Below are 57,671 nucleotides of genomic sequence, written 5' to 3' on the forward strand. Positions count from 1 at the left end.
AACACGCTGATTACCCATCTTGGCTTCTACGCCATGACGGCGATATTAACGGTCTATCTGTCTCAGGTCAAAGGATTGCCTCTGTCGGTTACCGCTGTAGTTACCATGATCTTCACCGTGTCTTACCGCAGTGCGAGGTTCCTTACCGGACCCTTGCTGGACAATATGGACCCGTTCAAATGCATGTGGTTCGGCTGCCTGCTAACAGGCGTCTCCATCGCAATGGTGGATTTCTGGCAGTCGCCGCTTTTGATTACAATCCAGCTTATCATTGCCGGGATCGGCTACTCGGTCAGGGGCTTGTCCTCCAAGGCTTCTTTATCCTTCGTGGGGAGTAAGGATGGCAATGCCCTGTTTTATTTTGCGAATTCCAATATGTATACGAACGGTGCGGCCATTGCCGGGCCGTTAATCGGCTCCTTTCTGCTGACTAGCTCCTTGAAAAGCTTCACGTTGACCTTCGTTGGAGGGTTCTATGTTGCGGGTGCTATCCTGCTCACTATCTTCCCGCCCGGGTGCAGTCTGCTTGACCAGGAACGGAAGCCGGTAAGCTTCTGGAAAGGATATCAGACCGTTCTGCTCGATAAAAGCTTCCGTAAAGTGCTGCTGTTCAATATGATCGGCTGCTTTTTCTTTACCCAATTGTTCAATTCCTTTCCTTATTTAATCGGCACTTATTATAACGCACCGGAAAGGCTGGGGAGTCTGCTTATGCTGAACGGAATCCTCGTGGTGCTGCTGCAGATTCCGTTCGGGCGCTGGATGAATACAGCGTTGTCAGGCCAGCGTGAGGGATACCGGCTGACTCTGGCGTTTCTGCTATTCAGCGTTTCTTTTTCAATGAATGCGGTCATTGGCTCGATCTGGGGCTATTACGTATTCGTCGCGTTGTTCACCCTTGCAGAAATGTTATTCATACCCACGATAGATGCTTATGTCTCTAACGCTGCCCATCCGGATCTGCGTATCACGTATTTCAGTGTCATCGGATTGTCCACGGCCCTTGGCGAAGGAATCGGTGTATATACCGGGCTGCAATTCATACATATGTGGAGCATCTACGGAGAGTTGTCCTACTTCTGGTTATCATTAGCCGTTCTGTCCGGGCTGTCCCTTGTACTATACGTGATGTTAAACCGGTCACCTGTTCATAACAAAGAGGAGGGGAAACTGTGGCGATATTAATTCTGAATCAAAGGAGGCGGGCCTTCGCTCCTTATCTGAGCTGGCTGGAGGATCTGGATGAAGAGGTATACCTGTATACTTCGCCGGCATATGGTGAGACAACGGAGCCCTATGCCCTTGTAGAGGTGTTCGACAACTGGGTGACTAATGACCGGGTAGAGATCGATGCGTTACGTTTGTATGAAGATCATCCTTACCGTCTGATTATAGCCCTCGATGAGAGCGATCTGATTCGTGCAGCCCGGCTGCGTGAACGGCTGCATCTGCCTGGACAACGGCTGGATAGCGCAATTGCCTACAGGGATAAAGCGGTGATGAAAAGCTTGGTCAGCCCGCAGGTATCATGCCCGGCATTCCGCAGGCTGGCTTCGCCGCTTCAGCTGTATGATTTTGTACGGGAACATGGCTTGCCGGTTGTGGTTAAACCGCTGGATGGTATGGGTTCTATGAATACGGATATTATACGGACCCCGGAGCAATTGAATGGTGTATGGGAACGCGGCCTTGGCAGCGGCTTAATGGTTGAAGCCTATGTTGAGGGAGAGATGTATGAGATTGATGGTCTGATGATGGGCCAGGAGATCCGCTTTGCTTCTGTGGGCAAATATTCCTGCAAGCCGCTGGAGATTCTCCAGCAGGATTGCTTCGTGGAATTGCTCAGCCCCGGCTGCGCGCTGTATGAGCGGCTGGTTCATGAAGTTCAGCAGGTCATTGAAGCCCTGCCCTCACCGGGAATCTCAACCTTTCATTGTGAAATGTTCCATACTCCGGAGGATGAATGGGTATTCTGTGAAATTGCCAGCCGGACCGCAGGCGGACGGATCAGTGAATCTGTCAGTGCCATGTACGGCGTGGATCTGAACCGGGAATGGGTCCGGGCGCAATGCGGTCTGCCGCTGAAGCTGCCGGCGCCAAGGCCGTCACAGGTAGCGGGGGTATATCTAATGCCGAAGCGTCCCGGGACAGTAAAGGCTATTCCGCAGACGCTGCCTTTTGAATGGGTGAAGGAATATGTTCCCCGCGTCAGAGAAGGCGAGCAGCTGGACGCGGCCCATTCCAGCGTGGATGCCGTGATGACCGTAATCATCGTTGGCGAGAATTCGGCGTCGCTGCAAGCCAGGCTGTCACAATTGCGGCGGTATCTGGAGCATGAAGTGCAAATACTGCCCGCTTACAAGGAGGATGCAACTCATGAAGCACCTGTTATTAGTAGAAAGCAATGAGTCTATCGCAGGTATCCAGGCTTGCAAGGAGCTGGGGTACACTGTCACGTTGCTGACCCAGAATATTCAGCATTACCTGAAGGGCCAGCCGCTGGAGTCCCACCCGCTCCGGTTGGTAGATTACATTCATGAAGTGGACACCTTTAATGAAGAAGCTGTGGTTGACTTTGTCAAAGAGTACCATCAAGCGTATCCCTTGACCGGAGTGATGTCCTTTGCAGAATTCTATGTGGTGCAGGCAACGGCTGCTGCGCATGCGGTTGGTGTGCCGACCATGCACCCGCTGGCTGCCAAGAATGCCCGGAATAAATATAGATCCAGAGAAATCTGCGTTCAGAGCGGTGTGCCGGTTCCCCGTTCGCTGCTCGCAGGCAGTGCGGAGGAAGCTTGCCAACATGCCCATTCCATGGGTTATCCCTGTATCGTTAAGCCGTGTGACGGGGCTATGAGTATTGGGGTAGTCTTTGTCAACAATGAGCGAGAGCTGCGCCAGGCTTACGAGAGTTATGTGAACAACAGGGATTTCGGGCGTAATCTCTATGGAAGTACGGATGTGCTCATTGAGGAATACGCAGCCGGGCCACTGGTCAGTGTGGAGATGGTTACTTATCAGGGGCAGGATCACCTGATCGGGATTACGGACCGCCGTCTGGTTGGATTCCCCTATTTTGTAGAGACGGGTGCCAGCTTTCCGGTTCAGCTAAGCCATGAGGCAGAGATCGTTGACGTGGTCCGCAGGGGACTGCATGCACTTGGGGTTGACTTTGGCCCCACACATACAGAGGTTGCTCTCACTCCTGAAGGCCCTAAGATTATTGAATTCAATCCGCGGATGGTGGGCGGGCCTGTTCCGGAGATGATTAAATACGCAACGGGCATTGACCTGGCGCGCGAAGTGCTTCGTATGCATATGGGGGAGGCCCCGGAGTTGACGCCAAGCGTCTCACGCGGCGCTGCTTCACGGGAATTCTGTTCGCCGGTTGACGGCAGGCTGATCGAGGTTACGGGGCTTAAGGAATTAGAGGGACGTGCGGACATTCTGCGGTCGCATTTCATTGCTGAAGGGCGCGAGGTGTCCTTTCCGAGATCTAATTTTGACTGGATTGGCCGAGTGATGGTTGGAGGGGACGATGCAGCGCAGGCGGAGCAGAAATGCGGCGAAATACAGAATACGATCGGCTTGCACATTGCAGCCAGACCTATAAGCTGAGGAGGCCTTGAGCATGTTATACTTAAATACTGCAAATTTACAGAGCATACAGCTTCCCTGGAAGAGGAGTGTCGATACCATACGGAGTGCTGTCCAAGTGATGGCAGCGCATGAATTCTCCCAGCCTATTAAACCCTATTTGCTCTTCGATAAAGATCCAAGCAGCCGGATTATTGCCATGCCTGCTTATGTGGGCGGAGAGATCGGGATGGCAGGCATCAAGTGGATCGCCAGCTTTCCCGGTAACCATGCCAGGCAGCTTCCCCGTGCCCACTCGGTGACGATCCTGAATGATTCCGGCAGCGGCAAGCCTGTGGCTATCATCAACAGTCCGCTTATCTCCGGGATTCGCACGGCTTCGGTCAGCGGGCTGATGATTCAGGAATATGAGAAGGTACACCCTTTTGCCGATAACATTATTGCCGGTATCGTCGGGTTCGGGCCGATCGGTCAGCTCCATCTGTCGATGCTGAGTCAGCTGCTCGGGGACCGGCTGGAGGAGGTTCGGATCTTTGATCCGAATCAAGATATGCTGCAGCCTATCCCGGAAGAGCTTGGGACAAGGGTGCGGCCTGTGAATTCCTGGGAGGAAGCCTACGAAGGGGCCGATCTGTTCATTACCTGTACCATTTCCAGCTCCGGTTATATTGACCGCAAGCCCAAAGAACAGAGTCTGCTGCTGAACGTGTCTCTGCGCGATTTCACCCCGGCGATCTTAAGCCACACCTCTGCCATTATTGTCGATGACTGGGATGAAGTATGCCGTGCGAATACGGATATTGAACATATGCATCATCAAAGAGGGCTGCGGAAGCAAGACACGGCGTCCATCATCGAGGTGGTCTGCGGCAACGCACTGGCGAAATTCCCGAAGGAGGAAGCGGTCATGTTCAATCCGATGGGAATGGCTGTCTTTGATATTGCCATTGGGTCACTATATTATCGTGAAGCACTGAATCGCGGGTGTGGTCAGGAGCTGGAGGAGTAGCGGCAAGATCAGCAAGATCAGCAAGATCAGCAAGATCAGAAGATCAGCACAACAAGTAGCCGGGCCGGATGAGAGATGCTCTTGTCCGGCCCGGCTTTTTGCTGTCTCGTAGTTAGACTAAGGATTCTTGCGGTGCTTCTTCTCTTCGGAGTCTGGTGCAAGGCCAGGAGCTGCTACCTCCGGGTCATTTCCCAGCACGGCGCCTACGATCTCATCCAGCTTGTCTGTTTCAGATTGGCCGTCCGCCGGACTGGATTCGCCCTCCGGGATCGGGTGGACACCTGCGGTGCGTCCGTCGAGCGGAGCTTTTTGATCATCCTTCATTTGTAAGTCTCCCTTCTAAGTGCAGGTTCTGTCTTAGGATGTGTCTGCGATAACTGTTCTATGTAACGATAACCGCAGCGGAGACTGGTGAACCACCCGGCTGGTTAGGATTGGCGGACCACTTCCATACTCTTTTCCAGGGCAGTCTTATAATAGTGGCATTTATGGTCTATGACTTCCATCGTTTTTCTTAATTCCTCCATCTGCGCTTCTACGGAAGCCTTCCGCTCCAGGAACATGTCGTATCGGCGCTGCAGGGTGGAATCTCCTTCGGAGCACCATTCAATGAAATGCTTAATCTCTTTGATGGGCATCCCGGAGGCCTTCAGGCATTCAATGATCTTCAGGGCCTCCATGTCGGAGGGCTTGAATACACGTTTGCCGCTGGGAGTTCTCTCTATAGAAGGGAGCAGGCCCTCTTTGTCATAGTAACGCAGGGTATGCGGGGTCATGTTGAAATGCGCTGCGGCTTCGCTTATGGAATAGGTCTTCATCATCGTTCTCCTGTCCTGGATATTTCGGGCTTGACTTAGAGTTAACTTTAAGGAATATTATAAGCTTTGTAAAGCTTAAGGAATGATGTCTACTATTCTATTGAAAAGAGGTCTCACTATGATACAAGTTAATGCACATGCTGCATTCAGCCAGGAAGGCCCGTTCAAGCTGACTACGATTGAACGCCGGGAGCTGCTGCCGCAGGATGTTCTGATCGAGATTAAATACGCCGGTATTTGCCATTCCGATATTCATACCGTCCGCGGGGAGTGGGGACCGGTGAAATATCCGCTTGTTCCGGGGCATGAGATTGCAGGTATTGTCAGCCAGATCGGTTCTGGAGTGACGAAATATGCTGTTGGCGACCGTGTCGGGGTAGGCTGTATGGTCGATTCCTGCGGAGAGTGCAGCAGCTGCCGGCAAGGCGAGGAGCAATATTGTCTGGAGGGGAACACAGGAACCTATGGAGCGACTGACCGCCACGGGCACTATACACAAGGCGGATATTCCACACATATCGTTGTCACTGAAGACTTCGTGGTGCGGATTCCCGACAGCCTTCCGCTTGACGCTGCTGCACCGCTGTTGTGTGCCGGAATCACTACTTACTCACCACTGCGCCACTGGGGAGCTGCTCCCGGCAAAAAGGTAGCTGTAGTGGGTCTCGGCGGGCTGGGGCATATGGCAGTGAAAATTGCTCATGCCATGGGGGCTGAGGTTACGGTGTTATCCCAATCCCTGAAGAAGAAGGAAGACGGCCTGCAATTGGGCGCAGATCATTATTATGCCACCAGTGATCCGGAGACATTCAAGCAGCTGGCCGGTTCCTTCGACCTGATCATTAATACGGTCAGTGCGCAGGTAAATATCAATGCCTTCCTGTCACTTCTGGCGCTGGACGGGACGTTGGTGAATGTCGGTGCGCCTGCTGATCCTTTGGCTGTTAACGCCTTCTCGCTGATCGGTCACCGCCGTTCCTTTGCCGGTTCGATGATCGGGGGAATCCGCGAGACACAGGAGATGCTTGATTTCTGCGCTGAACATCAGATCGCTTCCGAGATCGAAGTGATTTCGGCTGACCAGATCGATGAAGCCTGGGAGCGTGTGCTGGCCTCGGATGTGCGTTACCGGTTTGTGATTGATATCAGCACGATGGGGAAGGCATAAGGATTTAGAAGCGCAAGCTCCTTCACCTATATTGTCAAAAGAAACAGCCTGCGGGAATGGAACTACTCCATTCCCGCAGGCTGTTGGTATTTCTGCTGAGCTTCTCCTACGAGAAGCTATACAGCCGTACCCCGTGCGGAGGCACGGTGGTGTGCAGCACGCCGCCGCTAAGCTCAGCAGGCGTCTGGCTCCACAGCTCCGTTCCGGACGCCGCGCCGCTGAGGCCGATCTCTTCGAGGCTCAGGTCAACCGGCAGCGGACTGCTGCCAATGTTGAAGACGGCTGCATAGCGGGTACCGTCGTCATGAGCTGCTGTCCAGACGATTAGCTCATCGCGGTAGAGAGCTTCCCTGGCGCCATGGCTCTCGCGCTGCATACGCAGCACCTCGCGGTTGGTGAGCAGCGACAGGGTCCAGTCGTCATTGTCCCGCAGCTCGCCTCCGAAGATCAGCGGCGAACGGAAAATGCTCCAGAGCGACATCATCGTCAGCTGCTCGTCCCGGGTGAAGCGGGTCCAGCGGTCATCCCCGCCGCCGTCGACGGAGCGGACGCCGATGTGGCCGAGCGGCAGCATATCGCAATCCGGCCATGAGCCGTCCTGCGGCACGCCCTGCCAGCTGCGGCAGCGGCTGAACATGTCCAGCAGCAGCTCCCAGCGGTCCCAGAAGTCATCCGTTATGCGCCACATGTTGGCGTGTTCAATGAAATGCTCTTTGTATTCCACCGGAGCGGGACCGGGGGAGAGACTCAGGACCATTGGGCGGCCGCAGTTCTCGATCGCCCGGGAGATCAGGGCAATCTCCGGCTGATGGGTATCGTGCAGTCTGGAAGCGGCGATGTCATCCACCTTGACCAGATCGACGCCCCACTGGGCGTACAGTTCAAAGAGTGAATTATAGTAGGCCTGAGCGCCTTCCTTGGAAGCATCGACACCGTACATATCCGTATTCCACGGACAGATGGAGCACGTGTGCGCGATCTCGCGGGCAGTCACTTCCGTACCCAGAATAGCGGTGCCTGCATGGGCGGCCTGGCGCGGAATGCCGCGCATAATATGAATACCGAACTTCAGCCCCAGGCTGTGGACGTAGTCGGCGAGCGGCTTGAAACCCTGTCCGCCTGCTGCGGAAGGGAAACGGTTCTCGGCAGGCATCAGGCGGGAGTATTCATCCATGACCAGCGGGACGAAGGGGCGGTACAGAGAGGACACGGCACCAGGCTCATACCACTGAATATCTACGGTAATGTAGTTCCAGCCGAAGTCTTTGAGATGCTCGGCCATATATTCCGCATTGCCGCGGATTTCCGCTTCTGTTACGGCTGCGCCGTAGCAATCCCAGCTGTTCCAGCCCAGCGGGGGGACAGGTGCTGCAAGCTTATGATTCATTGTATAATCTCCTTGTCAGATGGATTATTGCTCTTCATAAGTCCATCATAATCAAGGATAAATCCAATATCTATAGTAATCTTATAAGCCGAATAGCACTATATTGCGCTTAGTCAAAAAAGAGCTGGCGGTAAGTCAGGCTCTCGCCTCCGCTGCGGAAATCGCCCGGTGTCAGTCCGGTCAGGCTGCGGAACGCCTTGATAAAGTAGCTTCCGCTGGAGTAGCCGATCTGCTGGGCAATGGCTTCAATGCTTAAGCTCGTCCCCCGGAGCAGTTCCATCGCCTTCTCCGTGCGGACCCGGGTCAGATAAGCACCGGGCGTATGGCCGGTGCTGGCCGAGAAGCGGCGGATGAGATGATATTTGGAGAGGGAGACATGCTCCGACAGCTGGTCGATGCTGATCATCTGCGAATAATGCTGCTCGATGAATGCGGCGGCGCGCTTGATATTCTCTGACCAGTTGTCCCTGTCGCGCAGCGTAGCCGCCTGCATTCGGGTTAATTCGGTCATGAATTGGTAGACGCTGGACGAGGCGATCAGCGGATCGGAGATTCTGCCCGCTCCGGCATCCATTACAATCATCCGTGCCAGCCGGACAGGGGCACAATCTGCGGGCAGCCGGGGTACCTCACCCGCTTCGCGCAGGAATCTGCGCCAGTGGGGCAAGATCAGGCTGGGGCGCAGCAGGAGGAACAGAAACTCCCAGGGCTCTGCCGCATCCGGCGGATAATAATACCGGTGCGGCCCCGGGATTTCTGCCAGCAGAGCCTGTCCGGCCCGGACCCGGTAGGTCCGGTTCTCTGACTCGAACACGCCCTCACCGGAGAGGGTGTACTGGAACAGCAGCAGCGGGCCGTCGCTGCGCTCCATACCGTCCCAGCGGTAAGCGGGATCGGAGACGGAATCATAACCGGCGGCGAACAATACGCACAGCTGCAGCTCCTTATCTTCGGCAAAGCGAAAGCCATAGGTTCCTCTGGGGATGTCCATGGAGATCCTCCTTTTTTCAAAATAGAATGTATAGGGTTCCAGTTGACAAGTACTTAGTATCTTACCACACCACCCTAAGCAGCTATATGAAAAGCACTTCTAAACAATCTTCATTGCCAAGATAAAGCGCCTTTGCTACTGTTACGAATAGAAACGAGAGAAGGAAGGTTATGGAATGTCCCAGATGCAAACGTACCAACCGGCAGCTAACCATGTCAGAATTATCGGACGGACCCACTGGATAGGAGAGGTGCTGTGGCTGGCGCTCTCCGGCGGCGGGGTGGAATTCTCTTTCTACGGCCGGGCGGCCCGGATCACTCTGCAAGGCGATGATACCGCTGTAACTGGCAACAATCTGGCCCGGATCGGAATCAGCGTTAACGGCCAGCGGGTGATAGACGATCAAGTGGATCAGCCGCGCAAAACGTATACAGTGTTCGAAAGCGACACCGAGCAAGAGGTTACCGTAAGAATTACGAAGCTGTCTGAAGCGGCCATGTCAACGGTTGGCATTGTAGAGATCGCGGTGCAGGCTGAGGAAGGGATTAAGCCGACCCCATCTCCGCAGCATACGATCGAATTCATCGGCGATTCCATTACCTGCGGATATGGTGTGGATGATGAAGAGGCGCTACATACTTTTTCTACGGCTACAGAAGATGTAACGAAGGCCTACGCCTACCTGAGCGCAGAGCAGCTTGGTGCGGATTACAGTATGGTGTGTTACAGCGGATACGGCATTATTACCGGCTACACGGAGAACGACCAGAAGCTGACCACGCATCTTCTGCCCGATTACTACGAGAAGGTAGGCAAGTCGGAAGGGAGGTTCGGCGGCAGTCTGCTGCCCCAGGAGATCCCTTGGGAGTTCAGCAGATTCACGCCGGAGCTGATCGTCATTAATCTGGGGACCAACGACGATTCGTACACCAAGGAGGACCCCGCCAAGCAGGCGGATTATGCAGAGAACTATGCCGCTTTTCTCCAAAAGGTCAGACGGAATAATCCCGATTCCATCATTCTATGTACGCTCGGGATCATGGGGGACAGGCTGTATCCTGTCCTAGAGCAAGCGGTTGGCCGCTATACCGGGGAAACCGGCGACAGCAGGATCTCAGTGATGAAGTTCGAGGTACAGCGCGAAGAGGACGGCTACGCCGTTGACTTCCACCCCTCCCAGGTGACCCACCGTAAAGCCGCAGACAAACTGACGGCTGAAATTCGGAGGCTGATGAAGTGGTGAACTGGGCTGGTGAAGAATGGTGCGGGTAGTCCAGTGGTGATTGCACTATGTGCAATAGAAATTCATTAAACACCTCAATAAATGGTCCTGATTGTATTTAGTACAGTAGAATGTTGGAGAGAAGTCCAATATGGGCAAAATCTCTGAATTCTGCTGTACATAATACAGTAGAATAGCTAAAAAGTTAGTTTTAAAGCTCGATCTAATGTACAAAATGCAATAGGTACATTACCCGTCACCGGTGAATCCCCTTCTCACGCACAAACTTCTCCAGCACCCTGAATTCCTCCGTCACCTTGGTGAACGGCAGGGCGGCGAGGACCTGCTCCCGGTACGGGTTGCGGGCTCCGGCCGACAGGCGGGAATCCAGAATGCTGAGCACGCCGAGGTCCGTCTCACTGCGGATCAGACGCCCGGTGCCTTGCCGCAGGCGGAGCAGCATGTCCGGTACGTAGACCTCCATGAGCGGATTCGCCGCCTGCGCAGCCTTGTATTCGTAGACAGGATCGGCCGGAACCGGGAACGGCAGCCGGAAGACGATCAGATGCGACAGATCCGCCCCCTCAATATTCACGCCTTCCCAGAATACACCGGTACTCAGCAGCACACCCTTACTCGCCCGGAACTCAGCGATCACCCCGTCCTGGGACGAGCCTTCCCGCTGCATATGCAGCGCCCACTTCTGCTTTTCTGCACTCAGCTTTTTGTGAATGTACTTCATATCCTCTTTGGCCGAAAAAAGCACCAGTGTCCGCCCGTCCGTTACATTGCATAGCCGCAGCAGCTCCTTATACGCCGCTTCCAGATAAGCTTCGCGGTTGTTGTGGTTATAGTAAGGAACGTCCTTGGCAATATACATCATCGTATGGTGGTCATAATCGAACGGTGAAGCCTGACGCTCCATATACTCCCCCCTGTAGCCCAGCGAACGGGACAGATAAGCGTACTGCTCCGCAAGCGTATCGCCGGACTGGCTGAGGGTTGCGGAGGTCAGGATGACAGAGGTTTTGCCGCTAAACAGGCTGTATTTCAGGAATCGGCTGATCCCCTTGGGGCAGATGCTGACGGCAGCTTCTCCCCGGGGCTGGCTGGCCCAGAGGAGATAGTTGTCCTCCTTCCCGGCAAGCACCTGGAAGAGGTCAATCATTCCGTTAACGGCTTCGAAGGTATTGTCGATCTCCCGCTCATGCCGGGAAGTCAGGACCGAGAGACTGAGGCGGAACTCCTGCAGAATCTGCACAGCTTGCTCTAGCGGGACTCCTGTAATCGCCGATACTTTAATTCGGTCAGTGTCCTGCTTGGCCGTATGCAGCAGGTCTGCTTCTATCTGTCTGAACAGCTCTTTGGCGCAGCGCCGGACGAACTGGAAGGACTTCATCAGGCTGCGGTCTGCGGATTGCTTGTACAGCAGCTGCATGGCATCCTCCAGCACCCGTGAGGTCCCCCGGAAGGTGAATTCCAGGGTCTGGGCATCCCGGACCTTGGCCTCCAGATTATGCGCTTCATCTATAATGATCAGCGCAGGCCGCTCGGTGATCAGGCCCTTGGTTCCTTCTTTTTTCTTGATGAGGTCACGGATCAGCAGGTCCTGGTTCACGATGATGATATCCATCTCGCCCGGGCCGGCGTTGATCTTGGCCCGCATGTCATAGAAGGCGCAGGTATGCTTGTAGTGGCAGTGCTCGAACTTGCAATCCGTCACACACACGTTAGACCACAAGGCATCACTGACCCCGCCCTTCAGATCTGCCCGTTCATTGATTTCTGCATTCAGGATACCTTCTGCGAGTACAGTGAGCGGGGAACCGGGCTCCCCGGAGGGGAACAGGTCCGCTGCCCGGTACCGGCAGGCATATTGCCCCATGCCCTTGCCGACTACTGAGCGGACCATCGAGAAGCCGAGCCGGCTGCCGATGAACCGCAGATCCTTATGGATCTGTTCGGAGAGCTGGATGGACGAGGTGGCGATAATGACCGGCTGCCGGGAGAGCTGGTTAATGAGCAGGCCGGGAATCAGGTAGGCGAAGGATTTGCCGATGCCGACTCCGGCTTCAATCATTGCATTCCGGCCATGGATATAAGCGTCGGCAATATCCAGCGACATATCCTGCTGGCCGAGCCGTTCGGTGAGGCCGAGCCGTTTGAACCGGTCATACATGCGGAAGATGGCATTGACCAGAGCAGGCTCGGCGTCTTTGGCCGGCTCCTTCTTCTGTAATTTGTAGAGATCATTTAACCAGCTGATGACGACCGCCCCTTTTCTGTATCAATGTTAGTCTTGTCCTGCATGGAATACGGCAGAGGTTGTTATTATCTTAGATGGCGGGCGAACAGTCAAGGGTTAAGGCTGAAACTGTATTCTAGATTCTGGAATTTCGTCCCTTGCAGGCGGGAGCGGGTCTACATTCGATCGGAAGGTCTACATCTATTATAATGAGGGAATAATCTGCGTACTGATCATGAAGGGAGAGAGAGGATATGAGCGAACGTCTGCCTTGCCAGACCCCGGGCTGCACGGGAACGATTCTTCCTGCAACCGCACTGAAGACCGGGGGCATCTGTATGCCCTGCTACCAGCAGAAGAAAGCGATGGCTAAACAGGCTTATATTGAACAGAACCGCAAAGAGGTGAACAGGTATGCCGGTATCCATGATCCGGTTGAAATTCTCACCATTATGCATAGCCCGCGGAAGCCTGATCCGCTAATTAAGGAAGTCCCGTACCCCCGGACCGCACAGGAGCTGTATCATGATCTGACGGAGGAACAGAGAGATCGGATGGAGAGCTACGCTGTTCATTTATTGGAAGAAGAGGATATAGACCAGGCGGAGATGATTCTGGTGTCACTCCTCTGCTTCACGGATACACGGCTTGGGCCGGCTCTGGAAATGCTCCTCCGCACAGGGAATTATGCGCCTGCTATCCTCTTCAAGGGTGCTGACGCGCAGGTCCGGGACCGGCTCATTGCCCAGGTGGATTCCGATCCGGCTAACCGTAATCTGCTGCTGCTGGCGCTGGCCTGGATTGGCGATGAAGAGGTGGTCAGGCTATTTGCGCAGTGGCGGCACTCCCCGCCGGAGTGGGCAGCGGCGTTATATCAGGCACCCGAGACGTATGCCCTTGAAGCAGGCTGGGAGCTGGATGCCGGAGGCGGCAAAAGGCAGCTGTACCCTTCTGAATGTTACCCCTTCCTGGTAAGCAGGGAAGACACTCCGGAAGCGCCCGGTGCTCCGGCGGCGGTTCAAATGCTCCAGACAGGAACGCACGCCTGTCCTTGGTGCGGAGGTGCGCTAACCGTCTTATTCGATTACGATTTGCAGCATCCGCAGGTTAGATTCATGGAGCTTCCCGGCAAGCGGCTAAGAATTGCAGCCTGTATGCACTGCAACTGTTACGGCACTGTATATATGAAGGCTGATCTGGAGGGCGGTTATTCATGGAGTGAATATAATGTTGTTCCTGGATATCTGCCTGACAATACTGGAGGAGCACTGGCGTGTAGTACATGGCATGTAATGCAGCTGTCGGAACAGCCGGCAGGTACTTATGAGAGTGCACACTGGGTGCTGGAGGCGCCGGCCTCGCAGATCGGAGGACATCCGGCCTGGATTCAGGATGCGGACTATCCGGCGTGTCCCTGCTGCGCACAGACGATGACTTTTGCAGCGCAGGCGGATATGGGCCAGGTGGCGGAGGACGAGGGTATTTATTATGCTTTTCTGTGCCGGGACTGCCTGATTACAGCAGTAAATTACCAGCAGACCTGAGTTTCGTGATTTGGAATTTTGGGTATATAAGCTATATTTTCGAAATATAAACGTAAGCGAGCCACAAGCTGGAAAGTGAGGTTCTCATGGATTTTCCAGTCAATATCCTGCTTGTAGACGATCATCCCGAGAACCTGCTTGCCCTTGAGGCCGTTCTCCGCGGAGAGCCTTACCGGTTGTTTCGGGCCTATTCCGGGATTGAAGCTTTACGCTGTCTGCTGGAGGAGGAATTCGCCGTCATTGTGATGGATGTGCAAATGCCGGATATGGACGGGCTGGAGACGGCGCGCCTTATCCGTACCCGGGAGAAGAATCATGTGGTGCCGATTATTTTCATGTCCGCTAACAGTACGACGATGGAGGATATCTTCGCAGGTTACTCTGTGGGTGCGATGGATTACATGACGAAGCCCTTCGTCCCGCAGCTGTTCAAGTCCAAGATTGAGGGCTATGTCAGCATGTATGAAGCGAATAAGACGCTGCAGCTCCAGAGCGAAATGCTGAAGCAGCAGGCGCGGCAGCTGGAGAAGACGAATCAGGAGCTTCGGGAAGCGAAGGAAGCGGCAGAAGTTGCCTCCAAGGTGAAATCTGAATTCCTGGCGATGATGAGCCATGAGATCCGCACGCCGCTGAACGGGATCATCGGGATGTCTGATCTGCTGCTCGCCTCTGATCTGCCGGAGGAATATTGTGAGATGGCGGGGATTATCCATACAAGCAGTAATGCCCTTCTGTCGGTGATCAATCCCATTCTCGATTATTCCAAGCTGGAAGCCGGGAAGCTGGTGGTGGAAGATGCGCCGTTCTCTCTGCAGGACTGCCTGAGTGAGACTATTGCTCTGTTCACTGCTAAGATCCGTGAGCGGAAGCTTGATATGGTAGTGGAGATTGATCCTGCTGTGCCGCCTGATCTGGTGGGAGATGTGAACCGCCTCCGCCAGGTGCTGAATAATCTCGTAGGCAATGCCGTGAAGTTCACCCATGCAGGCAGTGTATACATAATGGTTAACAAGCAGGAGGGACCGGCGGAGAAGCTTACGCTTGAATTCACAATCAGAGACACGGGAATCGGGATTCCCCCGGATAAAATCGGCGAGCTATTCCAGCCCTTCTCCCAGCTCGATGCCTCTACCACACGCAGGTTCGAAGGCACGGGGCTTGGCTTATCGATCAGCAAAGCACTGGTTGAGCTGATGGGCGGAAGCATCCGGGTCGAGCCATCGGAGGAGCCCGGGGCTACGTTTGTTTTTACAATTGTCGTTCGTGAGCATCTTGGATTGGAGCAAAAATACGTGCTGAATAAGGGGCAGGGTTGATATTATGAGCGATGACAACCAAATCAAAGAAAACCAGGGCGATGGAATAGACGCAGGTGAACTGCTGAGCGCCTTAATGGCGATGAAGAAGGGCAATTTCTCCCACCGGATGCCTTATGACCGGACGGGGCTCGCTGGTAAGGTAGCCGATACGTTCAACGAGATTATGGAGATTCAGGAGAGCCTGGTGAACGAGGTTCAGACGGTGGCCAGAGTGGTCGGCAAGGAAGGGAACCTGTCCAGACGGTTCGTGCAGAAGAATCTGGGCGGGTCCTGGGAGACGGTGACCGATTCTTTGAACGGACTGGTGATTGACCTGATTCAGCCGACCAGCGAGATGGTCCGGGTCATTAACGCCGTAGCTAAGGGCGATCTGTCCCAGCAGGTGGAGCTGGCGATTGAAGGACGGCCGCTTACCGGCGAGTTCCAGCGGACGGCAAGCAATATCAATAGGATGGTGAATCAGCTCAGCACGTTCGCCTCCGAAGTTACACGCGTAGCGCGTGAGGTGGGTACCGAAGGTATTTTGGGCGGACAGGCTGATGTAAAGGGGGTCTCCGGCACCTGGAAGGACCTGACGGACAGTGTGAATTATATGGCGACGAATCTTACGGATCAGGTGCGCAATATCGCGGCGGTGACCACAGCCGTAGCAAACGGCGATCTGTCGAAGCAGATTACGGTCAATGCACGTGGCGAAATCATGGAGCTGAAGAATACGATCAACACGATGGTGGACCAGCTCTCCATGTTCGCCTCCGAGGTGACCCGGGTGGCGCGCGAGGTTGGGACCGAAGGCAAGCTCGGCGGACAGGCCGATGTGAAGGATGTCTCCGGCACCTGGCGGGATTTGACCGAGAGCGTCAACTATATGGCGTCCAACCTGACGAACCAGGTGCGGAACATCGCGGTGGTGACCACGGCGGTGGCCAACGGCGATCTGTCGAAGAAGATTACCGCAGATGTGCAGGGTGAAATTCTGGAGCTGAAGAACACGATCAATATCATGGTGGATCAGTTATCGACCTTTGCTTCCGAGGTGACCCGGATGGCGCGCGAGGTCGGTACGGAAGGTATTCTTGGCGGGCAGGCTGATGTGAAGGGCGTGTCCGGCACCTGGCGGGATTTGACCGAAAGCGTCAACTATATGGCGTCCAACTTAACGAATCAGGTGCGCAATATCGCGGAAGTGACCACGGCGGTAGCCAAGGGCGACCTGTCGAAGACGATTACCGTCGATGCGAAGGGCGAGATTCTGGAGCTGAAAAGCACCATTAACATCATGGTGGACCAGCTCAGCAACTTCGCCTCCGAGGTCACGCGTGTGGCGCGCGAGGTATCTACAGAAGGAATTCTCGGCGGACAGGCCGATGTGAAGGGAGTCTCCGGAACCTGGAAGGATCTGACCGACAGCGTGAACTTCATGGCTGGTACGCTGACGGATCAGGTGCGCAATATCGCTGAAGTGACGACTGCCGTGGCGAAGGGGGATCTGTCCAAGCAGATTACGGTGAATGCGACCGGCGAGATTCTGGAGCTGAAGAACACCATTAACACCATGGTGGAGCAGCTGTCGATCTTCGCCTCCGAGGTGACGCGCGTGGCGCGTGAGGTCGGCACTGAAGGCATGCTGGGCGGACAGGCGCAGGTGAAGGGCGTAGCCGGGACCTGGCGGGATTTGACCGAGAGCGTGAACTATATGGCGTCCAACCTGACGAATCAGGTGCGCAACATCGCGGTCGTAACGACAGCGGTGGCGAACGGGGACCTGTCCAAAAAAATCACTGCGGATGTGCAAGGCGAAATTCTGGAGCTGAAGAACACGATCAATACGATGGTGGACCAGCTCTCCATGTTCTCCTCCGAGGTGACGCGTGTAGCGCGCGAGGTCGGTACAGACGGCAAGCTCGGCGGCCAGGCGCAGGTAAAGGGAGTCGGCGGCACCTGGAAGGACTTGACCGAAGGCGTAAATAACATGGCCCGCAATCTGACGGACCAGGTGCGTAATATTGCAGATGTGACCACGGCGGTAGCCAAGGGCGACCTGTCCAAGAAGATTACCGTAGACGTCAAGGGCGAGATTCTGGAGCTGAAAAATACGATCAACACGATGGTGGACCAGCTCTCCATCTTCGCCTCCGAGGTGACGCGTGTAGCGCGCGAGGTGGGTACGGACGGCAAGCTGGGCGCGCAGGCCGAGGTGAAGGATGTGTCCGGCACCTGGAAGGATCTGACCGATACCGTCAACTTCATGGCGAGCAACCTGACGATTCAGATGCGCAATATTGCCGGTGTAACCACGGCGGTAGCGAACGGGGATCTGTCCAAGAAGATTACGGTGGATGTCAAAGGCGAGTTGCTTGAGCTGAAGAACACGATCAATACGATGGTGGATCAGCTGAATTCGTTCGCCTCCGAGGTGACGCGTGTAGCGAGCGAGGTCGGCACGGACGGGAAGCTGGGCGGACAGGCCCAGGTGCGCGGTGTCGGGGGCATCTGGAAGGATCTGACCGACAACGTGAATATTATGGCGACCAATCTGACCGATCAGGTGCGGGGAATCGCCAAGGTCGTGACGGCAGTGGCGAACGGTAACCTGAAGCAGAAGCTGACGGTGGAGGCCAAGGGCGAGATTGCCGAGCTGACGGATACGATTAATAACATGATCGAGACGCTGGCCACCTTCGCCGATCAGGTCACTACCGTGGCCCGCGAGGTTGGAGCCGAAGGGAAGCTGGGCGGTCAGGCCAGTGTGCCGGGGGCCGCGGGTACCTGGCGTGATCTGACGGACAACGTCAATTACATGGCGAGTACGCTGACCACACAGGTGCGCGCCATCACCAATGTGGCTACCGCAGTGACTAACGGCGATCTGTCACGGGCGATTGATGTGTCCGCCTCCGGGGAGGTTGCCACGCTCAAGGATAACATTAACGAGATGATCCGTAATCTGAAGGAGACGACCCGCATCAACACCGAGCAGGACTGGCTGAAGACCAATCTGGCCAAGTTCTCGCGGATGCTCCAGGGGCAGCGCGATCTGTATGCAGTCAGCCGGATGATCCTGTCCGAGCTGGCTCCGCTGGTATCGATGCAGCATGGCGTCTTCTACATTAATGAACCCTCGGGCGGGGAAGCGGTGCTGAAGCTGTTCGCCAGCTATGCCTATCAGAACCGCAAGCATCTGGCGAATGAATTCCGGGCGGGGCAGGGGCTGGTAGGCCAGTGCCTGATTGAGAAGCAACGGATTCTGCTGACCAATGTTCCGGGCGACTATGTGATGATCTCTTCCGCGCTGGGCGAAGCAACGCCGCTTAATATCATTCTGCTGCCGATCATCTTCGAGGATCAGGTGCTGGCGATTCTGGAGCTGGCGACCTTCCGGCCTTATAGCGATATCGACATCGCCTTCCTGGATCAGCTTACGGAATCCATCGGCAGTGTAATCAACACGATGCAGGCGAACCAGCGTACGGAGGAGCTGCTGATCCAGTCCCAGTCGCTCACCGAGGAGCTGCAGAAGCAGCAGCTGGAGCTGCGGAGCACGAATGACGAGCTGGAGGATAAGGCGAAGCTGCTCGTACTCCAGAAGGCGGAGGTGGAGAGCAAGAACCATGAGGTGGAGGTGGCCAAGCGTTACCTGGAGGAGAAGGCGGAGCAGCTTGCCCTTACCTCCAAGTACAAATCCGAATTCCTGGCTAACATGTCCCATGAGCTGCGCACGCCGCTCAATTCCTTGCTGCTTCTGGCAGAACAGCTGGCCGAGAATCCGGATGAGAATCTGCATGAGCTGCAGGTGAAGTTCGCCAAGACGATTCAGGATTCCGGGCTTGAACTGCTGAACCTGATTAATGATATCCTCGATCTGTCCAAAATCGAATCCGGCACGATCACGCCGGATTTCAGCGAAGTCTCGCTGGCGGAGCTGACGGACGGGCTGGACCGTTCTTTCCGCCATATGGTGGATGCTAAGAAGCTCGACTACCGGATCAAGATTGATCCCGGTGTACCGGCCAGCATCGCTACGGATTCCAAGCGTCTGCTGCAAATCCTGAAGAACCTGCTGTCGAACGCCTTCAAATTCACCGAGCAGGGGCAGATTATGCTGCAGATCCGCAAAGCGGCTGACGGGTGGCACCCGGATAAGGAGTCGCTTGAGCGGGCCACCACCGTAATCTGCTTCTCGGTAAGTGATACGGGAATCGGCATTCCGGCGGAGAAGCAGCAGATTATCTTCGAAGCGTTCCAGCAGGCGGACGGCAGTACGAACCGGGAATACGGCGGAACGGGTCTCGGGCTTGCCATCTCCCGCGAGATCGCCGAGATGCTCGGCGGAGAGATTAGCCTGTACAGCGAAGTGGGCAAGGGAAGCGTATTTAACCTGTACCTGCCGACAGATGCGGAATTCACTGAACCGGAGCCTCCGAAGGCTCATGTTCCCGAGGTCATTGACATTACCCCGGCCAAACGCAGAAGCAGCCTTGTCAAGCCGGAAGAGGAGCCCTTCGCGGATGACCGCGATGGGATTGAACCGGGAGACCGGGTGTTCCTGATCGTTGAGGATGACCAGAAGTTCAACGAGATCATTCTGGGGATGCTCCACAAAAAAGGAATCAAAGCGGTTATCGCCACCAGCGGCTGGGATGTCCTGGAGCTGGTTCAGAAATACCAACCGTCGGCCATCACGCTGGATCTGCATCTTGGCGGAGATACGGACGGCTGGCTGGTGCTTCAGCAGCTCAAAAACGATATCGGGGTGCGGCATATTCCGGTCTGCGTAATGACTGTGGATGAAGACGAGGTGCTGCTGCTGCAGAAGGGGGCTTACGATTACTTCCGCAAGCCCGTGACCAATGAGGAGCTGGAGAATGCGCTGGACCGGCTGAACCGGTTCGCGGATCATGCCACGGCTAATCTGCTGGTTGCCGTCCAGGATGAACAGGAGCGCAAGCATGTTGCCGGGCTGCTGGACAACCCGGATCTTACGCTTACTCTTGTAGAGACCGGGCGCAAAGCCTTGAACCAGTTGAACAGCAAGACGTTCGATGCGATCGTGCTGGACAGCAGCCTGGCGGACATGAAGCTGATCCGTTTCCTCCGGGAGATGTACAAGAACGCCAGAAATAAGAGAATCCCCGTCCTGGTGCAGATGAACCGGAAGCTGACATCGGAGGAAGAAGCCGAGTGGGATGAGCTGGCGAAGATGGCGGTGCTCAAAGAGGTGAAGTCGGATGCCCAGCTGATTGATGAATCCACCCTCGCCCTGCACCGCAAGGCAGAGAATCTGCCGCCGCTCTCCAGAGATAAGCTGGTGAAGCTCTATCAGTCGGATGAGATGATCGAGTATAAAAAGGTGCTTGTGGTGGATGATGATATCCGCAACATCTTTGCGCTCACCTCCATTCTGGAGCGCCATCAGATGAAGGTGATCCCTGCAGAGAATGGCCAGGATGCGATCACGCTGCTGGAGCAGACGCCGGACATCGAAATTGTCCTCATGGATATCATGATGCCGGGAATGGACGGCTACGAGACGACCCGGGCGATCCGGGAGAAGCCGGAATGGAGGGACCTCCCGATACTTGCGCTTACAGCCAAGGCGATGAAGGGGGACCGGGAGCTGTGCCTGGAAGCAGGCTGCTCGGATTATATTACCAAGCCGGTGAACAGCGGACAGCTGTTATCGATGATGCGTACCTGGCTGGACGAATAGAGCAGGACGAATAGGACGGACTATGCAGACAGGAGCAGGAGCCAACCCCTTAGCCGCGATCAGGCGGTAAGGGCTGGCTCCTGTTTTTTTTGCAAATAGGCTGTGAGTGTAGCTTATTAATCCCCAGAGGGTTCGAGCCGCCGGCAGGAAGCTCTCTCGATAAAGAGGGTGTCGACTTTGACCTTGGTGCTGACTGCGGGCTGCCGGTGAAGAGAAGCGGTGAACAGATCGACTGCCCACGCGGCCATCCGTTCTTTCTCCACATGAACCGTGGTCAGCTCCGGGGCTACAATCTGTGATTCATTGATGTTATCGAAGCCGATGACGGATACATCCTCCGGGACGGAAAAGCCCAGCTCGCCAAGCGCTTTGATCGCGCTGATGGCGATGTAGTCACATTCACAGAAGAAGGCGGTGGGAAAAGGCTGTCCGCTGTCCTTCAATCGCTGCAGCTTGTCCCGTAACGGCGCCTGGGAGGAAAATAAGGTCGGCGGCACCTCCAGCATACTGCTCCGGGGGATCTCCACCTTCGCCTCCGCTATGGCGTCCATGAACCCGCGCTGCCGTTCCCCGAAGTTATGAATCCGCTCCTCGGATGCAATATAGCCGATCCTCCGGTGTCCGTGGCCGGTCAGATAGGTGCCCGCCTGATAAGCCCCCATATAATTATTGATCTCGACAAAATGGACAGGCAGCGCATCGAAGCAGGTATCCAGCACGATGAGGCCGGGCAGCTTGTCTGCGATATCGGCTATTCTGGCCGCATCCAGGCTGGTCCCGAGCAGAATCACGCCGCTGGTGGGCTCCTCCATCACCGCTTGAATGCCCTGCTCATAGTGCTTCTCTTCAATCGCGGAGAACATCAGACTGTAGCCCCCCATCCGGCAGCGTTCCTCAATATGATGAATCAGCTCCCGGAAGAAGGGCTGCTGATAATACTCCTCATGAACGAGTCCGGCATTGGTGAACACCAGGAACCGCAGGGTGGTGGGGTTCGCCTCAGCGGCGGCCGCTCTTCCCCTGCCGGTATATCCATAGGTCTCCGCCAGGCGCAGGATTCGCCCGCGTGTCTCCGGCCCGACCCCCGGCTTCCCGTTCAGCGCCAGCGAGACGGCCCCTTTGGAGACCCCGGCCAGCCGGGCAAGCTCCTCCATATTCAATGACAAGACCTCCATTTCGCATCGTAGCTTAAGTATGTTTAGTGTAAGGGAAGGTGCCGATTTTAGCAATGAAGCGGTTATGAACCGGTTTGTTTAGTTATGTTTAGTTGTAAAAAATAATATTGACGATAATTATAAGGTGATGTAGGATTGCTTTAGAATAGATATAAAGTTGTTTCATCTGATTTGTTTAGTTAATGTTTAGTTCAATGTTGCTAATTGTATATCTGAGGATTCATACAGAAGGGAGCAGGACTTATGGCTAATCCGAAGGAAGCAGGGCAGGCTGAAGCATTTCAGGGGAGGATCTCCATATCGGTGCCGGACCAGACTTCGCAGTGGGGGGTATGTGAAATTGTACTGCAAGGAGGCCCTGCAGGGGGCAATCCGTTTACAGAGGTAGCGCTGCAGGCGGAATTCTCGATGGGAGACCGTTCGGTTCTGGTTCTGGGCTTCTATGATGGAGACGGGGTGTACCGCATCCGCTTCATGCCGGAGCACCAGGGGAAGTGGACGTTCCGGACCAGCAGCAATGCGCCTGCTCTGCATGGACTTGAGGGGGAACTGGAATGCATAGCGGCGGCAGGGGAGAATCATGGCCCGGTCCGGGTGCGGAACACCTTTCATTTTGCCTATGCGGACGGAACGCCCTATCTTCCTGTCGGCACCACCTGCTACGCCTGGACCCACCAGGGGGACGAAATGGAGCGTCAGACACTGGATACGCTGAAAGCGTCTTCTTTTAACAAAATAAGAATGTGCGTGTTCCCGAAATCCTACTCCTATAACGAGAATGAACCGGAGTACTATCCTTATGAAGGCTCGGTCCAGGCAGGCTGGGATTACAGCCGGTTCAACCCGGCATTCTTCCGGCATCTGGAGGAGCGGATTGCAGACCTTGGGGAGCTGGGCGTCGAGGCCGACCTGATTCTGTTCCACCCGTATGACCGCTGGGGCTTCGCAGATATGGGCAAGGAGGCGGATGACCGCTATCTCCGGTACCTTGTAGCCAGACTCTCGGCTTACCGCCATATCTGGTGGTCGCTGGCCAATGAATATGATTTCATGAGCAACAAGCTGCTGGCCGACTGGGAGAGGTACGCGCATATTGTAACGTCTTATGACCCTTACGGGCACCTGATCTCTAATCACAACGGTATAGCCTTCTATGATTTCAACCAGCCCTGGGTTACGCATTGCAGTATTCAGCGTGTGGATGCATACAAGACCTCCGAGAATACGGACGAATGGAGACGGCGCTGGAATAAGCCTGTCGTAATCGATGAATGTGTCTACGAGGGTAATGTCGAGCATGGCTGGGGAAATATTACCGGGGAAGAGATGGTCCGGCGCTTCTGGGAAGGTGCGGTCCGTGGAGGATATGTGGGACATGGGGAAACCTACCTGCACCCGGAGGATAAGCTCTGGTGGGCCAAGGGCGGCCAGCTGTATGGCACGAGTCCTGAGCGGATTGCTTTTCTGCGGCGTGTGCTGGAGGAAGGGCCTTCAGAGGGGCTGAACCCGTTGCCTTCAGATTGGGATCTGCCCAGAGCCGGCGTGGAGAATGAATATTATCTCTACTATTTCGGATTCAACCGGCCGGGCTTCCGCCAATTCACGATGAACCCGGAGTTCCGCTACAAGGTGGAGCTGCTGGATACCTGGAACATGACGGTGGAAGAGCTTACGGGCAGCTATCAGGGAACCTTCAGGGTCGATCTTCCGGGACGGACCTATATGGCGGTGAGAATGACTCGCCTGCACGATGAGTATGACTTGGAGGCTAAATAGGATGTGGAAGATTGGTATAGTGGGCGCCGGGTATTGGTCAGATAAGCATTTGCAGGCATGGCAGCGTATCCCCGGCGTTCAGATTCAAGGCCTGTGCGAACTGGATGCGGTTAAGCTGCACAGTAAGGGGGAGGCATACGGGATTCCCCGGGACATGCTGTACTCCACGCTGGAAGAGATGCTGTCTTCTGCGGAGCTGGATGTAGTGGATATTATTACTGCGCCGGATACCCATCCCGGGCTGGTCGGACTGGCCGCACAGGCCGGGAAGCATATCATGTGCCAAAAGCCTTTTGCCCGTTCTATGGAGGAAGCTTGTGAAATGGTGGAAACGGCGCGTGCTGCGGGCGTCCGGCTGATGGTTACCGAGAACTGGCGCTGGCTGCAGCCGATTCAAGCTATCCGCAAGCTGCTGGATGTGGGAGCGGCAGGACAGCTCCAGACGATCCGCTATATTCACACGGATTATTATTCACCACGGTTTGCCCCGGAGAATGAGCTGCCGCAGCCGTTCTTCCGGGAGATGCCGAGGCTGCTGTTCTATGAGATGGGGGTTCACTGGTATGATACGTGGCGCTTCCTGTTCGGGGAGCCGAAGCGGCTGTATGCGGAGACCCGGAAGGCCAGCCCGTATATTGCCGGGGAGGACGCCGGGCTGATTACCCTCGGCTATGAGGATTATATGGGCCTGATGGATATGAGCTGGGCCACCCGGCAGAATCTGCCGGGCAGGCTCACGCTGCCTGTGCTGCCGGACCATAAGGAACAGCTGATTATTGAAGGCGATCAGGCAACGATCAAGCTGTACAGCAGCGGTACCCTCAGCCTGATCGATAACAGCGGTACCGAGACGGTCGTGTCGGAGAAGAACGGGCTTGATTTTGAAGAGAGCCATTACCGCCTGCAGTCGCATTTCATTGAATGCCTGAACACTGGCGAGGAATTCCAGACGAGCGGCGAAGATAATCTGAAGACACTGGAGCTTGTATTCGGGACCTACCGAAGTGCGGAGGAGCATGAGGTTATTCATTTGGCATAGCGGGCGGTGTCCATTATGGGCGATTGTAACCGATACCCTTGGATATACGAAGAACCGGGGAGCTTTTGTCCGGTTCTTCGCCATGCTTACCGGCAAGATTGGCTGATCGCCGGGGAATAGCGTACACTGGGTGGATAGAGTCATTACTGAACTTAAGCTGCGGGGTGAGAAGGATGGACAAGCTGCTGGAGCAGATCACGGGCGAGTTGCTGGGGCTGGTTAAAATAGAGAGCGTGAATCCGCTGGAGCCGGTGAAGGTCAGTCGTGTACCGAAGCTCTGGAGGGTACTCGGAACCGGAAATTATGCGGCTGTCTTCTGCCGTCAGGGGGCTGAGGCTTACGCAGTGAAGATCTACGCGCCGGGCAGGCCGGGCATTGAGGAAGAAGCAGAGGTGTACCGCCGCCTTGGGCAGCATCCGGCTTTCTCGGAATGCTATTATGCCGGAGCGGATTACCTGGTCCTCAAAAGGCTGGGCGGAGTCACCTTCTACGATGCCATGAAACGGGGCATTCTCATTACCGGACAGGCCATTGAAGACATTGACAACGCGCTTCAGTATGCGAGATCCCGGGGACTGCGCCCGCATGATATCCACGCCAAGAATGTGATGCTCCGGGACGGCCGGGGACTGATTGTAGATGTCTCGGATTTCCTGAAGGATGATGATTGCAGCATGTGGGAGGATTACAAGCGGTTGTATTACCGGTTATACAGGCCGGTGGCCTCCCGCCGGGTATTTCCCGTTCCCCGTCTGATTTTGGAGACAGTCCGCAGAGGGTACCGGTTCTGGCGGCGGCGGAAGCAGGGGCGGACCAGGTTCACTCTTTTCCGGAAATGACAGAGGCTGGTAGATCAAAGCCTGCAGCCTGCGGTACGGATAAGAAAAGCGGCTCCGGTCCGGCTTCACCCCTTCGGAATTCGGCGATAGCTGGAGGGGGAGAACCCCGAAATCTTTTTGAACAGCCTGGAGAAATAATAAGGGTCGTTGATCCCTACGGCAGAGCCGACCTCCTTAATGCTGAGTTCGGTAAGATCGAGCAGATGGCCAGCGCGCTGGATTTTGAGCCGCAGGAAATATTCGATCGGGGAGACCCCGGTCCCGGCGTTGAAGATATAGATCAGATGCTGCTTCGACACGCCGGCATGCTTAGCGAGCTCGGGCAGGGTGAGGGTGCTGCCCAGCCGTCCGTTCATATACTGGATCGCCTGTTCCAGATACGTCTCCCGCTTCTTCTCCTGAGCTGATTTCCCGGTACTGAGGCCTATCCCGGAGAGCAGTTGCCTAACCGTCTGAGCGATGTGCACATGGGTAGCCAGGGCATAAGTTCGCTCAGCCAGCAGCTCATAAGCAGGGACGAACCAGTCGATGAGCCGGGCCTTGCCGCTCGGGGCTAAGGCGAAGGGGGCACCGGACAATCCGAACAGCTTCACCAGCCGGTCGGCATGGCTTCCTTTGAAATGGAACCAGTAAATGCTCCATGGCTTCTCCTGCATGGCCCCGTACCGGTGAGGGGTGTCTGGTGGAATAATGACCATATCCCCCGGTTGCATGATCGTCTGCTCCCCGTGGTTCAGCTCCACCCAGCCCTGCCCCGCTACACACAAGATCAAGATATGCGAGGGGCTGCCTTCCAGGCGTTCCCTGAAATGATGCCGGGCATTCGGGAAGTACCCGATGTCCGTAATGAACAAGGAGGCGGTCAGCTCCTCCTGCTCTAACTCCTTCATCCAGTACTCCGGCAGCACGTACAGCTTCTCCTCCTCGAATCCTTCCGGCTTGCGGATATTACTATCATTCATGCCGCTTCCCCCTCCCGATAGATCGTATATAAACCACACGTTAGAATCTGGCCCAACCAACTAACTAACTTTCCAATCCCTGCCCGCCGACACCAGCGTATTCATCAGAAGGCCTAGAACAGGATAGCCGCTTACAAAGTGAAATTGAGATTTTATGGAGCTGTAGAGGCTGAATAGAGGAAATGCTGAGATGCTGAGAATGTTGCAATGCTGAGATGATGAAAATGTTGCACATTTTGCAATTTTGATTCCCGGATAAGGGAGGGCAGAGTGGATTGTTGCACAAAATGCAGGAATTTCCCCGTTTGGCCGCCGGAAGGAGGACAGATGTTGCTTTTTGTGCAACATTTCCGGTTTATGGCTGAATTCAGGGGCGGAATGTTGCATTATGGGCAGAATTTAGGAAAAGAGCAATCCGATCGCAAAGAGCGGCTGATCCCCCACCCCAACCAGCGGCCGAGAAAGTGTATATTCACTGCAGTGACGCCCGGAATCTAAGCTTGCACAGAATAAGAATATAATCCATCACTTCCCGCATTTCGTCAATTGGAACCTTCCCGGCCAGAGGCTAGAGTAGAACTATCAAGTCAAGGGAGGCAGTGAAGGCATGCAGCATACAGGTAGCGGTAAGATGCCGGAGGCAGGCGGGGGGAACACAGACTTCGCTGGCAATGGGGACAACACGTATAATGCAGGCAACGCGGACAACGCGGACTACGCAGACAGAGCGGATAGAGCGGACCGGGTGCAGGTACGGGAGGCCAGTGTGATTATACCAACCTATGAAGCAGGCGCCGCTGATCCAAATCCTATGTTTCTGGAGAAAAGAGTCTATCAGGGAAGCTCCGGGCGTGTATACCCGCATCCCGTGATTGAGAGCATCTCGGATGTGAAGCAGGATAAGGCGTACAAGCTGATTATTCTGGAGAATGAATATCTGCGGATAGAGATCATGCCGGAGCTTGGAGGGCGGATCTACCGGGCGCTGGACAAGACGAATAACTATGATTTTGTCTATTATAACCGAGTGATCAAGCCCGCGCTGGTCGGTCTTGCGGGTCCCTGGATCTCCGGGGGCATTGAGTTCAACTGGCCGCAGCATCACCGCCCGAATACATTCGGACCCGTAGAATATAAGCTTGAGACTGCTGCGGATGGAAGCGCTATCCTTTGGGTGAGCGAGATTGACCGGATGTACGGGACGAAGGTTACGGCTGCATTCAGACTCTACCCCGGCGCCGCTTATCTGGAGGTCAATGCCCAGTGCTATAACAGGACACCGCAGGCGCAGACCTTCCTCTGGTGGGCCAATCCGGCGGTTGCGGTTAATGATCAGACGCAGTCTGTTTTTCCGCCTGATGTTACAGCCGTCTTCGACCATGGAAAAAGGGATGTATCGCGCTTCCCTATTGCGACCGGCACCTACTACAAACAGGATTATTCGGAAGGCGTAGACATCTCCCGCTATAAGAATATTCCGGTTCCGACCTCCTACATGGCCTACAAGTCCGATTATAATTTCGTCGGCGGATATGATCACGGTGCCCAGGCCGGGCTGCTGCATGTGGCTAATCATCATATCTCACCGGGGAAGAAGCAATGGACCTGGGGGAACGGGGAGTTCGGGCAGGCCTGGGACCGCCAGCTGACCGATGAAGACGGACCTTATATTGAACTTATGACGGGCGTATACACCGATAATCAGCCTGACTTCACCTGGCTGCAGCCGTATGAGGAGAAGAGCTTCACCCAGTATTTCATGCCGTATAAGGGCATCGGTCTGGTGAAAAATGCCTCGGTAGACGCTGCGGTCAATCTGGAGGTTGATGCGGCATTGGCTCAGGCGGTGGTGAAAGTATATGTTACTTCACGGTTTGAACAGGCTATTATCCGGTTGAGCGGAGCCGGTGGTGATTATCTGCAGGAGACCGCAGATTTGTCCCCGGTAGAGGCCATAGAGCTTACAGTCATACTGCATCGCGGAGAAGAGGAGCATGACCTCAAGCTGACAGTCCAAAGTGCAGAGGGCAGGCTGCTGGTCGCCTATCAGCCGAAGCGGCCGGAGATCGGGCGCATCCCCGAGGCGGCGAAGCCGCTGGCAGCGCCGGAAGAACTGCGTTCAGCAGAGGAGCTGTATCTGGCCGGTCTGCATCTGGAGCAGTACCGGCATGCCACCTTTGAGCCGGAGGCTTATTATCTGGAGGGGCTTAAGCGGGACAGCGGGGATATCCGGCTGAATGTGGCGTATGGAACGCTGCTGCTCCGCCGCGGGCAATATGCCCAGAGTGAGCCCTTGTTCCGCCGCGCCATTGAACGTCTGACCTCACGTAATCCTAACCCGTATGACAGCGAAGCTTACTATCAGCTGGGGGTTGCCCTGCGCGGCCAGAACCGCCTGGATGAGGCTTTTGCCGCCTATTACAAGGCGGTATGGTCGGCAGCCTGGCAGGATGCAGGGTATTACTCACTAGCTCAGATTGCCTGCCAGCAGGGCCGGTATGCCGAGGCATTGGAGCTGGCGGAGCGTTCGCTGATCCGCAATGCGCGTAACTATAAGGCGAGGAACCTGAGGTCTGCTCTCCTGCGCAGACTTGATCGGCCGCAGCAGGCGAGAGAATTCGCCAGTGAGACTGTGCAGCTTGATCCTGCTGATTTTGGCGCATATAACGAGCTGGTCCTGACTCTTGCAGCACTGGAGGACCCTGCTGCGGCAGAAGAGGCGCTGACGGAATTGGAGCGGCTTATGCGTGGTGGCGCACACAACTACCTTAATCTTATGGCGGATTATATGGACTGCGGACTCTATGCGGAAGCTCTTGCCGTAGGGCAGAGGGCAGTCAAACGCGGAGCATCCGAAACTGACACCGACACCGACACCGACACCGAATCCGTCTACCCAATGCTGTATTATGCCCTTGGCGAAATCTATGAGCGTATAGGACAAGTCGGGCAAGCACGGGAGGCCCGCCGCAAGGGGCAAGCGGCCCGCCCGCTGCACTGCTTCCCGAACACCCTGTCCGAGCTTGAATGGCTGTTAAGCGCCGTCCGGGCGAACCCCATGGATGATAAGGCCCACTACTATCTGGGCAATCTCTATTATGACAAGAAGCGGCCGGAGGAAGCGGCGGCGAGCTGGGAGCGTTCACGTGAACTGAGAGGGGATTTCGCCATCGTTCACCGCAATCTGGCGCTGGCTTATTACAACAAGCAGAACAATCCTGAGGCGGCGCTCGCTTCATTGGAGCAGGCCTTCGCCTGTGCGCCGCAGGATGCGCGGATACTGTATGAGCTGGATCAGCTGCGTAAGAAGCTTGCGTGGTCTGCCGGGGAACGACTGGGTCATCTAGAGGCACATCGCAATCTGGTAGAGCAGCGGGATGATCTGTATATCGAATATGTTACTTTGCTTAACCAGCTTGAGCACTATGACGAAGCAATTAGGGAAATAAGCTCGCGTACCTTCCATCCATGGGAGGGCGGGGAGGGAAAGGTGACCGGGCAATACCAATTCGCCCACAGCGGTCTTGGCAGACAGGCGCTGGAGAGCGGGCAGTATGAAGCGGCACTGGAGCATTTCCGGCTGGCGCTGGCCTATCCGCATAATTTGGGCGAGGGCAGGCTGGAGGGAGCGCAGGAGAATAATATCTATTATAACCTTGGCCGGGTATATGAAGGACTTCAGCAGGAACAAGAGGCTGCCTGCTGCTACAGAACGGCTTCACAAGGTCTGTCGGAGCCAGTAAGCACGGTGTTCTACAATGACCAGCCGCCGGAGATGATTTTCTACCAGGGACTGGCTTGGCTGAGGCTTCAGGAGCCGAAGGAAGCAAAACGGCGCTTCAACCGATTGATCGATTATGCCGAGCGGCATCTCTTTGACGATATCAAGCTGGACTATTTCGCCGTATCGCTGCCGGATTTCCTGGTGTTCGAGGATGACCTCAACCGGCGTAATGTCATCCATTGCCGCTACATGCGGGGACTCGGGCTTCTCGGGCTGGGCCGGTATGAAGCAGCGGCAGCGGAGCTTGATACAGCGCTGGCCCTGGACCCTAATCATCAGGGGGCCGGGGTTCACAGACGGATGGCCGGCAGTGCACTGAACCGGGGACAACTCTAAGCAGAAGGAGGACAACAGAGTATGCATACAACAGGACGGCATAATTTAAGTCTGGACGAAGACTGGTGTTTTCAGGCGGATACAGCAGGTATAGGGGAGCATGAGGAATGGCAGATTACAGGCTTGCCAGCCCCAAGGAAGGTTGCGGTTCCGCATACCTGGAATGTGGAGGAAGGTCTGGAGGAGCACCGGGGAGCCGGGTGGTATGAGTATAGCATCAGTATTCCTGAGGCGTGGAGCGGCAGCCGGTTCCGCCTGCATTTTGAAGCCGTCTACCGTGATGCGGTGATCTGGGTCAACGGCCAGAGGGCCGGTTCGCATGTCAACTCAGGGTATACTGCCTTTGAGCTGGAGGTAACCGCGCATATTCTGCATGGCAAGGAGAACCGGATTACGGTAAAAGCGGATAATTCCCCGTCCGCTCAGGCGCTCCCGCAAGGCCGCAGCTTCGACTGGGCTGATGATGGAGGGATCATCCGGCCTGTCCAGCTTATTGTAACCGGCCCGGCCGCAGTCCAGCATATCCGCGTCACCCCGGAAGTCCGGTTTGGACCAGCGGGCCTGCAGGCATCCGGCCGGTTGCTGGCAGAAGTGCAGCTATGCGGACCCTCTGCTTCAGCGACTGTAGAGACGTTGATACTCAAGGAGGGGACAAGGATTTGGGGGGATCTCCAGCCTTTGCCTCCGCAATCCGAGACCTGGCAGCTTGCCGGGATGGAGTGGCTCCCGGTGGACTTATGGCATTTCGATCATCCGCAGCTCTATCAGCTTAAGCTCACCATCCGTGAAGGCGGGCAGCTTCATGATAAGGTAACCGTGAACTTCGGGTTCCGTGAGATTGTGGTCCGAGGGCAGGAGCTATGGCTGAACCGCGAGCCTGTCCGCCTGATGGGCGCGGAATGGATGCCGGGTTCTAACCCCGCGGTTGGCATGGCCGAGAAGCGGGAGGATCTCAGCGCGATGCTGGAGCGGCTGAAAGAGGCGAACGCTGTGATCACGCGCTTCCACTGGCAGCAGGGGAATGAGCTGCTGGACTGGTGTGACCGCAACGGAATCCTTGTGCAGGAGGAAATCCCGCATTGGCAGCAGCCGGGGGAACCGGATCAGCAGACGTTCGCGGCAGCCTTGTCCCAGGCGAAGGAAATGATCTGCGGCCATTCCCATCATCCGTGTATCTTCGCCTGGGGGATGGGCAATGAGCTGAATGGACAGTCGGAGACCACCCTCCGGTACATGGAACAGCTGAAGCAGGAGATCCATACGCTGGATTCACAGCGCCTGATTAACTATGTGAGCAACACGGTGCACCTGCAGCCGCGTAGTGATGCTACGGGAGCCGGGGACCTGCTGATGTGGAATGACTATATCGGAACCTGGCACGGCGGGCTGGATGAGGATGAGGTCATCCGGCAAATGCTGGCCGATTATCCGGATAAGCCGGTGGTAGTGGCTGAATATGGCCTTTGCGAACCGGTGTACGAAGGCGGAGACCCTAGAAGAACAGAAATCCTTATGCACAAAACAGAGCTTTACCGTAAGTATCCCCAATTTGCTGCCCTGATCTTTTTTAGTCTGAATGATTACCGTACGCAAATGGGAGAAGACGGGCAGGGAAGATGGAAGCAGCGGGTTCATGGTTCGGTGGATGTGCATAACCGGGTGAAGCCCTCTTTTGCCGCCTTGCGTGAGATTTCTTCACCGCTCCTGCTGTCAGAGTCCCCTTGCTGGAACGGAAGAGAGCTTGTAGTAACCCTGAAGTGCCGGAAGGATATTCCCAGCTATGCCGTACAGGGCTATTATGTAACAGTGTCTGCGGATAGTGTAGAAGGGGTGATACAGGTGATTCCTGATATGCAGCCGGGAGAGCTCCGCACCCTGAACCTTACGCTGACTGCTGCTCCTGCGCCGGGACTAACGCTAACCGTCTGCCGTCCGAACGGCTTCAGCGTGCTGGAGCTGGAATTGAGCCAGTACTCGACCCGGTAATTCAACCTAATCCTAAGGAGTGAAAAAAATGGATACAGTGCTGAGCAGGCTGCCGCGCAAGCTTACCCTAACCATGTGGGATTTCTCCTGGTATACGATGACCTTACCGGGCGAGCCCTATCATGATCTGGCGGCAAGATGTAAGGAAGCGGCGGACAGAGGGTACAACACCATCCGGATCTGTGCTATGCCGTTCCTGTTGTTCACGGAGGAAGGCAAACGCCCCGGACCGCTGCACTTCGGCAGTCTGGGGGAAGTGGGCCAGCGTACCCGCTGGTACAACTGCCGTGGAGGTGCCGTGCTGGACGGGCATGCGCATCTGCTGGAGCTGTTCAGACAGGCCAAGGCGCACGGACTCTACATTATGCTGTCTTCCTGGGAGTATCAGCAGAGCCCCAGCTTCCTGGCCTATCCCGCGCTGCGGGATGAGCTGGCTGCAATTGCTCCCGCAGAGCGGTTCATGGCCCTGGCCCGGTCGATGAACCAGCTCATCCGGTTCATCAAGGCGGAAGGCTTCGCCGGTCAGATTGTCTATGCCGAGCTGCACAATGAAGTGGAGTTCGGGCAGCTTACGGCCGTGGGTGTCGAACAGGGCATCGGTGAAGCGGATACGCCGAGATTGGTGGAGGCCATGCAGCCTTATATTGAGGAAGCAGTGGGTTATCTCCGGGAACAGCATCCCGATGTTCTGATCACGGCCAGCTATACGCTGAACGAGGTTTATCCGAAGGCCTATGTTGCCCGCAATCTGCAGGTAGCCCACTATCATCTCTATCTCAAAGGCGTGCTGAATGAGCTTATGGACGCTGCAGGGTTGAATGATGATGAGGTGCCTTTTCCGAATGCCTTTGTCCGGTCTATGCTGAGGGAAGAGGCCCCGCCTTTTGGGGAATGGACCCTGCCCGCAGGGCAGGAGTGGCGGATGGAGGGCAATCCGGTCGGGATGAAGCTGATCTATCTGCATGACTGGGCCGACCCTGATCTATGGGATCTCTATCTGTATGACCGCTACGGAGCCCACAAGCTGGCGATGCTGCAAAAAGCGGACATGCGCCTGGAAGAAGCGCAGGAATGGGCTGCACATTCCGGCCTGCCGGTGGTAATCGGCGAAGGCTATGTCGGCTATACCCCGCTGCTTGCAGGCTTCGAGGAGGGGCCGGTCGGGAAGTTCATTGCCGAGTATGCGCTGCGTAAGGGGATGGCCCTGGGCTTCTGGGGCATGACGCTGTGCTCCAACTGTGCGCCGCATCATCCGTTCTGGCAGGATGTGGCTTGGCAACAGCGGTGGAACCGGTACATTCTTGAAGCGGAGTAGAGGAGTGGCAGAGTCAGTGTGCCGGACTGACAGACCGCCAGAATATCAGCATGTCATGCCGCATCTCTCTAGGACGACAGCCGTTGGAGGTAGAGTTGGCTCCGTGGTATATTGGGTGTAATAGTGGTGAGCAGGAGGGATGCAGCATGGGAGAGTCATCCGGCGGCAAGGGCGCTGATGCTCCGTACGCTATTGGTCTGAAGCGGATCTATGAGCCTTCGGACCCCGGGGACGGCTACCGGATTCTGGTGGACCGGCTGTGGGCGCGCGGAGTGACGAAGCAGCAGGCGGCCATTGACGAGTGGATGAAGGATATCGCTCCAAGCCCGGCGCTGCGCCGGTGGTTCGGCCACCTGCCGGAGCGGTTCACGGCATTCAAGGAACGGTATACCAGGGAGCTGGAGGAGAACCCGGCATGCGCAGGGCTTGCGGAATCGATCCGGGAGCGGGCGCTTGAACAGAAGGTCACGCTGGTCTATGCGGCGAAGAACCCTGTCCATAACCATGCGAAGGTACTCTATGAATGGCTGATCTCACGTTGAAAAAAACGGGCTTCCTCCGAACCGGTAACGGTTCGGCAGGCGGCCCGTGTGCTTTTTGCTGAACAATCTACGCGTTGCTGAGCTGCAGTGCCGGTCCGAAGAACTCATAATGAATCTGAGCCTCGGTCATTCCCAGCTTCCGCAGTTCGCCAATCATGGCTTCCATAAAAGGAACGGGCCCGCACACGTAAGCTTCACCGGTAACATCTACATAGCTCTTCAGAATTTCGCCTGTAATCACGCCATCCGGCCCGCCGGAGAAGAAGGTTCTGGTCTTGACGTTGCTCAGCGCCGCCGCATGCTTCTCAATATCCTTCCCGAAGGCAGCGAGCGATTCGTTTCGTGCAGAGTGGAGGAAGACAACCGGCCGGTCCGGTGTTACATTAGCCACAGTCTCAAGCATGCTCATCATGGGGGTGATGCCTACGCCGCCCGAGATGAACGCTACAGGGGTGGTTCGGGAAGTATCCAGCAGGAACTCACCGGCAGGTGCGCTCACCTCAACAGTATCGCCCTCATTTACCCCGTTATGAAGATAGACAGACACTACGCCATTCGGGTCATTCGTCTCCTCGCGTTTCACTGAAATGCGGAATTCATCCCGCTTCGGCGCTTGGGATAGGCTGTACTGGCGGATCATGGTGTACTGCTCTCCAGGGATCAGCACGCGGACAGAGATGTATTGGCCCGGTTTATAGTCTGGTACATTCGAGCCATCGGCCGGCTTCAAGTAGAAGGAGGTAATGCTGCCGCTCTCCTGAACCTTACGAACTATGGTAAAAGGTTTGAAGAAGTTCCAGCCGTTGTCCTGCTCCCGCGCTTCCTTGTACATGCTGTCTTCTACGCCGATGAATGCATCGGCAATGACGCCGTAGGCCGCTTCCCAGGCAGTGAGGATCTCATCGGTAGCTGCATCGCCCAGCACTTCCTTGATCGCTTTCAGCAGAAATTCACCGACAATCGGGTAATGCTCCGGCTTGATGCCGAGACTGACATGCTTGTGGGCGATCTGAATCACCGCCGGGAGTATATTCTCAAGGTTGTCTATATGGACAGCCGCTGCATAGACCGCATTAGCCAGTGCCGCCTGCTGGCGGCCTTGCGCCTGGTTGGCGTGGTTGAACACATTCAGTAGTTCCGGGTGGGCCTCGAACAGATTTTTGTAGAACACCGTTGTAATGGTAGTGCCGTGTTCCGCCAGGACGGGCGCGGTGGATTTGACAATGTCACGAGCTTGCTTTGATAAAATATCAATCATCCCCTCTCCATATAGTACAAAATTAATATATACGGTTTTGAAGATAAAAGATATATTTAAAATACCACTTTAACAAATTGGACAAAAAATATGATAAACTTTGTAATAAATATCACTTACATTTAGCTGAGTTAAAATAGAACGGAGCATGACTATGAGGCTGACGTTATACACCGATTATTCCCTGCGAATCCTCATGTATCTGGGAGCCAAGCAGCGGGAGGAGTTAACAACAATACAGGATATCTCCAGTGCCTACGGCATCTCCAAGAATCATCTGATGAAGGTCTCCCATGAACTCGGCAAGGCAGGCTATATTGAAACGGTCAGGGGGCGCGGGGGAGGAATCAGGCTTGCGCTTGCGCCGGAGAAGATCAATATCGGGGAGGTCGTGCGCCGGATGGAGGATGATTTCTATCTCGTGGAATGCTTCAACCCTTCAGGCGGCAGCTGTCCGATCTCTCCGGTGTGTAGACTGAAGGGCGTGCTGGGCAAGGCCCTGCACGCCTATCTTAAGGTGCTGGATGAGTATACGCTCGAGGATCTGCTGATGAATCGAGATGATCTGCGTGCCATTTTGCAGGAGATCAGCAGTAATGCTACTCCCCGAACAGCAGACGCTCTTCATCCCGGCTATGAATAGCGTTCACCACCAGCAGGGCGTGGAACTGGTGCAGCACCTCTGAGGTGAGGCCGTCTTCGGCGAGCATGCTTTTGACATCCTGCACGATGATCCGCAGCAGCTCATGATCCCGCTTCAGCCGGGTAACGGCTTCTTCAAGGGCGGGATTCTTCGCAATCATCTCCTGATAGAAGCCGTCTTCTTCCGCATCGGCATGGCTGAGAATCCGTGTCTCCCAGTACTCAATCAAGTGGTCAGCCGCCTGGCGGGCCACCTCCACTTCCTTAAGCGCCAGCAATTCTTCCACCTCTTCTGTCTTGGCTACAGCGCCGGAGAGCCCGCCCTGATGTATGGCGTGATGGGCATGCAGTTGGCGTAGTGAGGGTCCTGACATCTTCTTCATCCTCCCGTATTATAACTATCTCAGACGTATCTACTGGTCAGTATAGCATATAGTATTGGCATGGAATTCCCGCTAGGAACTTCCCCCGGAGAGAAAGAGGGAAGTCCCTAATGGATCTCCCCGCCCGGCACAGCAGCGCAGAATCAGAGCTTTTCTCCTCAGGGGGGAAGGCTTTTTTGCTGCGGGATGAAGTCGAGGGAATTCCCGAGGTTCAATAGGTGTTTCCCTAATGGGAAGCGCAGCCGGGTAGATCCATAATGAGATTAATTGAATAGATTCGTACAAAGGAGTGTTCTGGACAGATGAAGAAGAAATTCGGCCTTAACTTTTTTAAGCCGGTAGAGAGCTATTCCGGGAACTGGTCCATTCTTGAAGAGAAAAATAGAGATTGGGAGAACATGTACCGCCAGCGCTGGTCTCACGATAAAGTAGTCCGCACCACCCATGGCGTGAACTGTACAGGCTCCTGCAGCTGGAAGGTGTTCGTGAAGAACGGGATTATCACCTGGGAGAACCAGCAGATCGATTACCCGTCCTGCGGACCGGATATGCCGGAGTTCGAGCCGCGCGGCTGTCCGCGCGGAGCTACCTTCTCCTGGTATGAATACAGCCCGCTGCGCGTGAAGTATCCGTATATCAGAGGGAAGCTGTGGCGGCTGTGGCAGACGGCGCTCCAGGAGCATGACAATTATGTCGATGCCTGGGCCAGTATCGTGGAAGATCCCGAGAAGGCCAGCCTGTATAAGAAGGCACGCGGCAAGGGCGGCCATGTCCGGGTTGCCTGGGACGACGCACTGCGGCTGATCGCGGCACAACTGATCTATACGATCCGCAAATACGGTCCTGACCGGATCGCCGGGTTCACCCCGATTCCGGCCATGTCGATGGTCAGCTATGCTTCAGGAGCACGGTTCATCTCACTGCTGGGCGGCCAGATGCTGAGCTTCTATGACTGGTATGCCGATCTGCCTCCGGCTTCGCCGCAGATCTGGGGCGAGCAGACGGATGTCCCGGAATCCTCGGACTGGTACAATGCCGGGTACCTGATGATGTGGGGCTCGAACGTGCCGCTGACCCGCACGCCGGATGCCCACTTCATGACTGAAGTGCGCTACAAAGGCACGAAGGTTGTATCGGTTGCGCCGGATCTCGCCGAGAACGTGAAGTTCGCCGACAATTGGCTGGCTCCGAACCCCGGCTCGGATGCAGCCCTTGCCCAGGCGATGACGCATGTTATCTTGCAGGAATTCTACCAGGAGCGCCAGGAGCCGATGTTCCTGAATTATGCGAAGCAATATACGGATATGCCGTTCCTGATTCTGCTTGATCCGCATGAGGACAGCCTGAAGGGCGGACGCTTCCTGCGGGCCAGTGATCTGGGTGATGCTTCTCCGCACTCAGACTGGAAGCCGGTGATCTTCGATGAAGCCACAGGCGAGATGATCGTGCCGAACGGGACGATGGGACAGCGCTGGGAGGAAGGCAAGAAGTGGAACCTGATTCTGGAGCGGGAGGACGGCAGCAAGGTAGAGCCGGCCCTGACCATCGAAGGGCACGGGGAAGAATGGACAGAGATTGTATTCCCTTACTTCGACAATGCCGGTAATGGCACCTTCAGCCGGATCATTCCGGCCCGGAAGATGAAGCTTGCGGACGGCACAGAACGTTATGTTGCCACTGTATATGACCTGATGATGAGTCAAAATGGCATTAAGCGCAGAGACAGTCTGCTGAACGCTAAGGGGTATGAGGATGAATTGTCCCATTACACTCCGGCCTGGCAAGAGAAGATTACTACAGTCAAAGCAAGCGTGGTTGTGCAGATTGCCCGCGAGTTCGCCCAGAACTCCATTGAGACCGGAGGACGCTCCATGATTATCATGGGCGCAGGCATCAACCACTGGTTCAACAGCGATACCATCTACCGTTCGATTCTGAATCTGGTGGTGCTGACCGCTTCCCAGGGCGTCAACGGCGGCGGCTGGGCGCATTATGTCGGCCAGGAGAAATGCCGTCCGATTGAAGGCTGGTCCACGGTTGCCTTTGCCAAGGACTGGCAGGGTCCAGCGCGGCAGCAGAATGCAACCTCCTTCTTCTATTTTGCCACCGAGCAGTGGCGGTATGAGGAGAGCGGCACCGATTCGCTGAAATCGCCGACCGGCGGGGATGTTGCTTACCAGCACCCGGCAGATTACAACGTACTGGCTGCGCGTCTTGGCTGGCTGCCGTCCTTCCCGCAATTCAACAAGAACAGCCTGTTGTTCGCCGAGGAAGCGGCGCAGCAAGGCAAGAAGACGAATGCGGAGATTATCAGCCATGCCGTTGAAGAGATTACTTCACGGAAGACGCGGTTTGCTGTGGAAGATCCCGGCGCACCGGAGAACTTCCCGCGCTCGCTGTTCATCTGGCGCTCGAACCTGATCTCAAGCTCCGCCAAGGGACAGGAATACTTCATGAAGCATTTGCTCGGCGCATCGGACGGTCTGCTGGCCGAGCCGAATGAGGAGCAAAAGCCGGAAGAGATCGTCTGGCGGGAGGATGTGGAAGGCAAGCTCGATCTGATGGTGGCGCTGGATTTCCGGATGACCACTACGCCGCTGTATGCCGATGTGGTCCTGCCTGCCGCAACCTGGTATGAGAAAACAGATCTGTCGTCCACCGACATGCATCCGTTCGTCCATCCGTTCAATCCGGCCGTGAATCCGCTGTGGGAGTCCCGTTCGGACTGGGATATCTACCGCCAGCTCTCGGAGGTATTCTCCGAGATGGCGAAATCGCAGCTGCCCGGCGTCTATAAGGATGTAGTGATGTCCCCTCTGGGCCATGACTCCATCAGCGAAATCTCACAGCCGATGGGTCTGGTCAAGGATTGGACCAAGGGCGAAGTGCCGGCCATTCCGGGTAAAACCATGCCGAACTTCACCATTGTCGAGCGGGATTACACGCAGATTCATCATAAATACAGCTCGCTTGGACCGAATCTGGCGACCGGCAAAACAGGCGCACACGGCGTCAGCTTCTCGGTTGCCGAAGAGTACGAAGAGCTGAAGAAGATCAGCGGCGTGCATTACGATGAAACGATCCGGAACGGACTGCCGAAGCTGCAGACGGCCCGCCAGGCAGCGGATGCGATTCTGCATCTGTCTTCCGCCACCAATGGCCGTGTCTCCCAGAAGGCTTATGAATCAGCCGAGAAGGATCACGGGGTCGAGCTGCGGGATATCTCAGCAGACCGGGCCGCCGAGAAAATTACGTTCCAGAGCATTACTGCTCAGCCGCGTGAGGTCATTCCGACACCGGTATTCAGCGGCTCGAACAAGCAAGGCCGCCGGTATTCACCGTTCACTACGAATATTGAACGTCTCGTTCCGTTCCGTACCCTGACCGGACGCCAGCATTTCTATATTGACCATGAGATCTTCCAGCAGTTCGGCGAAGCGTTGCCGGTCTATAAGCCGACCCTGCCGCCAATGGTCTTCGGACCCCGGGACAAGGAAGTGAAGGGCGGGATGGATGCACTGGTGCTGAGATACCTGACGCCGCACGGCAAGTGGAATATCCACTCGACCTACCAGGATAACCAGCACATGCTGACTCTGTTCCGGGGCGGTCCGACGGTATGGATCAATAACGAGGATGCGGCGGCTCATGACATAGCGGACAACGACTGGCTTGAGGTCTATAACCGGAACGGTGTGGTAACTGCACGCGCCGTAGTCAGCCACCGGATGCCGAGAGGCACCATGTTCATGTACCACGCCCAGGATAAGCATATTCAAGTGCCGGGCTCCGAGATTACGGATACGCGCGGCGGAAGCCACAATGCGCCAACCCGGATTCATCTCAAGCCCACCCAGATGGTCGGCGGGTATGCACAGCTCAGCTACGGCTTCAACTACTACGGTCCGATCGGCAACCAGCGTGATGTCTACGTAGCCGTTCGCAAAATGAAGGAGGTCAACTGGCTTGAAAATTAAAGCGCAAGTGGCAATGGTAATGAATCTGGATAAATGCATCGGCTGCCACACCTGCAGCGTGACCTGTAAGACAACGTGGACGAACCGCAAGGGTGCGGAATATATGTGGTTCAACAATGTGGAGACGAAGCCGGGCATCGGCTATCCGAAGCGCTGGGAAGACCAGGAGCTGTACAAGGGCGGCTGGCAGCTGCGCAAGGGGAAGCTTGAGCTGAAATCCGGGAACAAGCTGTCCAAGATCGCGCTCGGCAAAATCTTCTACAACCCCGATATGCCGGAAATGAAGGATTATTACGAGCCGTGGACATACAACTATGAGCATCTGACCAACGCCGGGGAGCAGGAGCATTCCCCGGTAGCACGGGCCCACTCTGCTGTCACCGGCGAGAAGATGGATCTGGAATGGGGACCGAACTGGGAGGATGATCTGGCAGGTGCGCATGTGACCGGCCCGCTGGACCCGAACATTCAGAAGATCGAAGAAGAGATTAAGTTCAACTTCGAGAAATCCTTCATGATCTATTTGCCTCGTCTGTGCGAACATTGCTTGAACCCGAGCTGCGTGGCTTCCTGTCCATCTGGAGCGATGTACAAGCGGGATGAGGACGGTATTGTGCTGGTGGACCAGGAGGCTTGCCGTGGCTGGAGATACTGCATGACCGGCTGTCCGTACAAGAAGGTGTACTTCAACTGGCAGACGAACAAGGCGGAGAAATGCACGTTCTGCTTCCCGCGTGTGGAGGCAGGCCTGCCAACGGTCTGCTCCGAGACCTGTACGGGCCGTATCCGTTATCTGGGTGTGCTGCTGTATGACGCAGACAAGGTTCTGGAAGCAGCGTCTACCCCGGATGAACAGGACCTGTACAAGGCGCAATGCGATCTGTTCCTGAATCCGCATGATCCAGAGGTTAGAGCCCAGGCAAGACGGGATGGCATCTCCGAGGATTGGCTGGAGGCTGCCCAGAACTCACCGGTCTACAAGCTGGCCATTGAGCATAAGCTGGCCTTCCCGCTGCACCCGGAATACCGGACGCTGCCGATGGTATGGTATGTACCGCCGCTTAGCCCGATCATGAACTACTTTGAGGGCAAGGATTCACTCAAGAATCCCGATATGATCTTTCCGGCCATCGAAGAGATGCGTACGCCTATTCAATATCTGGCGAATATGCTGACGGCTGGCGATACGGAGACTGTGAAGGAAGCCCTGCAGCGGATGGCGATGATGCGCTCTTACATGCGCGCCCAGTCGACCGGTCAGGAATTCGATCTTAGCCGTCTGGACCGTGTCGGCATGACGGCGCAGCAGACCGAGGAGATGTACCGCCTGCTGGCGATTGCCAAATATGAGGACCGCTTCGTGATCCCGACCTCCCACAAGGAGCAGCACATGAACCCTTACCGCGCGCAAGGCGCGGCTGGCTATGGCAGCGACATGGGCGGCTCGGGCTTCGGCTCCGGCTGTGACGGCTGCGGACCGGCCAGTCCTTCCGGCGACACCATGAAGACCGGCAAGGAGATGTATGAAGAGAATTTCTACGGGGGGATCTGGCGTGATTGATCTGAACAAACTGCATCAATACAAGGAGTCCTTCGGTTATTTCGCCTTGCAGCTTATGTACCCGGAGAAGCTGGATTTCCATCCGGCTTTTCTGGAAGAGGCGTTTGACCCTGCTCACCCGGGATATGCCCACGTGCAGACATACTGGAAGCACATGCAGAGCTTCAGCCTGGAAGAGATTCAGGAGAACTATGCGGCTACGTTTGATTTTCAGAAGGACTGTGCGCTCTATATGACCTATTTCAAGTTCGAAGATGCCAAGGAACGCGGGCAAATGCTCGCCAAACTGAAGCTGCTGTACGAAATGTTCGGCCTTGAAATGCCGGAGAGCGAGCTGCCCGATTACTTGCCGCTGATGTGCGAATTCATCTATGCCGCGCAGTGGCTGGATGTCCCTGGTGCGCCGGAGAACTTCAAGATGCTGATGGCGATTCTGGAGGATGGTACGTATCATCTGGTGAAGGCGCTGGAGCAGCGGGAGAGTCCATATTATCACCTGGTTAAAGGGTTGCGGGAAACCTTCAAAGCTTGTGCGGAACAGGAGGCCCTAAGTCAATGAATATGATGGGTCAGTTTTTATGGGTTATTTTCCCTTATATGTGTATGGTGGTGTTTATAGGCGGTCATATCGCCCGCTACCGCAAGGATCAATTCAACTGGACAGCCAAATCCAGCGAATTCATTGAGAAAAAACAGCTGAAATTCGGCAGCATTCTGTTCCACCTCGGCATCATGCCGGTCATTCTGGGCCATATCGGCGGTCTAGCTGTTCCCAAGTCCTGGCTGGAGGCGGTTGGTGTCAGCGATCATATGTACCATATCGGTGCTGTATACATCGGGGGAATCTTCGGTGCGGCCACCCTGGCAGGGATGCTGATTCTGACCTCACGGCGCTTCACGCTTAAGAACGTCCGCCGGCTCAGCAGCGCCTCCGATCTGATCGTTAACTCGCTCCTGCTGTTCATTGTGTTCATGGGAATGTACTCCACGATTGTCACGAATGCGGTACAGCCTGAGTTCGACTACCGGGATACGATTTCGGTGTGGTTCCGCGGCTTGTTCATGTTCCGCCCGGACCCGTCGCTGATGAGCGGAGTGCCGTTCTCCTTCAAGCTGCACATCCTGTCAGGGTTCGCGATCTTTGCCTTCTGGCCGTTCACCCGGCTGGTTCACGTATGGAGTGTTCCGTTGAATTATGTAGGCAGAAGTTATATCCTATACAGAAGAAATAAATCAAATTAACGGAAGAGAGCAGCGTGGACTTCTTTCCCTGTTCGATCCGAGGAGAGAAAGCGATGATGAATAAGGTGGATTACCAGACGCGGCTGGACCAGATCCGCGCGGCGCTGGGATATGACTTCATGTCGCTGGCGTTCGCCGAACCGGCGGAGTATGACTATGCGATCCGCTGGAAATACGCTTCAGGCAATATCAGTGACCGCTACAAACGGATTGTGCTGCAATCCGGCAGAGGGATTGCCGGCATCGTGTTCAAGACCGGCAAGCCGTTCCTGATCCCTTCGGTGAAGCTCATGGTGAAGCCCGACAGCCTGTTCAATTACCCTATCACCAAGATGGAGAATCTGAACAGCATCGGGGCGGTGCCGATGTGGAATGATGCCCGCGTGGAAGGCGTGCTTCTGGGCGGCTTCAGAGGGGACCGGCAGGTGACTGCTGAGATGCTGCGTGACCTGGAGGCGACAGCTCGGGGCGGTATTGGAGACTTGAACGGGAAGGAATTGTTGCTCAGTTGAGGAACCCCGCTACGGATTTGCGCAGTGAGCTTATGACGAAGCTGTTCGAGAACAGCTCGGAGGCGATGTTCTTTTTTGACCGGCAAGGGAAAGCCCTGGCGATGAATCCGGCTGCCGAAACGATTGTCGACAAGGATATTCTGAGGCAGCTGTATCAGGGAAATCCTGAAGCACTCTGCGGAACCTGCCGGGGATATACCAGCGAGACGGAGCTGCGGACCTGCCTGAATTGTTATTTTCACACCCCGGACTCGGAGGAGTTCACCTCTTATCAGGTCTATCTGGAGACCAGGGACAAGGGAATTGTGCCTTATGCCGCAACCTTTCACACTATAGATGAAGAGAATGGAATCCGGGTCTTCATGCTCAGGGATTTAACGAGACAGTTCAAGACGCAAGAGAAGTTCTACCAGAACAAGATGATGAAGCATATTATTGAAGCCCAGGAGAATGAACGCAAGCGGATCTCCCGTGAACTCCATGACAGTGTTGCGCAAGAGCTGATGAGTGCCGTGATTGATCTGCGTGTGCTGAAATATATGACAACCGATGACGGACTGCTCAAAAAAGTAAAGCAAACCGAAGTGTCGATGACCCGTCTGCTGAGCGATATCCGCAACCTGTCAGTGGAGCTTAGGCCGGCTGCCCTGGATGATTTCGGTCTTGAGGCGGCTTTCCGCTCCCACTTCAAGCGGGTGGAACAAACGTATGGCCTGATGATTGAATATGAGTCCCGGCTGTCCGAGAAGCGGTACGGGAGCGAGATTGAAACGGTTATGTACCGGGTATGTCAGGAAGCGGTGCTGAATGCCTTGAAGTATGCCCAGGTCGACAGTGTCAAGGTATCGCTGACCGAGAACGACGGCATGCTCCAGCTGCTGATTCAGGATGAAGGGATCGGCTTCCATCTGGGCGATGAGCCTGCCGGAACAGGCTTGGGCTTGTTCGGGATGCAGGAGCGGGCGGAGCTGGTGGGCGGAACCTTCAGTGTGGATTCAGAGACCGGCAAGGGTACCCGGATTATGCTGCAGGTTCCTGTATGATGGGCCCGAGGAAAGGAATGAGCTTCTGATGAAGATCGTCATTGCAGACGACCATGCGATCGTACGCAGCGGATTCTCCATGATTCTTAATTTTCAGGATGATATTGAAGTGATCGGAGCAGCGGCGGACGGCAGAGAGGCCTACACCATGGTCGCCAAGCTCCGGCCGGATATCCTGATCATGGATTTAAGCATGCCTCCCGGAGAAAGCGGACTGACCGCAACCGGCAAGATCAAAGAGGATTATCCCGATACCCGAATTCTCATTCTGACGATGCATGACGATGATGAGTATCTCTTCCATGTCTTGAAGAACGGGGCCTCCGGGTATGTGCTCAAGAGTGCGCCGGATGAGGAGTTGCTGCTGGCGGTCCGCACGATTTATGAAGGCGGTACTTATATTCATCCCAAGATGGCTACCTCGCTGGTTCGTGAGTTCATTAAGCAGGACAAGACTGGCGGGACCGAGGATCTGTTCGAGCTGCTGTCCAAGCGGGAGCTGGAGATTCTGCCGCTCATTGCCAAGGGATACGGGAATAAGGAGATTGCAGAGAAGCTCTATATTTCCGTGAAGACCGTGGAGGCCCATAAGGCCAAGATTATGGAGAAGCTTAACCTTAAGAGCCGGCCCGAGCTGGTCGAATACGCTTTGAGGAAAAAAATGCTGGATTTCTGACCGGCCACTGGAGGGTTAGCCGTATGCCGGAACATACAGGCCTTAAGTTCACGTTGCCCGCGATGCGCATTCTTGAGAATGAACACCGCTATTTATCTTTTCTGATGGAGGAATGGCATGCCATTGTCCTCTGGTTTGAACAGGAGCAGCTTACGCTGGAAGAGGCCAGGACACAGCTTCAGAAGCTGCGCCGGGCGGTGCTGGAGTTCATGGTTCCGCTGAAGAAGCATACCGATAAGGAAGAGACGTATTTCTTCCCGCTGCTGGGCCGGTATATCGGCTTCGACCAGGGACCGCTGGCTGGCATTCAGGAGGAGCACCGCGAGATTGACGGGTACATCGGGCATTTCCTGCATCACTCTGAGGGAGATATCGGCCAGATGACACTCGCGGGAATCCGCTCAGCCGTGCACGATGCGGGTGAGGCCTTCGAGGTGCTGACCGTCCATTTTGTCAAAGAAGAGACCGTGATCTTCCCGATGGGCGAGAACCAGCTGAGTCCGAAGGACAAGGAACGTTTAGGTGAACAGTTAAATACGCTGATTACGTGACAAAAAAACAGGCCGCTCCATTCTAACTGGGGCGGCTTTTTGATACAACAGGAGACTTTTCACGGTCAGTGCTTCCCCATCTGTGCTTTTAACCTTAGGATTTGTTGTTCTGTGAGACCTGAAGCTTTAACAATAACTGAGGTTTCTACTCCAAGCGCAAGAAGTTCAAGTACTATGGCCTCTGCTCTTTTTTGTTCACCCTTAGCAATTCCTTCCGCACGTCCTTCCGCACGTCCTTCTGCACGTCCTTCCGCTTTAGCACCGTTCATCCGTGAAGCCTCATCACGTAAATACTTCATCCGGGCATCATACTCCATACGTGTAGCGGCATCCTGGCTTAGAAATTCAAGTGTATCCATTGCTTTTTTTAACATGGGTTCATTCATGGTCAGCACCTCCCAGTTTGGTTGTTCAACACCCTTCAGGAATAATAACCAGTTGATTAAACCGCCTGTTAACGGTATAGCCTGCTCCTCGAGCTTTGTTAATTCCATCACATGAATCTCCAGATCATTGTTCAGCGAAATCCCGGTATGATCTTCCCGAAGGCGAAACACATTATGATGGCGGTCATTCGGTAGGCAGGAGTAGTTCAATATATTAATCGTAACACATTTCTTCAATTGGCTATAATCGTCGCCCTTTTGAATTTGGTGATAGTACATCTCACTCCAGTAAAAAAGTGTCCGCTTCTCCATATTGTAAGGATTGAACAATTGCATTTCGATGTTCTGTCCCTAAAACTCTGTAACGCATACAGTCAATTAGGCGGGGCTCTTTTTTACAAGAATTTATATGTTTTAGGGTCCCCGCAAAGTACCTGAATCATCACCTACGCTAAAGCCCCACTTTGTGGGGTTATTTTAGGGTTTCCCCTGTCAGGGAAAGGGGACTCCCCTATATCTGAGCCGGGGAACGGCGGATACAATGAGTACAGGAAGTATTGATTACATGAAATCATCACAAGAAAAAACGGCGAAAAGGTGAAACGAATGATTAAAAAAATGCAATTGCCGCTGCAAACCTTAAACTTGATTACCGGATTCATGGTGTGGGTGATTATCTCTTCCCTGATGCCATTTATCTCGGAGGATATCAGCATCCCATCCGGGCGGCTGGCGATGGTGACGGCCATTCCGGTCGTGCTTGGCTCGGTTCTGAGAATTCCGCTGGGCTATTATGCGAATATTCTGGGGGCGCGGATTATTTTTATGTCCAGCTTCGTGCTGCTGCTGTTCCCGGTCTACTTCATCAGCGTGGCTTCAACCGTAACCCATTTGATTATCGGCGGCCTGTTCCTGGGTGTCGGCGGCGCAGTCTTCTCTGTAGGGGTAACCTCTTTGCCGAAGTATTATCCGAAGGAGAAGCACGGTCTGGTTAACGGTATCTATGGAATCGGGAATCTCGGCACAGCGGTTACAACCTTCTCGGCGCCTATACTGGCAGCACAGTTCGGCTGGGCGAACGCAGTCAAAATGTATCTGATTCTGCTGCTGGTATTCATCGCCCTCAACTTCTTCTTCGGGGACCGTCAGGAGCCCAAGCTCCGCACTCCGATCATCGAACAGATCAGGGGCGTGTCCAGGAACGAGAAGCTCTGGCTGTTCTCCCTGTTTTATTTCATTACCTTTGGCTCCTTCGTAGCTTTTACCATTTATCTGCCGAATTTTCTGGTATCCAGTTTTGGTCTGGAAAAAGTGGACGCCGGGATGCGCACCGCCGGCTTCATCGCGGTGGCGACCTTCTTCCGTCCGATCGGCGGCTGGCTGGCTGACAAGTTCCAGCCCTTGTTCTTACTTATCTTTACCTTCAGTGTATACACCGTGGCTGCCATTATTCTGGCATTCATGCCGGACATGGGCCTGTATACAGCAGGCTGCCTGGCGATTGCGGTAAGTGCGGGAATCGGCAACGGTGTTATTTTCAAGCTGGTGCCGTTGTACTTCAATAAGCAGGCGGGGATTGCCAACGGGATCGTGTCGATGATGGGCGGTCTGGGCGGATTCTTCCCTCCGATTATGCTATCTGTGATTCATGCGGCAACCGGACAATATTCCATCGGCTTCATGCTGCTGTCCCAGGTGGCGCTGGCCAGTCTGGTGCTTGTGGTGTGGCTGTACTTCCAGGACCGGCTTGCTCTCACCTCTGAGGTGTTCAATTCGACCGGCCAGGGGATTCTGGTTACGGATGTGTCCGGCCACATCAAGACGGTCAATCCGGCGTTTACGAAGCTTACCGGCTACACCGAGGAAGAGGTGCTGGGCAAACAGCCAAGCCTGCTGAAATCCGGCCGCCAGCCGAAGGACTTTTACCGCGTGATGTGGGGTGAGGTCAAGGCAAAGGGCATGTGGCAGGGCGAGATCTGGAACAAGCGCAAGAACGGGGAAGAATACCTGCAGTGGCTGAATATCAGCGCTGTGAAGGATGAGACCGGTGAAGATGTACGGTATGTAGGCACCTTCAGCGATATTACACAGAAATAAACGGGTGTACGGAAGCCAAGTCCGCCACCCGGTGAGGAGCAGATGAAGGTGGAGAAGACCAGAACTCCGGTTACTGTAGCGGAAGCGGTGCTGCGGGTAACCGGAAGAGTATGCCGCACAGGTACGGAGACCATTCCGCTCCATGCAAGCTATGGACGTATTCTGGCTGAGCCGCTCACGGCAACCCATGATGTACCGCATTTCACCCGTTCCCCGTATGACGGCTATGCCATAGCTTCGGCAGATTCGGCCGGTGCTTCCGGGAGTAACCGGGTCAGCTTCACGGTGGTGGATCATATCGGCGCAGGGGAAGTGTCGCAGGCAGTAATCGGACGCGGCGAAGCGGTCCGGCTGATGACGGGGGCGGCGCTGCCGGCCGGAGCGGATGCGGTAGTCATGTTTGAGCAAGCGGTCCAGGCGGGGCAGACATTTACGATCCGCAAGGCGTTTGCGCCGCAGGAGAATCTGTCCCTGCAAGGGGAGGATATGCTGGCGGGGGAGATGGTCATTCCGGCCGGGAGCTTCATTCATCCCGGGGTTGTGGCACTGCTTGCTACCTTTGGCTACGGGGAGGTTAAGGCCGGGAAGCTTCCGGTGGTGGGGATTCTGTCTACAGGCACCGAGCTGCTGGCAGTGACAGACCCGCTTGTACCCGGCAAAATCCGTAACAGCAACGGGCCGATGATTGCCGCCCAGCTCGCGCGGATGGGTATCCCGTACCGGATCTATGATACGGCAGCGGACCGGCTGGAGGAATGCCTGCAGACCGTCCGGCAAGCACTCGCTGAGACTGACTGTCTGATCACTACGGGCGGAGTGTCAGTGGGCGATTATGACTATTTGCCGGAGATCTACAAGCGCCTTGGAGCCGATGTGTTGTTCAACAAGGTAGCGATGCGTCCCGGAAGTGTAACTACAGTGGCAGTGGCCGGGGATCAATTCCTGTTCGGACTGTCCGGCAATCCTTCAGCGTGCTTCACCGGCTTCGAGCTGTTCGTAAGACCTGCGCTGCTTAAGATGATGGGGGCGGACCATCTGTATCTGCCGCGTACCACAGCCGCTCTGGCGGAGGATTTCACCAAGGCGAGCCCGTTCACCCGGTTCATCCGGGCGGTATATGACGGCACTACGGTAAGGCCTGCCGGCTTCAACAAATCAAATGCTGTCTCTTCCATCGCACGCGGCAATTCCCTAATAGTACTGCCAGGCGGAACAAGAGGCTTCGCCGCAGGAGATAAGGTAGATGTCATGCTGCTAGGGATGGAAGAGGGCATGAATGATTGGGTACTGTAAGGCTAAGTGTACGGGAAGGGAGGTAGACGCACATGAATGATCATCCACTGCAGGATCAGCTGCGGCGGCCTATCCATGATTTGCGGATTTCGGTCACGGACCGGTGTAATTTCCGCTGCTCCTATTGCATGCCAAAGGAGATATTCGGTGACGACTATGCTTTTCTTCCATCCAGTGAGCTGCTCACCTTCGACGAGATCAGCCGGCTGGCGAAGCTGTTCGTCTCGCTTGGCGTAAGCAAGATCCGGCTGACCGGGGGCGAACCGCTGATGCGCCGCCATTTGCCGGAGCTGGTTACCAAGATCTCCGCCATTCCGGGTGTAGAGGATATGGGACTGACGACGAACGGAGTCCTGCTGGGCGGACAGGCAGCGCCGCTGTATGCTGCGGGCCTGCGCAGGCTGAATGTCAGCCTGGATGCGCTGGAGCCGGAGCTGTTCGGCAGAATGAACGGGCGCGGCTTCAGACCGGGAATGATTCTGGACGCTATAGATCAAGCGGCAGGCGCCGGGTTCGAGGTCAAGGTGAATATGGTCGTCCAGCGGGGGATGAACGAATCCGAGATTCTTCCAATGGCCGCCTACTTCAAGAAGCGGAAGATCACACTGCGCTTCATCGAGTTCATGGATGTCGGCAACGATAACGGCTGGAGCTATGATAAGGTCGTCACCAAGCAAGAAATCCTGCAGCAGCTGCAAAGCGTCTATACGCTGGAAGCTCTTGAGCAGAATTACAGCGGCGAGGTGGCGCAGCGCTACGGCTATCTTGGCAGTACGGCCCAGGTCGGCTTCATCACTTCCGTGTCGGAATCGTTCTGTTCCGCCTGTTCGCGTGCCCGGCTGTCTTCTGACGGTAAGCTGTATACCTGCCTGTTTGCCTCCAAGGGCTTTGACCTTAGGGCCATGCTGCGCGGAGGGGCTGGCGATGAGGAGCTGCTGGCAGCAATTAAGCAGGTATGGGAGATGCGCAGCGACCGTTATTCCGATGAGCGGACGGAAGAGACCCGCAGAAGCAAGGCCAAGATTGGCATGTCCTATATTGGCGGATAAATTATCTGGATGACAGGAGACGAAGGGGAAACATGAACGGAGCAGAGCTGTTGATTGAGATGCTGATTGACAAAAAGGTAGAGACCTTGTTTGGCTACCCCGGCGGCGCCGTATTGCCTCTATATGATGCGCTCTATGATAATGACCGGATTCAGCATGTGCTGGTGCGCCATGAACAGGCTGCGGTTCACGCTGCAGACGGATACGCCAGAGTAACGGGACGTCCGGGGGTAGCGCTGGTGACCAGCGGTCCCGGAGCCACCAATGCAGTGACCGGAATTGCTACTGCGTTCATGGATTCTGTTCCGTTAATTGTGCTTACAGGCCAGGTAGCGACTGACCTTATTGGTCTGGACAGCTTTCAGGAAGTGGATATCTACGGAATGACCATGCCGGTCACCAAGCACAATTATATCGTCAGAGACATTGCCGAGCTGCCCGGAATTGTGAACGAAGCATTCCATATAGCAACAAGCGGCAGGCCCGGTCCGGTTCTAATCGATCTGCCGAAGAACGTGATGAATGCGGAGTTCATTCCTGTCAGTGATGCGGCTACGCCTTGCTCTCAGCCGGTGATCCGGGGATACGAGCCGAATCCGTCCATTGAACCAGCGGATATTCTGCTTGCGGCAGAGCGGCTGAGCCGTGCAGAGCGGCCGCTGGTACTTGTCGGCGGAGGCTGCATGCAGGGAGAGACCCCTGCACTCTTGCGGGAATTCGCGGAGCGGCATCGCTTCCCCGTAGCGGGTACGCTGATGGGGATTGGGGCTTTCCCTTCAGGGCATCCCCTACATCTGGGTATGGTCGGGATGCATGGAACAGTGGCAGCCAACCGTGCGCTGCAAGCGGCCGATGTCGTGTTATGTCTCGGGGTGCGGTTCAGCGACCGGGTAACGGGCAAGCGGAAGGCGTTCTCGCCGGGATCGTATAAAATCCAAGTGGATCTGGATACCTCAGAGCTGAACAAGAACATCCCAGTAGAGCTTGCGGTGACCGGCTCTTGTGAGCAGCTGCTCAGAGGAATACAGGAACAAGTACATACAGTAGAGCATCCGCTCTGGGAAGAGCAGATCGAGGTCTGGCGTCAGCGCAAGCCGAAGCCCGGCCGGGAACAAGGCGTTAAGCTGACCCCGCAGGAAGTCATCCGCGCCCTTCAAAAGGCTACTGCAGGCGATGCGGTGATTGCCACCGATGTAGGCCAGCATCAGATCTGGACGGCTACGCATTATGAATTCTCGGAAGCCCGCTCCTTCCTGACCTCCGGCGGGCTGGGCACGATGGGGTACGGCCTGCCTGCTGCGATTGGGGCGGCCGTAGCTTTTCCTGACCGCGATGTGGTGTGTATTACAGGGGACGGAAGCTTCCAGATGAATATGCAGGAGATTATGACCGCCGTGGATCACGGCCTGAATGTCAAGGTGGCCATCTTCAAGAACGGGTATCTGGGGATGGTACGGCAATGGCAGCAGCTGTTTCTGGGCCGGCGTTATTCCTCAGTGCGGATCAGCTCGCCGGATTTCGTTGCCTTAGCCAAGTCCTTCGGCGCCCACGGGTTCCGGGCACGAACGCTGGCCGAAGCGGAGCAGATTATTGAACAGGCTCTGTATACGGAAGGGCTGGTCGTGATGGAATTTGATATCACCGAGGAGGATAATGTCTATCCCATTGTGCCGCCGGGCTCAAGCAATCAGGATATGATCGTAGAATAGGCTGGAAGACTTGAAGGAAGCTCCTCTCGCGCAGACTAGCGAAGGAGCTTCCTGGTTTTTGTCCAAATAAGCATGGTGGTGCTCCTAGAAATACAGCACCAGCACAGACACATATAACATGACGGAGAAGCCGATCTCGATCATACCGGTGTGCTTGGCGCTGAGACCTGTCCTCGGCAGAATGGCTGCCCGCAGCAGCAGAACCAGCAGCGGGACCAGCAGCGAAGGAAACAGGAACAGTCCGGCTGCCGCGAACAGCAGATGATAGGCCACGGACCCGTAATAGAAGCGGATATTGTTCCGCTCACGGATGACGGTCTTGACATAGAAGGCAGTTCCTATGAAGTATAGCACCGCCAGCACGAACAGCTCATTCACGGCTCTCCAGTTCTCCCCCTGCCCCACATAGAAGACCGGATAAATCACCAGGCAGAACGCCACAATAGCGGAGATGTCATTAAGCAAGGCGCGTTCATTTCGGGTCCGGGCATAATAGAGGTTAACGGCGAATAACGGCAAGAGCAGCAGCACGAAACCCAGCAGCACGGGCTGGACAATCACCAGATAGAGGGCGAATGGAAGAAGCAGAAGCCCGTATAACCTGAGCGGATGGGCATAACGTGCGAACTTCCGGGTCTTCACCCCCTGCAAAAGCGGAAAGCTGAACAGATAGATCAGCAGCCAGCAGACAAACAGCGGAATATGTAAGAACTGCCCCTTGGAAGCAGCGACGCCCAGCAGAAAAGGGAGAATAAGCATCGCCCAGGCGCCGTGCTGGTTGGGGATGTATTTTTTCATGCAGTAATAGACCTCCTTCGCGGATATATCATGACATGTAAGCTGCCAGACTCTTTAACTATACTTGTACCCGGCCGGGAAGGCTGGTGATTTGAAGCACAGTGGCTTCCTGTCAGGCAATTAGGCGGGGAATGGGCAGCGGCTGGAATAGTGTATAATCGAAAATAGATCTTCAAGCAGAGGAGCAGACACCGTGACTATGGAATCCCAGCATGCGGCGGTACAGCGCCTAGTTCCTGTACTGCAAATCATCGGATACAAGAACAGCGGCAAAACAACTCTCGCCTGCCGGCTAATCGAGGCCTTGTCTGCGCAAGGATTACGGGTTGGCTCTGCCAAGCATGATGCCCATTCCTTCCAGCTGGATGATCCGGGGACGGATAGCAGCAAGCATCTCCTGCACGGTGCAGTGGAGACGGTATTGACCTCGCCTGAGGCAACAAGGGTCATGCGCAGATCCGCGGCTTCACTAAGGGAAATAGCGGAGTCGATGCACGGCAGAGTAGATCTGGTAATTGCCGAGGGGTTCAAATCTGCGGAATATCCCAAGATCGCCCTAATTCGCCGCACAGCGGACCAGATCACGCTGCAAAAGGAAGCAACGAACATACGCCTGTGGTTAAGCTGGGGAGAGGCTGCGGAACTACAGAGTGCTGCGTCTGGTTCCCGGATTAGCCCGGATAGTCCGCCGGTATTGCCATTGCGTGATCAGGCGCTTGCGGATCAGGCGGTTATCGCACTGGCGCTGTCACTGCTTCAGTCCTAAAATTTACTACAGGAGGTGTCCTTGGTGCTGACAGGAATTATACTGGCGGGCGGACAGAACACCCGCATGCAGGGCCGCAATAAAGCCCTCCTGACCTACCAGGGAGAACCGTTCATTGTCCGGCAGGTAAGGGAGCTGCAGACCCTCTGCTCCAGCGTGATTGTGGTCACGAACAATCCTGCCCCGTATCTGGAACGTCTTCCACCGGATATTCTATATATACCGGATGTTTATGCCGGGCATGGGCCGCTGAGCGGGTTTCATGCCGCTTTTGCCAATGTAGAGACGGACTATGCCTGGGTGGTAAGCTGTGACAGCCCCGATATATCAGCTCCGGCCGCCGCATGGATGCTTACCCGGCTTGAGGCCGGCGGCTATGATGCGGTTCTGCCCGTGATTGACGGCAAGCATCAGATGCTGCACGGCGTATACCGGCCGCACCGGATCTTGCCGGATATTACAGCGAGACTTGCGAACCGTGAATACCGGCTGGGCGGGTTGTTAGAATCACTGCACTGGTTAGGGGTGGAACGGGAGGATCTGGCCGGTGCGGGGCTAAAGGAAGATTTCGCGGCAGATATAGATACACCCGAACAATATGAGCAGCTGCTGCATCACTCGAAGGGAAGTGAGGAAATGGGCGATTCGTTATTTGAAATTACAGAATCCGTGATTATACCCGCTAAGGTATCCGATAAAGTTCTGCGCAGAGAGGCCGGGGCGATTACCTTATTCATCGGTACGGTGCGTGAGTTCACGCAGGGAAAAAAAACCTTGTATCTTGAATATGAAGCATACCCGTCCATGGCTGTAACGCAGCTGAAGCGCATCGGACAGGAAGTGCTGGAGCGCTGGCCGGATACGAAGGTTGCAGTTACTCACCGGATCGGCAGGCTGGAGATTACCGATATTGCTGTAGTCATCGCAGTCTCCTCGCCCCACCGTAAGGCTGCCTATGAAGCGAATGAATACGTGATTGAGCGGATCAAGCAGATTGTTCCAATCTGGAAGAAGGAGATGGGCGAGGACGGCGAGGCCTGGATTGGCGACCAGCTCGGCCAGCAGACGTACCCCAAGGGGCGTCCTGACTTGCCGGATATTCCGGCGGAAGACCAGAGGTAGCGATAAGGAGGAACGTTCAATGAATGCAGAACAGGTGATGCAGGAGCTTGAAGCGCTTGGCAAGGAACGGACCAAGAAGATGTATACCGCAAACGGTGCACGGGAACCGCTCTTTGGTGTGGCTACCGGTGCCATGAAGCCAATTTTTAAGCAAACCGGAATCAATCAGGCGCTGGCTGAGGAACTGTATGCTACAGGTAATTATGATGCGATGTATTTTGCCGGGATCATTGCTGATCCGAACGGGATGACAGAGGCGGATTACAACCGCTGGATGGACGGGGCTTATTTCTATATGCTGTCTGATTTCGTTGTGGCTGTAACCTTGGCTGAAGCGGATATTGCCCAGCAGGTGGCCGACGAATGGATCAGGAGCGGAGAAGACCTCCGAATGTCGGCAGGCTGGAGCTGTTACTGCTGGCTGCTGGGAAGCCGCCCGGATCAGGAGTTCCCGGAGAGTAAGCTGGCAGATATGCTGGAGCAGGCCGAGCAGAGCATTCATCAGTCCCCGGAGCGCACCCGGTATTCGATGAACAATTTTATGTATACGGTGGCCGTATCCTATTCGCCGCTTCATGAGCTGGCTCGTGAGACGGCGGAGCGGGTGGGTCCGGTTGAGGTGGACAAGGACAAGCCGAAGAGTAAGCTCATCAGCGCATACGATAATATTATGAAGGCTGTCGACAAAGGACGGATCGGGTTCAAGCGCAAGCATGTACGCTGCTGATCTCGCGGATTTCACCGGCATCCGGTAATGTTTCGCTGCTTCTGGTTAATAAATGCTATGCATTTGGATAACCTATTCCCTATCCTGGAAGAAAAGAGGCGGTAAAGATGTCAACTACACACCATAGTCACGAGGAAGCCGTTGAGACGGTCCGCAAGCTGATCAAGGGTATCGATATGGCCATGCTCACCACCATCTCGGAGGAAGGGCTGGTCTCCCGGCCCATGAAGACCCAGGAGGTCGAATTCGACGGAGACTTGTGGTTCCTGACCAAGAAGGATACCAGCAAGTTCGGGGAGATTCTGTATGATCCGCGAGTGAATGTCGTGTATGCTGATAAATCTTATGTATCGATCCGCGGGACAGCCGAAATTGTAAACGATGTGAACAAGAAGAAGGAGCTCTGGAGTGCAGGGTACGATACGTTCCTGAAGACAAGCTATGATGATCCGAATGTCATTCTGCTCAAGGTCCATGCCGAAGCCGCCGAATATTGGAAGAGCGGCAATCTGGCCGAGAAGGCAGTATATATGTTCAAGCGGATGACCGGCCAGGACACGGAAGGGCTGAATCTGAATCAGACGGTCGAGCTGGAATAGAGCAGACAGAAGGTTTTAGGAAGCTATAGGTTCATAGGTTCTGCAACAGAGAGATCAACAGAATTCATCTGGGGGTCTCTTTTTTTTGTTGTGTCGCTGGTAAAAGATAATTGTCACATTACATACGGCTCATGTGTTATATCTATATGCTTTGCAGAAAGGAGATTATCGTGGACCCTATCGAAGAGAAGATTAGAAGGATTCAGGGCGGGGAAGGAGGCTTGTACTCGGATGTGATCAGGCTGTACCAGCAACGGATTTACCTCTATTGTTACCGCTTGTTGAATAACAAGGAAGAGGCAGAAGACGCAGTACAGGATATCTTGATCAAGGCCTACCAGAATATCGGGCAGTACAAGCCTCAGGCAGATTTCACCTCATGGCTCTACAAGATTGCTTATCATCATTGCCTCAATCAGCTGCGGCGGCAGAAATCACGGCAGCAGCTGCGGAAGCTGATCGGGCAGGAGGTTACGGAAAAGAGCGCCGAGCAAATGGCCCATGACCGCCTGTTCA

45 protein-coding genes and 2 pseudogenes (2 of these 47 cut by a window edge) are annotated in these 57,671 nt (G+C 55.2%); 36 read left to right on the forward strand and 11 right to left on the reverse strand.

Annotated features, from left to right (window positions below):
* The 4 genes in view from NST04_RS30325 to NST04_RS30340 are tightly spaced (at most 13 nt apart) and all read left to right on the forward strand, a layout consistent with a single transcriptional unit that may run on beyond the window.
* A protein-coding gene (locus tag NST04_RS30325; protein WP_341187552.1) for an MFS transporter crosses the window boundary here: on the forward strand, nt 1-1,185 show its 3' portion. Its footprint begins 54 nt before the window's first position; the window shows 1,185 of its 1,239 coding nt (coding positions 55-1,239); its start codon lies beyond the left edge, outside the window; its stop codon occupies nt 1,183-1,185.
* Nucleotides 1,173-2,408: an ATP-grasp domain-containing protein gene (locus NST04_RS30330; protein WP_341187553.1), complete on the forward strand. Its 1,236-nt coding sequence runs from the start codon at nt 1,173-1,175 to the stop codon at nt 2,406-2,408. The genes NST04_RS30325 and NST04_RS30330 overlap by 13 nt, the downstream gene beginning before the upstream one ends.
* Nucleotides 2,377-3,618 (forward strand): ATP-grasp domain-containing protein, encoded by a 1,242-nt coding sequence (locus NST04_RS30335; RefSeq protein WP_341187554.1) that lies wholly within the window; start codon nt 2,377-2,379, stop codon nt 3,616-3,618. Before NST04_RS30330 ends, NST04_RS30335 begins: the two co-directional genes overlap by 32 nt.
* Nucleotides 3,619-3,631: 13 nt before the next feature.
* On the forward strand, nt 3,632-4,606 hold the full coding sequence (locus NST04_RS30340; RefSeq protein ID WP_341187555.1) for a 2,3-diaminopropionate biosynthesis protein SbnB: 975 nt from the start codon (nt 3,632-3,634) through the stop codon (nt 4,604-4,606).
* 117 nt (nt 4,607-4,723) lie between these two features.
* Here NST04_RS30340 and NST04_RS30345 read toward each other — a convergent pair whose 3' ends face one another.
* Complete coding sequence (locus NST04_RS30345; RefSeq protein ID WP_341187556.1) at nt 4,724-4,930, reverse strand: hypothetical protein; 207 nt, start codon at nt 4,928-4,930, stop codon at nt 4,724-4,726.
* Nucleotides 4,931-5,034: 104 nt separating this feature from the next.
* Nucleotides 5,035-5,424, reverse strand: a complete 390-nt coding sequence (locus NST04_RS30350) for a MerR family transcriptional regulator (RefSeq protein WP_341019511.1) — start codon at nt 5,422-5,424, stop codon at nt 5,035-5,037.
* 118 nt (nt 5,425-5,542) lie between these two features.
* On the opposite strand from NST04_RS30350, the gene NST04_RS30355 reads away from it, so the two are divergent.
* Nucleotides 5,543-6,592, forward strand: a complete 1,050-nt coding sequence (locus tag NST04_RS30355; RefSeq protein WP_341187557.1) for an NAD(P)-dependent alcohol dehydrogenase — start codon at nt 5,543-5,545, stop codon at nt 6,590-6,592.
* 106 nt (nt 6,593-6,698) lie between these two features.
* Here NST04_RS30355 and NST04_RS30360 read toward each other — a convergent pair whose 3' ends face one another.
* Together NST04_RS30360 and NST04_RS30365 are read right to left on the reverse strand one after the other, a co-directional pair.
* Complete coding sequence (locus NST04_RS30360; protein WP_341187558.1) at nt 6,699-7,979, reverse strand: glycoside hydrolase family 27 protein; 1,281 nt, start codon at nt 7,977-7,979, stop codon at nt 6,699-6,701.
* A 109-nt stretch (nt 7,980-8,088) separates the two neighbouring features.
* Nucleotides 8,089-8,970 carry an AraC family transcriptional regulator gene (locus NST04_RS30365; RefSeq protein WP_341187559.1) on the reverse strand — a complete coding sequence of 294 codons (882 nt, stop codon included), beginning with the start codon at nt 8,968-8,970 and terminating at the stop codon, nt 8,089-8,091.
* Between the two features lie 175 nt (nt 8,971-9,145).
* Between NST04_RS30365 and NST04_RS30370 the strand changes: the two genes are divergently transcribed.
* Nucleotides 9,146-10,213 (forward strand): SGNH/GDSL hydrolase family protein, encoded by a 1,068-nt coding sequence (locus NST04_RS30370; protein ID WP_341187560.1) that lies wholly within the window; start codon nt 9,146-9,148, stop codon nt 10,211-10,213.
* 235 nt (nt 10,214-10,448) lie between these two features.
* Here NST04_RS30370 and NST04_RS30375 read toward each other — a convergent pair whose 3' ends face one another.
* Nucleotides 10,449-12,371: an ATP-dependent DNA helicase gene (locus NST04_RS30375; protein WP_341187561.1), complete on the reverse strand. Its 1,923-nt coding sequence runs from the start codon at nt 12,369-12,371 to the stop codon at nt 10,449-10,451.
* 320 nt (nt 12,372-12,691) lie between these two features.
* On the opposite strand from NST04_RS30375, the gene NST04_RS30380 reads away from it, so the two are divergent.
* From NST04_RS30380 to NST04_RS30390, 3 genes are all read left to right on the forward strand, one after another.
* Nucleotides 12,692-13,981 carry a DUF1963 domain-containing protein gene (locus NST04_RS30380; protein ID WP_341187562.1) on the forward strand — a complete coding sequence of 430 codons (1,290 nt, stop codon included), beginning with the start codon at nt 12,692-12,694 and terminating at the stop codon, nt 13,979-13,981.
* An 86-nt stretch (nt 13,982-14,067) separates the two neighbouring features.
* Nucleotides 14,068-15,297: an ATP-binding protein gene (locus NST04_RS30385; RefSeq protein ID WP_209875034.1), complete on the forward strand. Its 1,230-nt coding sequence runs from the start codon at nt 14,068-14,070 to the stop codon at nt 15,295-15,297.
* A 4-nt stretch (nt 15,298-15,301) separates the two neighbouring features.
* On the forward strand, nt 15,302-21,010 hold the full coding sequence (locus NST04_RS30390; protein ID WP_341187563.1) for a HAMP domain-containing protein: 5,709 nt from the start codon (nt 15,302-15,304) through the stop codon (nt 21,008-21,010).
* Nucleotides 21,011-21,126: 116 nt separating this feature from the next.
* Here NST04_RS30390 and NST04_RS30395 read toward each other — a convergent pair whose 3' ends face one another.
* A complete protein-coding gene (locus NST04_RS30395) occupies nt 21,127-22,164 on the reverse strand; it encodes a LacI family DNA-binding transcriptional regulator (protein ID WP_445667974.1) in 1,038 nt (345 codons plus the stop codon).
* A 264-nt stretch (nt 22,165-22,428) separates the two neighbouring features.
* Between NST04_RS30395 and NST04_RS30400 the strand changes: the two genes are divergently transcribed.
* The 4 genes from NST04_RS30400 to NST04_RS30415 all read left to right on the forward strand — a co-directional run bounded on the left by NST04_RS30400 (nt 22,429) and on the right by NST04_RS30415 (nt 25,839).
* Nucleotides 22,429-23,961 (forward strand): DUF5605 domain-containing protein, encoded by a 1,533-nt coding sequence (locus NST04_RS30400; RefSeq protein ID WP_341187565.1) that lies wholly within the window; start codon nt 22,429-22,431, stop codon nt 23,959-23,961.
* A 1-nt stretch (nt 23,962) separates the two neighbouring features.
* Nucleotides 23,963-25,000 (forward strand): Gfo/Idh/MocA family protein, encoded by a 1,038-nt coding sequence (locus tag NST04_RS30405; RefSeq protein WP_341187566.1) that lies wholly within the window; start codon nt 23,963-23,965, stop codon nt 24,998-25,000.
* On the forward strand, nt 24,978-25,106 hold the full coding sequence (locus tag NST04_RS30410; RefSeq protein WP_341187567.1) for a hypothetical protein: 129 nt from the start codon (nt 24,978-24,980) through the stop codon (nt 25,104-25,106). The genes NST04_RS30405 and NST04_RS30410 overlap by 23 nt, the downstream gene beginning before the upstream one ends.
* Before the next feature lie 67 nt (nt 25,107-25,173).
* Entirely contained in the window at nt 25,174-25,839 is a 666-nt protein-coding gene (locus NST04_RS30415) for a serine/threonine protein kinase (RefSeq protein WP_341187568.1), read from the forward strand.
* A 65-nt stretch (nt 25,840-25,904) separates the two neighbouring features.
* Here the strand turns inward: NST04_RS30415 and NST04_RS30420 are convergent, their stop codons facing one another.
* On the reverse strand, nt 25,905-26,801 hold the full coding sequence (locus NST04_RS30420; protein ID WP_341187569.1) for an AraC family transcriptional regulator: 897 nt from the start codon (nt 26,799-26,801) through the stop codon (nt 25,905-25,907).
* A gap of 607 nt (nt 26,802-27,408) precedes the next feature.
* Between NST04_RS30420 and NST04_RS30425 the strand changes: the two genes are divergently transcribed.
* The 4 genes from NST04_RS30425 (at nt 27,409) to NST04_RS30440 (ending at nt 34,764) form a co-directional block, all read left to right on the forward strand.
* Nucleotides 27,409-30,921 (forward strand): DUF5107 domain-containing protein, encoded by a 3,513-nt coding sequence (locus tag NST04_RS30425; protein WP_341187570.1) that lies wholly within the window; start codon nt 27,409-27,411, stop codon nt 30,919-30,921.
* 21 nt (nt 30,922-30,942) lie between these two features.
* Nucleotides 30,943-32,907, forward strand: a complete 1,965-nt coding sequence (locus tag NST04_RS30430; protein WP_341187571.1) for a glycoside hydrolase family 2 protein — start codon at nt 30,943-30,945, stop codon at nt 32,905-32,907.
* Between the two features lie 28 nt (nt 32,908-32,935).
* On the forward strand, nt 32,936-34,222 hold the full coding sequence (locus NST04_RS30435; protein WP_341187572.1) for a cellulase-like family protein: 1,287 nt from the start codon (nt 32,936-32,938) through the stop codon (nt 34,220-34,222).
* A gap of 146 nt (nt 34,223-34,368) precedes the next feature.
* Entirely contained in the window at nt 34,369-34,764 is a 396-nt protein-coding gene (locus NST04_RS30440) for a DUF488 domain-containing protein (protein WP_341187573.1), read from the forward strand.
* Between the two features lie 67 nt (nt 34,765-34,831).
* Here NST04_RS30440 and hmpA read toward each other — a convergent pair whose 3' ends face one another.
* On the reverse strand, nt 34,832-36,013 hold the full coding sequence (hmpA, locus tag NST04_RS30445) for an NO-inducible flavohemoprotein (RefSeq protein ID WP_341188095.1): 1,182 nt from the start codon (nt 36,011-36,013) through the stop codon (nt 34,832-34,834).
* A gap of 163 nt (nt 36,014-36,176) precedes the next feature.
* Between hmpA and NST04_RS30450 the strand changes: the two genes are divergently transcribed.
* The gene (locus NST04_RS30450) at nt 36,177-36,665 is read left to right on the forward strand and encodes an RrF2 family transcriptional regulator (RefSeq protein WP_341187574.1); all 489 of its coding nucleotides are present in this window, start codon (nt 36,177-36,179) and stop codon (nt 36,663-36,665) included.
* On the opposite strand, the gene NST04_RS30455 is transcribed toward NST04_RS30450, so the two are convergent.
* A complete protein-coding gene (locus NST04_RS30455) occupies nt 36,622-37,038 on the reverse strand; it encodes a hemerythrin domain-containing protein (RefSeq protein WP_341187575.1) in 417 nt (138 codons plus the stop codon). The genes NST04_RS30450 and NST04_RS30455 overlap by 44 nt on opposite strands.
* Before the next feature lie 311 nt (nt 37,039-37,349).
* Between NST04_RS30455 and NST04_RS30460 the strand changes: the two genes are divergently transcribed.
* Genes NST04_RS30460 through NST04_RS30495 form a run of 8 tightly spaced genes read left to right on the forward strand, consistent with a single transcriptional unit; the run spans nt 37,350 to nt 46,609 of the window.
* Nucleotides 37,350-41,024, forward strand: coding sequence for a nitrate reductase subunit alpha (locus NST04_RS30460; RefSeq protein ID WP_341187576.1), 3,675 nt, complete (start codon nt 37,350-37,352; stop codon nt 41,022-41,024).
* Complete coding sequence (narH, locus tag NST04_RS30465; protein WP_341187577.1) at nt 41,014-42,585, forward strand: nitrate reductase subunit beta; 1,572 nt, start codon at nt 41,014-41,016, stop codon at nt 42,583-42,585. Before NST04_RS30460 ends, narH begins: the two co-directional genes overlap by 11 nt.
* Nucleotides 42,578-43,144 (forward strand): nitrate reductase molybdenum cofactor assembly chaperone, encoded by a 567-nt coding sequence (gene narJ / locus NST04_RS30470; RefSeq protein ID WP_341187578.1) that lies wholly within the window; start codon nt 42,578-42,580, stop codon nt 43,142-43,144. Before narH ends, narJ begins: the two co-directional genes overlap by 8 nt.
* Complete coding sequence (gene narI, locus NST04_RS30475) at nt 43,141-43,827, forward strand: respiratory nitrate reductase subunit gamma (protein ID WP_209875083.1); 687 nt, start codon at nt 43,141-43,143, stop codon at nt 43,825-43,827. Before narJ ends, narI begins: the two co-directional genes overlap by 4 nt.
* A gap of 53 nt (nt 43,828-43,880) precedes the next feature.
* Nucleotides 43,881-44,339: a GAF domain-containing protein gene (locus NST04_RS30480; RefSeq protein WP_341187579.1), complete on the forward strand. Its 459-nt coding sequence runs from the start codon at nt 43,881-43,883 to the stop codon at nt 44,337-44,339.
* A 32-nt stretch (nt 44,340-44,371) separates the two neighbouring features.
* On the forward strand, nt 44,372-45,382 hold the full coding sequence (locus tag NST04_RS30485; RefSeq protein ID WP_341188096.1) for a sensor histidine kinase: 1,011 nt from the start codon (nt 44,372-44,374) through the stop codon (nt 45,380-45,382).
* 28 nt (nt 45,383-45,410) lie between these two features.
* On the forward strand, nt 45,411-46,058 hold the full coding sequence (locus tag NST04_RS30490; RefSeq protein ID WP_341187580.1) for a response regulator transcription factor: 648 nt from the start codon (nt 45,411-45,413) through the stop codon (nt 46,056-46,058).
* A 23-nt stretch (nt 46,059-46,081) separates the two neighbouring features.
* Nucleotides 46,082-46,609 carry a hemerythrin domain-containing protein gene (locus NST04_RS30495; protein ID WP_341187581.1) on the forward strand — a complete coding sequence of 176 codons (528 nt, stop codon included), beginning with the start codon at nt 46,082-46,084 and terminating at the stop codon, nt 46,607-46,609.
* Nucleotides 46,610-46,674: 65 nt separating this feature from the next.
* On the opposite strand, the pseudogene NST04_RS30500 reads toward NST04_RS30495, so the two are convergent.
* Nucleotides 46,675-47,340: pseudogene (locus NST04_RS30500) on the reverse strand (Rpn family recombination-promoting nuclease/putative transposase); the annotation flags it as partial.
* Between the two features lie 261 nt (nt 47,341-47,601).
* Between NST04_RS30500 and NST04_RS30505 the strand changes: the two are divergent.
* Genes NST04_RS30505 through ilvB form a run of 4 tightly spaced genes read left to right on the forward strand, consistent with a single transcriptional unit; the run spans nt 47,602 to nt 53,143 of the window.
* The gene (locus NST04_RS30505) at nt 47,602-49,092 is read left to right on the forward strand and encodes a nitrate/nitrite transporter (RefSeq protein WP_341187583.1); all 1,491 of its coding nucleotides are present in this window, start codon (nt 47,602-47,604) and stop codon (nt 49,090-49,092) included.
* Between the two features lie 42 nt (nt 49,093-49,134).
* The gene (locus NST04_RS30510) at nt 49,135-50,385 is read left to right on the forward strand and encodes a molybdopterin molybdotransferase MoeA (protein WP_341187584.1); all 1,251 of its coding nucleotides are present in this window, start codon (nt 49,135-49,137) and stop codon (nt 50,383-50,385) included.
* A 32-nt stretch (nt 50,386-50,417) separates the two neighbouring features.
* Entirely contained in the window at nt 50,418-51,434 is a 1,017-nt protein-coding gene (gene moaA / locus NST04_RS30515; RefSeq protein WP_341187585.1) for a GTP 3',8-cyclase MoaA, read from the forward strand.
* 32 nt (nt 51,435-51,466) lie between these two features.
* Nucleotides 51,467-53,143: a biosynthetic-type acetolactate synthase large subunit gene (gene ilvB / locus NST04_RS30520; RefSeq protein ID WP_341187586.1), complete on the forward strand. Its 1,677-nt coding sequence runs from the start codon at nt 51,467-51,469 to the stop codon at nt 53,141-53,143.
* Between the two features lie 84 nt (nt 53,144-53,227).
* Here ilvB and NST04_RS30525 read toward each other — a convergent pair whose 3' ends face one another.
* A complete protein-coding gene (locus NST04_RS30525) occupies nt 53,228-53,941 on the reverse strand; it encodes a YwiC-like family protein (RefSeq protein ID WP_341187587.1) in 714 nt (237 codons plus the stop codon).
* 199 nt (nt 53,942-54,140) lie between these two features.
* Between NST04_RS30525 and mobB the strand changes: the two genes are divergently transcribed.
* The 6 genes and pseudogenes from mobB to NST04_RS30555 all read left to right on the forward strand — a co-directional run.
* Entirely contained in the window at nt 54,141-54,707 is a 567-nt protein-coding gene (gene mobB / locus NST04_RS30530) for a molybdopterin-guanine dinucleotide biosynthesis protein B (protein ID WP_341188097.1), read from the forward strand.
* 24 nt (nt 54,708-54,731) lie between these two features.
* A pseudogene (gene mobA, locus NST04_RS30535) lies at nt 54,732-55,175 on the forward strand (molybdenum cofactor guanylyltransferase); the annotation flags it as partial.
* A 168-nt stretch (nt 55,176-55,343) separates the two neighbouring features.
* Nucleotides 55,344-55,829, forward strand: a complete 486-nt coding sequence (locus NST04_RS30540) for a molybdenum cofactor biosynthesis protein MoaE (protein ID WP_341188098.1) — start codon at nt 55,344-55,346, stop codon at nt 55,827-55,829.
* A gap of 19 nt (nt 55,830-55,848) precedes the next feature.
* Complete coding sequence (locus NST04_RS30545; RefSeq protein ID WP_341187588.1) at nt 55,849-56,556, forward strand: DNA alkylation repair protein; 708 nt, start codon at nt 55,849-55,851, stop codon at nt 56,554-56,556.
* A 107-nt stretch (nt 56,557-56,663) separates the two neighbouring features.
* Nucleotides 56,664-57,155: a pyridoxamine 5'-phosphate oxidase family protein gene (locus NST04_RS30550; RefSeq protein WP_341187589.1), complete on the forward strand. Its 492-nt coding sequence runs from the start codon at nt 56,664-56,666 to the stop codon at nt 57,153-57,155.
* A gap of 170 nt (nt 57,156-57,325) precedes the next feature.
* Nucleotides 57,326-57,671, forward strand: partial view of an RNA polymerase sigma factor gene (locus tag NST04_RS30555; RefSeq protein ID WP_341187590.1) — the 5' portion only. Its footprint extends 212 nt past the window's final position; the window shows 346 of its 558 coding nt (coding positions 1-346); it begins with the start codon at nt 57,326-57,328; its stop codon lies beyond the right edge, outside the window.

The organism is Paenibacillus sp. FSL H7-0756, from assembly GCF_038006765.1.
Classification (GTDB): Bacteria; Bacillota; Bacilli; order Paenibacillales; family Paenibacillaceae; genus Paenibacillus_AQ.

Excerpts from the sequence above, each read along its gene's own strand:
- NST04_RS30335 (WP_341187554.1), top strand. The coding sequence starts at position 2,377 with ATGAAGCACCTGTTATTAGTAGAAAGCAATGAGTCTATCGCAGGTATC.
- NST04_RS30340 (WP_341187555.1), top strand. The coding sequence starts at position 3,632 with ATGTTATACTTAAATACTGCAAATTTACAGAGCATACAGCTTCCCTGG.
- NST04_RS30345 (WP_341187556.1), bottom strand. The coding sequence starts at position 4,930 with ATGAAGGATGATCAAAAAGCTCCGCTCGACGGACGCACCGCAGGTGTC.
- NST04_RS30350 (WP_341019511.1), bottom strand. The coding sequence starts at position 5,424 with ATGAAGACCTATTCCATAAGCGAAGCCGCAGCGCATTTCAACATGACC.
- NST04_RS30355 (WP_341187557.1), top strand. The coding sequence starts at position 5,543 with ATGATACAAGTTAATGCACATGCTGCATTCAGCCAGGAAGGCCCGTTC.
- NST04_RS30360 (WP_341187558.1), bottom strand. The coding sequence starts at position 7,979 with ATGAATCATAAGCTTGCAGCACCTGTCCCCCCGCTGGGCTGGAACAGC.
- NST04_RS30365 (WP_341187559.1), bottom strand. The coding sequence starts at position 8,970 with ATGGACATCCCCAGAGGAACCTATGGCTTTCGCTTTGCCGAAGATAAG.
- NST04_RS30370 (WP_341187560.1), top strand. The coding sequence starts at position 9,146 with ATGTCCCAGATGCAAACGTACCAACCGGCAGCTAACCATGTCAGAATT.
- NST04_RS30375 (WP_341187561.1), bottom strand. The coding sequence starts at position 12,371 with ATGTATGACCGGTTCAAACGGCTCGGCCTCACCGAACGGCTCGGCCAG.
- NST04_RS30380 (WP_341187562.1), top strand. The coding sequence starts at position 12,692 with ATGAGCGAACGTCTGCCTTGCCAGACCCCGGGCTGCACGGGAACGATT.
- NST04_RS30385 (WP_209875034.1), top strand. The coding sequence starts at position 14,068 with ATGGATTTTCCAGTCAATATCCTGCTTGTAGACGATCATCCCGAGAAC.
- NST04_RS30390 (WP_341187563.1), top strand. The coding sequence starts at position 15,302 with ATGAGCGATGACAACCAAATCAAAGAAAACCAGGGCGATGGAATAGAC.
- NST04_RS30395 (WP_445667974.1), bottom strand. The coding sequence starts at position 22,164 with ATGGAGGAGCTTGCCCGGCTGGCCGGGGTCTCCAAAGGGGCCGTCTCG.
- NST04_RS30400 (WP_341187565.1), top strand. The coding sequence starts at position 22,429 with ATGGCTAATCCGAAGGAAGCAGGGCAGGCTGAAGCATTTCAGGGGAGG.
- NST04_RS30405 (WP_341187566.1), top strand. The coding sequence starts at position 23,963 with ATGTGGAAGATTGGTATAGTGGGCGCCGGGTATTGGTCAGATAAGCAT.
- NST04_RS30410 (WP_341187567.1), top strand. The coding sequence starts at position 24,978 with ATGAGGTTATTCATTTGGCATAGCGGGCGGTGTCCATTATGGGCGATT.
- NST04_RS30415 (WP_341187568.1), top strand. The coding sequence starts at position 25,174 with ATGGACAAGCTGCTGGAGCAGATCACGGGCGAGTTGCTGGGGCTGGTT.
- NST04_RS30420 (WP_341187569.1), bottom strand. The coding sequence starts at position 26,801 with ATGAATGATAGTAATATCCGCAAGCCGGAAGGATTCGAGGAGGAGAAG.
- NST04_RS30425 (WP_341187570.1), top strand. The coding sequence starts at position 27,409 with ATGCAGCATACAGGTAGCGGTAAGATGCCGGAGGCAGGCGGGGGGAAC.
- NST04_RS30430 (WP_341187571.1), top strand. The coding sequence starts at position 30,943 with ATGCATACAACAGGACGGCATAATTTAAGTCTGGACGAAGACTGGTGT.
- NST04_RS30435 (WP_341187572.1), top strand. The coding sequence starts at position 32,936 with ATGGATACAGTGCTGAGCAGGCTGCCGCGCAAGCTTACCCTAACCATG.
- NST04_RS30440 (WP_341187573.1), top strand. The coding sequence starts at position 34,369 with ATGGGAGAGTCATCCGGCGGCAAGGGCGCTGATGCTCCGTACGCTATT.
- NST04_RS30450 (WP_341187574.1), top strand. The coding sequence starts at position 36,177 with ATGAGGCTGACGTTATACACCGATTATTCCCTGCGAATCCTCATGTAT.
- NST04_RS30455 (WP_341187575.1), bottom strand. The coding sequence starts at position 37,038 with ATGTCAGGACCCTCACTACGCCAACTGCATGCCCATCACGCCATACAT.
- NST04_RS30460 (WP_341187576.1), top strand. The coding sequence starts at position 37,350 with ATGAAGAAGAAATTCGGCCTTAACTTTTTTAAGCCGGTAGAGAGCTAT.
- narI (WP_209875083.1), top strand. The coding sequence starts at position 43,141 with ATGAATATGATGGGTCAGTTTTTATGGGTTATTTTCCCTTATATGTGT.
- NST04_RS30480 (WP_341187579.1), top strand. The coding sequence starts at position 43,881 with ATGATGAATAAGGTGGATTACCAGACGCGGCTGGACCAGATCCGCGCG.
- NST04_RS30485 (WP_341188096.1), top strand. The coding sequence starts at position 44,372 with ATGACGAAGCTGTTCGAGAACAGCTCGGAGGCGATGTTCTTTTTTGAC.
- NST04_RS30490 (WP_341187580.1), top strand. The coding sequence starts at position 45,411 with ATGAAGATCGTCATTGCAGACGACCATGCGATCGTACGCAGCGGATTC.
- NST04_RS30495 (WP_341187581.1), top strand. The coding sequence starts at position 46,082 with ATGCCGGAACATACAGGCCTTAAGTTCACGTTGCCCGCGATGCGCATT.
- NST04_RS30505 (WP_341187583.1), top strand. The coding sequence starts at position 47,602 with ATGATTAAAAAAATGCAATTGCCGCTGCAAACCTTAAACTTGATTACC.
- NST04_RS30510 (WP_341187584.1), top strand. The coding sequence starts at position 49,135 with ATGAAGGTGGAGAAGACCAGAACTCCGGTTACTGTAGCGGAAGCGGTG.
- moaA (WP_341187585.1), top strand. The coding sequence starts at position 50,418 with ATGAATGATCATCCACTGCAGGATCAGCTGCGGCGGCCTATCCATGAT.
- ilvB (WP_341187586.1), top strand. The coding sequence starts at position 51,467 with ATGAACGGAGCAGAGCTGTTGATTGAGATGCTGATTGACAAAAAGGTA.
- NST04_RS30525 (WP_341187587.1), bottom strand. The coding sequence starts at position 53,941 with ATGAAAAAATACATCCCCAACCAGCACGGCGCCTGGGCGATGCTTATT.
- mobB (WP_341188097.1), top strand. The coding sequence starts at position 54,141 with ATGGAATCCCAGCATGCGGCGGTACAGCGCCTAGTTCCTGTACTGCAA.
- NST04_RS30540 (WP_341188098.1), top strand. The coding sequence starts at position 55,344 with ATGGGCGATTCGTTATTTGAAATTACAGAATCCGTGATTATACCCGCT.
- NST04_RS30545 (WP_341187588.1), top strand. The coding sequence starts at position 55,849 with ATGAATGCAGAACAGGTGATGCAGGAGCTTGAAGCGCTTGGCAAGGAA.
- NST04_RS30550 (WP_341187589.1), top strand. The coding sequence starts at position 56,664 with ATGTCAACTACACACCATAGTCACGAGGAAGCCGTTGAGACGGTCCGC.